Here is a 55,881-nt window from a genome sequence, read left to right on the forward strand (position 1 = left end):
AGGTCATCGTCAAGATTCATTTCGCAAAACCCCTATCTGCGTATGCAGGTAGGGGTTTTGTCTTTGTGGGCAAAAAAACTCGACCTGTTCGAATCACTGCGGGAGCGGGCACGCCCGCTCCTGCGGCCTGATGGCGTTCGGCCGTTTCATGTACGCGTGATATCGTTCCCCTCTCAGCCATCAGCGCCTCCAGAGACCTTCCGATGCTCAACACCGCCCATCTCCATCCTGGCTTCATGATCGTCCACGGCAACCGCCTCGACGACCTGCGTAGCCTGGTAGTGAGCTGGATGCGTCGCTACCCGCTGGCGCCTCTGGAAAACGAAATTGCCCTGGTGCAAAGCAATGGCATCGCCCAATGGCTCAAGCTGGCCCTGGCTGAAGATCCGCTGGAAGATGACCAAGGCGGCTGCGGCATCGCCGCTGCAATCGATGTACAACTGCCCGGTAGCTTTATGTGGCAGCTCTACCGCAGCGTGCTTGGCCGTAGCGAAATCCCCGAAGTGTCTCTGCTCGACAAGGCACCCCTGACCTGGCGCCTGATGCGCCTGTTGCCAGCACTCATCGAGCGCCCGCATTTCGAGCCACTGCGGCGCTTCCTCACCGATGACAGTGACTTGCGCAAGCGCTACCAGCTCGCCGAGCGCCTGGCCGACCTGTTCGACCAGTACCAGGTCTACCGTGCCGATTGGCTCAAGGACTGGGCCACTGGTGAGCACGCCATCAACACGGCCCGCGGCGAGCGCAAAGTTTTGCCGCCAGGCAACCGCTGGCAAGCCGAGCTGTGGCGAGCATTGCTGGAGGATGTTGGCGAGCAAGGCATGGCGCAAAGCCGCGCCGGGGTACACCAACGTTTCATCGAGCGCATCAACAGCCTGGAGCAGGCGCCTGCAGGGCTGCCACCGAGGGTGATCGTGTTCGGTATCTCTTCGCTGCCGGCCCAGGCCCTGGAAGCGCTGGCAGGCCTGTCGCGTTTCAGTCAGGTATTGCTGTGCGTACACAACCCATGCCGCCACCACTGGGCCGATATCGTCGCCGACAAGGACCTGCTGCGCCACCAGTACAAACGCCAGCAACGCAAGCAAGGCATGCCCCTGCAACTGGACGACCAGACGCTGCACCAGCATGCCCACCCGTTGCTGGCAGCCTGGGGTAAACAAGGCCGCGACTACATCAACCTGCTCGACAGCTATGATGACCCAGGCAGCTATCAGGGCGTGTTCAGCGACGGCCGCATCGACCTGTTCAGCGACGGTTCGCCCACCACGCTGCTCAACGAACTGCAGGACGACATCCTGGAGTTGCGCCCGCTCGCTGAGAGCCGCGAACGGTGGCCGCCAGTCGACACCACAAAAGACCGCTCGATCCGCTTCCATATCGCGCACAGCCCGCAACGTGAAGTGGAGATCCTCCACGACCAGCTGTTGGCCCGCTTCAGCGCCGACCCGACTTTGCGCCCGCGCGACGTGATCGTCATGCTGCCGGACATCGACACTTATGCGCCGCATATCCGCGCCGTCTTCGGCCAGTTGCAGCGCAACGACCCGCGCTACATCCCGTTCACCCTGACAGACCAAGGCCAGCGTGGTCGCGAGCCTTTGCTGATCGCGCTTGAGCACCTGCTCAAACTGCCTGACAGCCGCTTCGCGGTCAGCGAAGTGCTCGACCTGCTGGACGTGCCGGCAGTCCGCGCCCGCTTCGGCATCCGCGAAAACGACCTGCCCACGCTGCACCGCTGGATCGAGGGCGCTGGCATCCGTTGGGGCCTTGACGCCGAGCAGCGGGCGAGCCTGGGCTTGCCCGCCGGGCTTGAACAGAACAGTTGGCGTTTCGGCCTGCGCCGCATGCTGTTGGGTTATGCCGTGGGGGTGGGTGAGGCCTGTGATGGCATTGAACCCTACGATGAAATCGGTGGCCTGGACGCGGCACTGATCGGCCCGCTGGTCGCGTTGCTCGATGCGCTCGAAGTCGCCTGCCAGGCCCTGTCCGAGCCTGCCACCGTCAGCCAGTGGGGCGAGCGACTACATGCCTTGCTGCACGTGTTCTTCCTCGCCGAGGACGAGGGTGATGAATTCCTGTTGATGCAGTTGCAGGATCTGCGTGATAGCTGGCTTGAGGTGTGCGAGACCGTCGGCCTGCACGACCCCCTACCGCTTACCGTGGTGCGTGAAGCCTGGCTGTCGGGCCTCGATCAGGGCAAGCTGTCGCAACGTTTCCTCGCCGGCTCGGTCAACTTCTGCACACTCATGCCCATGCGCGCGATCCCGTTCAGGGTGGTCTGCCTGCTGGGCATGAACGATGGCGACTACCCGCGTGCGCAGCCACCGCTAGACTTCGACCTGATGGCCAGCGACTATCGCCCCGGCGACCGCTCACGCCGCGAAGACGACCGTTACCTGTTGCTTGAAGCGCTACTGTCAGCACGTGATCAACTGTATGTCAGCTGGGTCGGGCGCAGTATCCGCGACAATAGCGAACGCCCGGCCTCGGTGCTGATCGGCCAGTTGCGCGATCACATCGCTGCGGGTTGGCATTTGGCCGACGCGCAGCAGGGCCAGCCCGCGAAACCGGGCGAGCAACTGTTGCACGCACTGACCCAGGAGCACCCGCTGCAGCCGTTCAGCCCTCGGTACTTCCAGAAGGGCAGCCCACTGTTCAGCTATGCCCATGAATGGCAGGTGCTGCACCAGCAGGGTGAGGCAGACGAGCAGAGCGAGCCGGGCTTGCCGCCTTATCAGGACGCTGAAGCCCTGAGTCTGCACCAGCTGAATGACTTCTTGCGCCACCCGGTACGGCACTTCTTCAGCCAGCGTTTGAAGGTGTACTTTGAGGCGCTGGAAGCGCCGACCCCGGACGAAGAGCCCTTCGTCCTCGATACCCTGCAACGCTACGGCGCCAGTGAAAGCCTGCTTGGCGCCGCCTTGGCCGAACCGGACAACGCCGAACAGGCCTTGCGCGCCCAGGCCCGACGGCTGCAGGCCTGCGGTTTGCTGCCGCTAGCAGGTTTCGGCGAACTGCTGCAAAACGAGTTGATCGAACCGCTGCCGGACCTGCTGCAACGTCACCAGCAATTGCTGCAACGCTGGCCACAGCTGGTCGAGGGCGCTTTGCCGGTGCATTTCGAGCACGGTCAGCACCGCCTGGAGGGCTGGCTGGGGCGGGTGTTCCAGGCGGAAGATCAGAGCCTTCTCAGCATCACCACAGTACCCAACACCATCAGTGCCGGGCGCAACAACCTCAAGTGGCATCGCCTTATCGCGCCCTGGGTTACGCATTTGGCGGCCTGTGCAGCGGGCTACCCCTATAACAGTGCATTGGTAGCCAGTGACCTGACCCTGTTGCTTGCACCGCTGCCGCAAGCGCTGGCCGCGCAACTGCTGGGCGACCTGTTGGTGGCCCGTCAGGCGGCAATGAATGCGCCGTTGCCAGTCGCGGCCAAGACCGCGTTCGCCTGGTTGGCCCAGGACGATGCCGTTAAAGCCATGGCCGCAGCAGCTCGCGCCTACGAAGGCGACGAACGCACCAGCTTTGGCGAGCGGAGTGAAAGCATTGCCTTGGCCCGCCAGTTCCGGGACTTTGCAGCACTCACTGCTGACGAAACGTTTGAAGGCTGGTGCGAAACCTTGTATCGCCCGTTGTTCACCGCCCCTTGGCAGACCTTGGGCAACCCGGAGAAAGGCGCATGACCCAGGACCGTCCTCTGGCACTGAGTTTCCCCCTGCACGGTAGCCAGCTGATCGAGGCCAGCGCCGGCACGGGCAAGACCTTCACCATTTCGGCGCTGTACCTGCGCCTGATCCTCGGTCACGGTGGCGAACAGGGCTTCGAGCGCGAGCTGCTGCCACCGCAGATCCTCGTGGTGACCTTCACCGACGCCGCCACCAAAGAGCTGCGCGAGCGTATCCGCGCCCGCCTGGCTGAAGCCGCACGGTTCTTCCGTGGCGAGCTGGAAGGCGCCGATCCGCTGTTGCACCAACTGCGTGACGATTACCCACAAGAGACTTGGCCGCGTTGCGCCGGCCGGTTGGAAATCGCCGTGCAGTGGATGGACGAGGCTGCGGTATCGACCATCCATGGCTGGTGCCAGCGCATGCTGCGCGAGCATGCCTTCGACAGCGGCAGCCTGTTCACCCAGACCCTGGAAACCGACCACAGCGAGTTGTTGGGCCAGGTCATGCGCGATTACTGGCGGCGCTTCTGCTATGGGATGCAAGGTGACGCACTGGCCTGGGTGCGCGGCAACTGGGGGAGCCCCGACGCTTTGCTGCCACGCATTCGCCCACTGTTCGGCCGTGTGCGCGCCCAGCAGAATGGGCCAGAGCCCGCTGCGTTGATCCAGGCATCGCTGCAGCAACGTGGCGCACAGTTGGCCCGGATCAAGGCGCCATGGGCACAGTGGGCCGAGGAACTGCGGCAAATCTGCCGCGATGCGCTGGCCGCCAAACAGGTCGACGGCCGCAAGATGCAAGCCCGTTACTTCGAGCCCTGGTTCGACAAGCTCTGCGCTTGGGCCAGCGATGAGCAACTGGTAGAGCTCGACTTGGGCACTGGCTTTACGCGGCTGACCCCGACGGGCATGGCCGAGGCCTGGAAGGGAGAACCTCCCGAGCACCCAGCCCTCAACGCCATGCAGCACTTGCAGCAGCAACTGCAGGCACTGGACAGCCCGGATGCTCCGCTGCTCGAGCACGCCGCCAGTTGGGTATCGGCGCGTTTCGAAGTGGAGAAGCGCCGGCGTGCAGAAATGGGCTTCGACGACATGCTCGTGCGCTTGCAGCACGCGCTCGCCAGCGAGGCCGGCGAGCGCCTGGCCAGCCTGATCCGTGAGCAGTTCCCGGTAGCGCTGATCGACGAATTCCAGGACACCGACCCGGTTCAGTACGGCATTTTCGAGCGCATCTACCAGATCAGCGAAAACCGCGCAGAAACCGGCCTGTTCATGATCGGCGACCCCAAGCAGGCGATCTACGCCTTCCGGGGTGCCGACATCTACACCTACCTTGCCGCGCGACGCGCTACCAGCGGCCGCCTGCACAGCCTGGACACCAACTACCGCTCCAGCAAAGCCATGGTGGCGGCGGTCAACCAGGTGTTCCTGCAGGCCGAGGCGCGTGAAGCGGGGCGGGGTGCATTCCTGTTCCGCGAGGCCGATGACAACCCGCTGCCATTCATCGAGGTGCGCGCCAAGGGGCGTGGCGAACAGCTGCTGATTGACGGTGAAGTCAGTGCAGCCCTGCAATGCTGGCAGCTGGAAAGTGAAGAGCCAGTCTCCAGCAGCGTTTACCGCCAGCAACTGGCCGCCAGTTGCGCCAGCCATATTGTGGCCTTGCTCAATGGCGGCCAGCAGGGCACGGCGGGTTTCCAGAATGCCGAAGGCGAATTGCGCGCTTGCTTGCCCTCGGACATCGCCATCCTGGTGCGCGATGGTCATGAGGCGCAGATGGTCCGCGCCGAACTGGCCGCACGCGGGGTGCGCAGCGTCTACCTGTCTGACAAGGACTCGGTGTTTGCCGCCCAGGAAGCCCACGACCTGCTGGCCTGGCTGAAGGCCTGCGCCGAGCCTGACTCAGAGCGCCTGCTCAAGGCTGCTTTGGCCAGCCTTACACTGGGCCTGTCGCTGGCTGCGCTGGACCGGCTTAACCAGGACGAGCGGGTCTGGGAAAGCTGGGTGATGCGTTTTCGCCTGTACCGCGACACCTGGCAGCGCCAGGGGGTGTTGCCGATGTTGCGCCACTTGCTGCATGACTTCCAGCTACCGCGCACGCTGATCCGCCGCAGTGATGGCGAGCGGGTGCTGACCAACCTGCTGCACCTGGCCGAGCTGCTGCAGCAGGCCGCCGGCGAGCTGGACGGCGAACAGGCGCTTATCCGCCACCTGGCCGAGCACCTCGCCAGTTCCGGTCAGGCCGGTGAAGAGCAGATCCTGCGCCTGGAGAGCGACGAACAGTTGGTCAAGGTGGTGACCATCCACAAGTCCAAGGGCCTGGAATATCCCTTGGTCTACCTGCCATTCATCTGCACCAGCAAACCGGTGGATGGTAGCCGTCTGCCGCTGGCCTGGCATGACAGCGAAGGTAATGCCCACCTCACCCTCACACCCGATCAGGAGCAGATCGAGCGAGCTGACGACGAGCGCCTGGCCGAAGACCTGCGCCTGCTCTACGTGGCCCTGACCCGCGCCCAGCATGCTTGCTGGCTGGGTGTTGCCGACCTCAAGCGCGGTAATTTGAAGAGCTCGCAGCTGCACCGCTCGGCGTTTGGCTACCTGCTGGGGGGCGGCCTTGCCTTGGCTGGTTCGGCGCAGCTGACGGACTGGTTGCAGGCTCTGGCGGCAAGTTGCCCGCACATCAGTTGCCCAGGCCTGCCGCAGGCGGATGAGCAGATGTATCGCATGCCACACGCCGAACGTGAGCTGTTGCCAGCACGCAGGCCACGCCATGCGGCTGCCGAGCACTGGTGGATCGCTTCGTACAGTGCCCTTCGTGTCGGCGACCAGACACTCGGCGCCGACAGCTCGCAGGCCCAGCAACTGCTGGATGACGAGGTGCCCGATGCCCAGGTGTTGCGCGAGGTCCCGGCCGACAGCGGCGATATCCATCGCTTCCCACGGGGGCCTAACCCCGGCACCTTCCTCCATGGTTTGCTGGAGTGGGCAGGTCGTGAGGGCTTCAGCGAGGTCAGCGCTAACCCTCAACTGATCGAGCGCACCGTTGGCCAGCGCTGCAACCGCCGTGACTGGGCCGGCTGGATCCCCACCCTGAGCCACTGGATGCAGCGTTTGCTGGGCGAGGCGTTGCCGCTGCCGGGCAGCGACCAGAGCGTAACGCTGGGCCAGCTGCGTCATTACCAGATCGAAATGGAATTCTGGTTCGCTAGCCACCGGGTCGACGCAGAACAACTCGATCGCCTGGTGGCCCGCCACACCCACCCCGGTCTGGCGCGCCCAGCAGCGCAGCCGACAGTGCTCAACGGCATGTTCAAAGGGTTCATCGACCTGGCGTTCGAGCTGGACGGGCGTTACTACGTGACCGACTACAAGTCCAACTGGCTGGGTGCGGACATCCAGGCCTACGATGCCATGGCCATGGAAAAGGCGATTCTTGAGCACCGCTACGACCTGCAGTATGTGCTGTACCTGCTGGCCCTGCACCGGCAGTTGCGCGCGCGGCTGGCGGACTACGATTATGACCGCCATGTTGGCGGCGCCCTGTTCATCTTCCTGCGCGGTGCCAGCAGCAGCGGCCACGGCGTGTACCACGCCAAGCCACCGCGTGAGCTGATCGAAAGCCTCGATGCACTGTTCCGTGGCGAGCACGCGCCGGTACAGCAGGACCTGTTTGCCGGAGTTGCGCCATGAGCCGAAGCCTTGTCGACCTGTTGCCCACCCCGTTGCACGCAGAGCACCTGCTGGCGCTGGCACCACAGCACAACAGCGCTGATCTGCTGCAATTACTCGACCGCTGGGTTGAGCGGGGCTGGCTACGTGCCCTGGACCGCGCGTTCGTGTCGTTCCTGGAGGAGCGTGCCCCCGGCAGTGATCCCTTACTATTGCTGGCAGCGGCGCTGGCCAGCCACCAACTGGGGCACGGACATGTCTGCCTCGACCTGCAACAAACCTTGGCCGAGCCGGATTTCGCCCTCTCGTTGCCGCCGGAAGGTGACGCCCTTATCGGCCCTTTGCTACTGCCATCGCAACTGCTGGCCAACCTTGACTTGAATGCCTGGCTTCAGCGCATCAGCGCCAGCCCGCTGGTGGCCGCAGGTGATACGCCTGGCCAGCAAGCGCGGCCACTGGTACGCAGTGGCGAGCGCCTTTACCTGCGCCGTTACTGGAGTTACGAGCGGCGCATCGACCAGGCCCTGCGCCAGCGCCTGAGTCAGGCCGAAGCACCGCCTGCGGACCTGCCAGAGCGCCTGGCGCAACTGTTCGAGGGCGGTGCGCCAGCTGGCCAGGTGGACTGGCAGAAGCTCGCCTGCGCCTTGGCCACCCGGGCCGGTTTCAGCATCATCACTGGCGGACCCGGCACCGGCAAGACAACCACCGTGGTGCGCCTGCTGGCGTTGCTGCAGGCGCCGGCAGTGGAGCAGGGCAGGCCACTGCGCATCCGCCTGGCTGCGCCGACCGGCAAGGCCGCTGCGCGCCTGACCGAATCCATTGGCCAGCAAGTCGAGCGCCTGCAAGTCAGCGCCGAAGTACGCGGGCAAATCCCCACTGAAGTCAGCACCGTGCATCGCCTGCTCGGCAGCCGCCCGGGCTCGCGGCATTTCCGCCATCATGCTGGCAACCCGTTACCGTTGGACGTGCTGGTGGTCGACGAAGCGTCGATGATCGACCTGGAAATGATGGCCAACCTGCTCGATGCCTTGCCGCCGCGGGCGCGTCTGGTGCTGCTGGGCGACAAGGACCAGTTGGCCTCGGTCGAGGCCGGCGCGGTACTGGGTGACCTGTGCCGGGATGCTGAGGAGGGCTTTTACTCGCCGGCGACTGCAGCGTGGCTTCAGCAGGTCAGTGGCGAGTCGCTGGCCGGCAGTGGCCTCAAGGCCGGCGATGAGCAGCGTCACCCGCTGGCCCAGCAGGTGGTGATGCTGCGTTTTTCACGGCGTTTCGGTGAAGGCAGCGGAATTGGCCAGCTGGCCAGACTGGTCAATCGTCAGGACGCTCACGCGGCGCGCAACCTGCTGGCCGCGCCGCCTGCCGACGTGCACAGCCTGTCGCTCAAGCACGAACAGGATCGTGCGTTCGACCGCCTGTTACTCGACGGCCTGAACCGCGGTACCGATGGACCGCAAGGCTACCGCAGCTACCTGCGCACCCTTGGCCGTTACCGGCCGGCACTTGATACCGCCTTTGACGACCCCGCCTGGGAGCAATGGGCGGGCAAGGTGTTGCGCAGTTTCGAGGATTTCCAGTTGCTGTGCGCGGTGCGCCGGGGCGCCTGGGGTGTCGAAGGCCTCAACGAGCGGGTGGCGCGGGTGCTGCACAATGCCGGTCTGATCGACAGTCATCAGCCCTGGTACGAAGGGCGCCCGGTGTTGGTGACCCGCAACGACTACGGCCTTGGCCTGATGAACGGTGACATCGGTATTGCCCTGCGCCTGCCGGATGAGCATGGCCAGCCGCTGCTGCGTGTGGCGTTCCCGCGCAACGACGGCAGTGGTGGTGTGCGATTCGTTCTGCCGAGCCGGCTCAACGAAGTGGAAACGGTGTTCGCCATGACCGTGCACAAGTCGCAAGGCTCGGAGTTCAGCCACACAGCCCTGGTGCTGCCGGAGGCGCTCAACCCGGTGCTGACCAAGGAACTGGTGTACACCGGCATCACTCGGGCCAAGCACTGCTTCAGCCTGGTCGAGCCACGGCAAGGCATTTTCGAAGAAGCGGTGGCGCGCAAAGTACGGCGTATTTCCGGGTTGATGCTCGAGCAGGTCTAGGGCCATGAGACCCATTACACGTGGCTGCAGGCTCATACAATAAAGCGGCCATGTGCTATCGTTGCGCCGATATCGGAAGGGGCTTAAAGGGATTTCCCACATGAACGTGGCCGCAAGGCGAGTGACAAGCTGTGCGCTTTCGCTATTGCTGGCCGTCCTGTTCCTTTCTGCAGGCGCTGCCCAGGCAGACCCCGGCACAACCGCCGCCCAGGCACAGCAACGCGCCAAGGCGGTCACCCAGGTAGTATTGGGTATCTTCAGTTACGCCCGCTGGCCCGTCGAACCTTATCCTTTACGCCTGTGCCTGGTCGGCCCGACCGAGTACGCCGACGATCTCATCAAGGGCCATGTCCAGGCGTCTGGCAGACCGCTGCAGGTGCGGCGCCTGCTGGCAGAGGACACCCAAGTCGCCCAGGCCTGCGATGCCCTCTACATTGGCAAGCTTGACCAGGGCCAGCGCGATCGGCTGTTCCAGCGTATCGGCGGCCACCCGGTGCTGAGCATCAGCGAGGCGGATGACCCCTGCACGGTCGGCAGCCTGTTCTGCCTGCGGGTCAGCGACCAGCAGGTGGCCTTTGAAGTCAATCTCGACTCGGTGGCACGCTCTGGCGTGCGCATTCACCCCAGCGTGCTGCAATTGTCGCGGCGCCGGGCGGAGCAGCCATGAAGCCGACCCGCAAGCGTACCGTACGCCCGACCCTGCGATCGGTGCTAGGCCGTGGCCACCTCAGCGTCGCTCTGCTTGCCGTTGGCCTGGCGGGTATCTCCCTCACCCTGCTGGGCGTGCTCGCCCTGCGTGTCTATGCCAACCATAACCTGCAGTTGATCGCCCGCTCGATCAACTACACGGTAGAGGCAGCGGTGGTGTTCGATGACAGCGCCGCCGCCAATGAATCGCTGGCGCTGATTGCCAGTACCGAAGAAGTGGCCGAGGCCAAGGTCTTCAACAACGAGGGCGAGCAACTGGCGCACTGGCAACGCGACAATACGGGCATGCTCGCGCAGCTGGAGGTGCAGGTTGCCAGCGCCTTGCTGGATGAGCCGGTCATGTTGCCGATCGTGCACCAACAACAGCAGGTCGGGCACATCGAGCTGGCAGGCCAGGGCAGGAGCCTGTTGCTGTTCCTGCTCAGTGGCTTGGCCGGTATCCTGTTCTGCACGGTCCTCAGCGCCTTGGCTGCCCAGTATCTGTCGCGGCGCCTGCTCAACGATATCACCCGCCCGCTGCGTGGCCTGGCCAGTGTCGCCCATGCCGCCCGCCGCGAGCGCAGCTTCGACCGGCGCGTGCCAGAAGCGCCGATTGCCGAGCTGAACGAGCTGGGTAACGACTTCAATGCCCTGCTGGATGAACTGGAGGTGTGGCATAGTCACCTGCAGAGCGAAAACCAGACCCTGGCCCATCAGGCCAGCCACGACAGCCTGACCGGCTTGCCCAACCGCGCCTTCTTTGAAGGGCGCCTAAGCCGCAGCGTGCTGAATGCGGCGCGTCAGCAGGACCACCTGGCACTGCTGTTCCTCGACAGCGACCACTTCAAGCAGATCAACGACACCCTCGGCCACGCCGTGGGTGACGAGGTGTTGATCAGCGTGGCCGAACGTGTGCGCGCCCAGCTGCGCGAGCAAGACCTGGTGGCGCGCCTGGGGGGCGACGAGTTTGCTGTGCTGCTGACGCCTTTGCATACGCGCAAGGACGCCGAACACATTGCCGAGAAGATAGTTGCCAGCATGAAGCTGCCGGTGCAACTGGACAGTGGCCTCAGTGTCTCCACCTCGCTAAGTGTCGGAATTGCCTATTACCCGGATGACGGCGCTGACCCCGCCAGTCTTCTGAATGCCGCCGATGCGGCAATGTACCAGGCCAAGCGCAAACGCCGTGGCCATTGGCAAGCGGCGCAGATGGAACGGTCCGCCAACGAAATCAGGAACAGGAGTTGAACCCGTGATGCAAGCTTTACGTTTTCCGCTTTGGGCCTTGTTGCTCGCCCTGCTGGCGCTGACGGGGTGCCAGAGCGCCCCCCCGAAAGGCCTTACCCCAGAACAGATTGCCGTGCTCAAGCGCGAAGGTTTCACCCCGACCGATGAAGGTTGGGCCTACGACTTGTCTGGCAAAGTGCTGTTCGGCAGCGATCTGGACAGCCTCAACGGCCAGAGCCAGGCGATTGTCGAGCGCATCGGCAAGGCGCTGCTCGGCGTTGGTATCCAGGGCGTGCGGGTGGACGGGCATGCCGACTCGTCGGGCAAAGCAGCGTACAACCAGCAGCTGTCCGAGCGCCGCGCGCAGAGCGTGACCAAAGCGCTGGTCGGGGTTGGCATGCAGGCGCAGAACATTCAGAGCCGTGGCCTGGGCAGCAGCCAGCCGGTGGCGGACAACCGCACCAGTGCAGGGCGTACCGAGAACCGTCGGGTGTCCATCGTGGTAGCGTCCTACTGATCGTTGCCGCTCGGGCTGTCACATATCCCCTGTAGGCGCTGGCAACGCGGCCTGGCACCGGCTTCGCCGGTGTTCGCGGGCAAGCCCGCTCCTACAGGGGCTGTGTTGCCTTCGGAAATGCGCAGGCCCATCAGTCCTGGGCGAAGCGCATCTCGCGGGTTTGCCCCATCAACAATGGCGCATTCGCCTCGGTCACCCCGCGGATGTAATCCCACAGCAGGGTAATGCGTTTCAACTTGCGCAAATCCTCCCGGCAATACATCCAGAACTGCCGCGTCACTTCGATCTCCTCCGGCAGCACCGTGACCAATCGCGGGTCCTGCGCAGCGAGGAAGCACGGCAATATCGCCAGCCCACGCCCCTGCAGCGCTGCCGTGTACTGCGCGATCACGCTGGTACTGCGCAAGTGCGCGCTGGCGTTGGGAATCAGGTTGGCCAGGTACAGCAGCTCGGAGCTGAACGCCAGGTCATCCACGTAACTGATGAAGGGGTGTTTGGCCAGATCCGTCACCTGGCGGATCGGCGTGTGGCTGTCCAGGTAGCCCTGGGTGGCATACAGCCGCAGGCGGTAGTCGCACAGCTTGCAGCACACATAAGGCCCGTGCTCGGGCCGCTCCAGCGCGATGACGATGTCCGCCTCACGCTTGGAGAGGCTGATGAAGTGCGGCAGCGGCAGGATGTCCACCGAAATCGCCGGGTAGGCGTCGACGAAGTGGCTTAGCTGCGGCGTGATGAAAAAGCTGCCAAAGCCCTCCGTGCAGCCCATGCGCACATGGCCCGACAACGCCACCCCCGACCCGGACACCTGCTCGCAAGCCATGTGCAGCGTGCTCTCGATCGACTCGGCATAGCCCAGCAGGCGCTGGCCCTCGGCGGTCAGCACAAAGCCGTTGGTCCGCGACTTTTCGAACAGCAAGGTGCCCAGCGCGCCCTCCAGCGAGCTGATGCGTCGCGACACGGTGGTGTAGTCCACGCTCAGCCGTTTGGCGGCACTGCTGGCCTTGCGGGTGCGAGCCACTTCGAGGAAGAACTTCAAATCGTCCCAGTTGAGCGCGCTCAGGGATGTGAGGTCTTTTTGCATGATGATCCGGTTTTTTTGTGCGTTCTTGTTGGATGTTTGCACATCTATACTCGAAACAAGCCTCAGGACGCCACCTTGCGTTTGCCCGGCGCTGGCGATCTCGTCCCGACAACAATTCCAAGGAGAACGCAGATGAACGCACCGCAATCCCCTAACAGCACCAAGGTCGAGCAGGTCAAGCTGCTGATCGACGGCCAGTGGGTCGAGTCCAAAACCACCGAATGGCGTGACATCGTCAACCCGGCCACCCAAGAGGTGCTGGCGCGCGTACCGTTCGCCACCGTCGAGGAAGTCGACGCAGCCGTGGCCGCTGCTCACCGCGCTTTCCAGACGTGGCGTAACACCCCGATCGGCGCGCGCATGCGCATCATGCTCAAGCTGCAGGCACTGATCCGCGAACACACCAAACGCATTGCCCAGGTGCTCAGCGCCGAGCAGGGCAAGACCCTGGCCGACGCTGAAGGCGATATCTTCCGCGGCCTGGAAGTGGTCGAGCATGCGGCGTCCATTGGCACCCTGCAGATGGGCGAATTTGCCGAGAACGTCGCCGGCGGTGTCGATACCTACACCCTGCGCCAGCCGATCGGCGTATGCGCTGGCATCACCCCGTTCAACTTCCCGGCAATGATCCCGCTGTGGATGTTCCCCATGGCCATCGTTTGCGGCAACACGTTCGTGCTCAAACCGTCCGAGCAGGACCCGCTGTCGACCATGCTGCTGGTCGAGCTGGCGCTGGAAGCTGGCGTACCGGCCGGCGTGCTGAACGTGGTGCACGGCGGCAAGCAGGTGGTGGATGCCATTTGCACCCACCAGGATATCAAGGCGATTTCCTTCGTTGGCTCTACTGAAGTCGGCACGCACGTGTACAACCTCGGCAGCCAGCATGGCAAGCGTGTGCAGTCGATGATGGGCGCCAAGAACCACGCGGTGGTGCTGCCTGATGCCAACCGCACGCAAACCATCAATGCGCTGGTCGGTGCTGCCTTTGGCGCGGCGGGCCAGCGCTGCATGGCCACCTCGGTGGCGGTGTTGGTGGGCAAGGCCCGCGAATGGTTGCCGGATATCAAGGAGGCTGCCAGCAAGCTCAAGGTCAATGCTGGCTGTGAGCCGGGCACCGACGTTGGCCCGGTGGTATCCAAGCGTGCCAAGGAGCGTGTGCTGGGCCTGATCGAAAGCGGTATCAAGGAAGGCGCCAAGCTGGAACTTGACGGCCGTGACGTCAAGGTGCCGGGCTACGAGCAAGGCAACTTCGTCGGCCCGACCCTGTTCTCGGGGGTGAAGACCGACATGCAGGTGTATACCCAGGAAATCTTCGGCCCGGTGCTGGTGACCCTGGAAGTCGATACGCTCGACGAGGCCATCGCCCTGGTCAACGCCAACCCGTTCGGCAACGGCACCGGCCTGTTCACCCAGAGCGGCGCTGCGGCCCGCAAGTTCCAGAGCGAAATCGATATCGGCCAGGTCGGCATCAACATCCCGATCCCGGTACCCGTCCCGTTCTTCAGCTTCACCGGCTCGCGGGGTTCCAAGCTCGGTGACCTCGGGCCGTACGGCAAGCAAGTGGTGCAGTTCTACACTCAGACCAAGACCGTCACTGCTCGCTGGTTCGATGACGACAGCGTCAACGACGGTGTGAACACCACCATTAGCCTGCGCTAAGGAGTACGTCATGCGTATCGCATTCATCGGCCTGGGCAACATGGGCGCGCCCATGGCCCGCAACCTGATCAAGGCCGGGCATCAGCTGAACCTGTTCGACCTGAACAAGGCCGTGCTGGCCGAGCTGGCAGAACTGGGCGGGCAGATCAGCCCCTCGCCCAAGGACGCGGCGGCCAACAGCGAGCTGGTGATCACCATGCTGCCGGCCGCAGCCCATGTGCGTAGCGTTTACTTGAACGAGGACGGCGTACTGGCCGGCATTCGTCCTGGCACGCCGACCGTTGACTGCAGCACCATCGACCCGCAGACCGCACGTGATGTGTCCAAGGCCGCAGCGGCAAAAGGTGTGGACATGGGGGATGCGCCGGTTTCCGGTGGTACTGGCGGCGCGGCGGCCGGCACCCTGACGTTCATGGTCGGCGCCAGTACCGAGTTGTTTGCGAGCCTCAAGCCGGTACTGGAGCAGATGGGCCGCAACATCGTGCACTGCGGGGAAGTCGGTACCGGCCAGATCGCCAAGATCTGCAATAACCTGCTGCTAGGCATTTCGATGATCGGCGTGTCCGAGGCCATGGCCCTGGGGAACGCGCTGGGTATCGATACCAAGGTGCTGGCCGGCATCATCAATAGTTCGACCGGGCGTTGCTGGAGCTCGGACACCTACAACCCGTGGCCGGGCATCATCGAAACCGCTCCGGCATCGCGTGGCTACACCGGTGGCTTTGGCGCCGAACTCATGCTCAAGGACCTCGGGCTGGCTACCGAAGCGGCACGCCAGGCACACCAACCGGTGATTCTCGGTGCCGTGGCCCAGCAGTTGTACCAGGCCATGAGCCTGCGAGGCGAGGGGGGCAAGGACTTCTCGGCCATCGTCGAGGGTTATCGCAAGAAGGAGTGATGCAAGAGGTGGACTTCATCGCGGGCCAGGTGGCCTTCCCTCTGTAACTGCGCACCAGAGGGAAGGGCGCCTGCTCCGCGATTTTTTTCGTCCACGCCCACAGGTATTGCGCGGCAGTGGTAGGAGCGGGTTCACCCGCGAATGCTGCAGAAACCTCACCGCCGCATTCGCAGGTAAACCCGCGCCTGCAAATTAGGCGAACACGAAATACTTACGTACAGTCTCGACCACTTCCCAGGTACCTTTCATGCCTGGCTCGATCACGAACACATCACCCGCTTTCAGGTGTTTCGGTTCTTCGCCTTCCGGGGTGATGATGCAATAGCCATCGAGGAAGTGGCAGAACTCCCATTTATCGTAGTTGACCTCGAACTTGCCCGGGGTGCAGATCCAGGTGCCCATGATCTTGCTGCCGTCGGCCGACAGGTAGGCATTGAGGTTGACGGTGTGCGGATCGCCGCCGATGCGCTTCCACTTGGTGGCGTCCACGACCGGCGTCGGGCAGGTTTCGCGCAGGACGGTGATGAAATCGGACATGGCACAACTCCTGGTGACTGGCTGAATGACTGGTCACCATAGGCCCAACGGCCGAGCCGCAGTTGCCTGGGCTCGACGTCCAGGTGTCTGACCGCGCTATGCCAGGCGGTTTACCTCGACAGTGATGTGCGCCAACTCTTCGTGCACGGCCAGGGCCTGGCGCACGCTGTCGGCGTTCAGCGCGGCGTGGGTGGCCAGACCAAGAATGCAGGCGTATTGGTCCTTGCCCACCCGCCACACGTGCAGGTCGGTGATGCTGGCCGGCACCGGCAACTGCGTGACCACTTCGCGGATTTCTTCCACCACTGGCGCGTCCATCTCCGCATCCAGCAGCACCCGCCCGGTATCGCGCAGCAGGCCGCGGGCCCACAGCGCCACCAGCAACGCACCCACCAGGCCCATGACTGGGTCGAGCCAGCTGGCGCCCCAGAACTTGCCGGCCAGCAGGGCCACGATTGCCAGCACCGACGTAGCGGCGTCGGCCATCACATGCAGGTAGGCCGAGCGCAGGTTCAAGTCGTGATGGTGGTAGTCAGGGTGATGATCGTCGCCATGGTGATCATGATGGTGATGGTCATCGCGCAGCAGCCAGGCGCAGATCAGGTTGACGGCCAGGCCCACCACCGCGATTAAGATTGCCTCGTCATAATGGATTGGTCCCGGTGCCAACAGCCGTTCCACCGACTGGAACACCATCAGCCCGGCCACGCCCAGCAAAAGCAAGGCGCTTGAGTAGCCGCCGAGAATCTCGATCTTCCAGGTGCCGAAGGCAAAGCGCCGGTCACCTGCATAGCGCCGAGCGGCAGCGTAGGCCAGCAAGGACAGGCCAAGTGCCAGAGCGTGGGAGCTCATGTGCCAGCCGTCGGCCAGCAGCGCCATGGAGTTGAAGTACCAGCCTCCGGCAACCTCCGCCACCATCATCACTGCGGTCAGCCAAACCGCCAGGCGGGTTTTGCGCTCAGCGCCCAGGTTGCTGGTGTGGAACTGGTGGCTGTGCTGCCAGCGGTCTGAGGTTTGTGTCGCCATGGTTTATCATGCTCCCGGAAGATCGAGAAGAATACTATACCCCAGTATACCTAGCATGGTGTGAAACCCAATGGCACATACCCTGAAGAGCAAGAAGCAGCTGTTGACCCGGGTGCGCAAGATCAAAGGCCAAGCCGCCGCCCTGGAGACGGCGCTGGAGCAGGACAAGGACTGCCTGGCGATCCTGCAGCAGATCGCTGCCGTGCGCGGCGCGGTGAACGGGCTGATGGCCGAGGTGATGGAAGGGCACATCCGCGATCACCTCGTGGCGGACGGCCTGAGTGCCGAGGAACGGCAGGACGAGGCAGACAAGGTGGCAGCGTTGCTGCGTTCATATCTGAAGTAGGAGGTCGCCGTACCCTTTCACGAATACCCCAGGGGGGTATCAATACCTTCACGGTCCGAGCGGTACGCGAACGAGTTTGTGGAAGCAGGCCAGCGAAGGCTGTCAGTGGGTAAGGGTGGATACCAGTCCGGCGGCATAGCCTGGTAATGCCGCGAAATCCCGCGCGCACACCAGCAGCCGGCGGTTGGCCCATGGCTCCTGCAGCGCCACCCAGTGCAACGGCAGCATGCCTTGCCAACGCTGCACCGCTGCCAGCGGCACCACCCCGATTCCAGCCCCGCCCGCGACCATGCGGATCACCCCATCAAACCCCTCCGCACGCACCCGAACCTGCATGCGCTGCCCCTCGTGCAGCGCTTGCTCTTCCAGGTACAACCCCAATGCACTGCCGGCCCCCAGGCCGACATAGCCATGGGCCAGGCTGTCGACGAAACTTGGCGCCAGCGCACTGGCCAGGGGGTGGCCCGGTGGAGTCACTAGCACCAGCGGGTCGTCTCGAAACGGCCGGGTCTGCAGGTGCTCGCTGGGGGCGGCTGTGGACACGATGCCCAAGTCGGCCATGCCTTGGGTAATTGCCTGCACGATGCGCAAACTCGGCAGCTCTTGCACATCCACGCTGACGCCCGGGTTTTCAGCCAGGTAGCTGGCCAGCAGTTCGGGCAGGTATTCGGTCAGCGCAGCGGTGTTGCACAGCAGGCGCACCTGGCCTTGCTGCCCTTGTGCGTATTGGCCCAGGTCGAACTGCAGGCGTTCGACCTGCTGCGTTATCAGCCGTGCATGTTGCAACAATGCCTGGCCAGCCGGCGTTGGTTGTACGCCACGGCGGTTACGTTCCAGCAAGGGAATGCCCAGCGATGCTTCCATGGCGCGGATGCGCGCACTGGCCGCTGGCAGCGACAGATGGCTGCGGCCGGCGCCGGCGGTAATGTTGCCGCACTCCACGGTGTGCTGGAACAGCTTGAGGTCGATCAGGTCGAAATGCATGTGGCTCTGTCCGGGCAAGAGGCTGGCTGAGTATATGGCAGATTCTAACGTCGCCCGGGGCACGGCATCATCGGCCCATGACTACCTTGCTCGCTTTCTACCAGAACATTGGCCCGGCACTGTCGTTGCTGGTTGTACTGACCTTTCTGCTGGCTGGCGCAGTGAAGGGGGTCATCGGCCTGGGCCTGCCGACCATTGCCATGGGCCTGTTGGGCCTGGCTATGCCGCCGGCGCAGGCTGCCGCGTTGTTGATCGTGCCCTCGACACTCACCAACCTGTGGCAGCTGGCCAGCGGCGGGCACCTGCGAGGGTTGTTGGTCCGCCTGGGGCCGATGCTGGCATTGATTCTTGTCGGCACCTTGCTGGGCAGCGCCTGGCTGGGAATCAACACTGGCCCCTGGGCTGCGCATGCGCTGGGGGGCGCCTTGCTGGTCTATGCGTTGTATGGGGTGGTCGGCCCGGGCTTGCAGGTAGCCCCGGGACACGAGCGTTGGCTGGGACCGCTTTGCGGTCTGGTCACGGGCGTTGTCACCGCGTCGACCGGGGTGTTCGTGATGCCAGCGGTGCCTTACCTGCAGAGCCTGGGCTTGAGCCGCGAGCAGATGATCCAGGCCCTGGGCCTGTCGTTTACGGTGTCGACCCTGGCCTTGGCCCTAGGCCTGGCCGGGCAGGATGCCTTGGGTGGCCAGGCGCTGGGGGCGTCGCTGCTGATGCTGGCGCCGGCCTTGCTCGGCATGCTGGCGGGCCAGTGGCTGCGTCAGCGGATCAGCGCGCTGCTGTTCAAGCGTTGCTTTTTCATCGGCCTGGCCGCCCTCGGCGGCCACCTGCTGATCAACGGTTAGCGGACGAAGCGCTGAGCATGTCGACCCTCTGGATATCGAAATCGCGCTCCAGGTAATCCATGCGTTTTTCGAAGAAGGCAGCCATGTGCGTGAGGGCCGAGTGCACGTCCAGCGCGGCCTTGTCGGCCCACACTTCGAAGAACACAAACAGGCTCGGGTCCTGCTGGTCGCGCAGCATGTGGTATTCGATGCAGCCGGGTTCCTGGCGGCTTGGCTCGACGTAGGGACGGAACAGGTTTTCGAACGCATCAGCCATTTCCGGGCGGGTCTTGGCTTTGAGGATAAAGGCGAACGGCTCACTCATGGGGCGCTACTCGGTGATGGGTGGAGACGGTATTTTAAGGCAATAATGTATTGCCCATTCGTGACTTCTGGTCAATTGTATTTTGCCCCGTCACCGCTGTATCCCGCCTCCGCGAGCCTCTAACCTTCCGGCATCAATTTTTGATTCGGCCGTGGAGGCCAGCATGAAAAAGATCCTTCTGCTCAACGGTGGTAAACAGTTCGCTCACTCCGAAGGCCGTCTCAACGCGACCTTGCACGAAGCGGCTATCGCTCACCTGGACCACGCCGGCTTCGACGTGCGCCAGACGTTCATCGATGGCGGCTACGACGCCCAGGAAGAGGTGGAGAAATTCCTCTGGGCCGATGTGGTGATCTATCAGATGCCCGGCTGGTGGATGGGCGCGCCGTGGACCGTGAAGAAGTACATCGACGACGTGTTCACTGCCGGCCACGGCAGCCTGTATGCCAATGACGGTCGTACCCGTTCGGACCACTCGCAGAAATACGGCAGCGGTGGTCTGGTGCACGGCAAGCAATACATGTTGTCGCTGACCTGGAACGCGCCGCAGCAGGCGTTCGATGACCCCAGCGATTTCTTTGAAGGCAAGGGGGTGGATGCCGTGTACTTCCCGTTCCACAAGGCCAACCAGTTCCTGGGTATGACCGGCCTGCCGACCTTCCTGGCTGTGGATGTGATGAAGCGCCCGGATGTGCCGGCGGCGTTGGCAGCTTATGAGGCCCATCTGGACAAGGTGTTTGGCAAGGCACAGTAATTTTATGTCTGTACCAGCCTCTTCGCGGGCTTGCCCGCTCCCACAGGTATTACGCAGGTTTCAAGGACTTTGCAGTACTTGTGGGAGCGGGCAAGCCCGCGAATAGGCCCGTACAGGCGCCGCTGGACTTGGCCTCGACAAGCGGTTATCTAATCCTTGCACAGACCAACCACAGGCCCTGATGTGAAAACCCGATCCGAAGAACTCCAGGTATTCGTCGCCGTCATCGACTGCGGCTCGATTTCCGCTGCTGCCGAGCAGATGGGCCAGACCCCGTCTGCCGTCAGCCGCACCCTTTCGCGCCTGGAGGGCAAGCTGGGCACCACGCTGGTCAACCGCACCACCCGGCGCATGGACCTTACCGAAGAGGGGCGCTACTTTCTTGAGCGCTCGCGGCTGATCCTGCAGCAGATGGACGAGATGGAAGAGCGTCTGTCGATGAACCGCCAGACCCCGACCGGGCGATTGCGCATCAATGCCGCTGCGCCGTTCATGCTGCATGCCATCCTGCCCTGGATCGGCGAGTTCCGCCGCCAGTACCCAGGCATCGAGCTGGAGCTCAACACCGACGATTTGATCATCGACCTGCTGGAGCAGAGCACTGATGTGGCGATCCGTATCGGAGAGCTGGCCGACTCCAGCCTGCACGCGCGCAGCCTGGGTTGCAGTCCGGTGCAGGTGCTGGCCAGTCCGGCCTACCTGGAGCAGCACGGCACGCCACGGCAGGTCGAGGAGCTGGCCGACCACTGTCTGCTCGGCTTCAGCCAACCTGAGTCGCTCAATCACTGGCCGCTACGCCACGCTCAGGGCGATCGCTGGAGCATCCGCCCGGCGCTGGTCGCTTCCAGCGGCGAAACCCTGCGCCAGCTGGCGTTGGCCGGGGAGGGCATCGTCAGCCTGTCGCACTTCATGACCCACGAAGATATCCGCGCAGGGCGCCTGCAGGTGCTGCTGAGCGAGGCCAACAATGGCTACCGTCAGCCGATCCACGCGGTGTATTACCGCAACACCCAGTTGGCGCTGCGCATCCAGTGCTTCCTGGATTTCATCCAGCGCAAGCTGGCGATGTACGCGTGCTGAGTTGCCTGATCGCGACAAATCCTGTCCACAGGCGGCGAAACTTCCGACGGTTGATTGCACAGTCGAAGCGCTTCGGCCTTACTGACTGCTCAACAAAAACAACACCAAGGAAGTGTCATGCGTATGGTCCCGTTCCAGTACCTGGCTCTCGCAGCCGCGATCCTGAGCTGTTCCTCGGTTTACGCCGCCACCCTGGAGGGTGGCGCGGTGGCCGCCCCCGATCAATATGGTGCACAGGTGGCCGCCGATATTCTGAAAAAGGGCGGCAACGCGGTGGACGCGGCAGTCGCGACTGCCTTCACCCTGGCGGTGACTTACCCGGAGGCCGGTAATATCGGCGGTGGCGGCTTCATGACCCTGTTCGTCGATGGCAAGCCTTACTTCCTCGACTACCGCGAAGTCGCGCCCAAGGCCGCCACCCGCAACATGTACCTGGACGACAAGGGCGAGGTCATCGAGAACCTCAGCCTGGTCGGGGCACGCGCAGCAGGTGTACCCGGTACGGTAATGGGCCTGTGGGAGGCGCACCAGAAGTTCGGCAAACTGCCTTGGAGCGAGTTGCTGACCCCGGCCATCGGCTATGCGAAAAACGGCTTCAAGGTGGCGGAAAAGCAGTACCAGTACCGCAACGATGCCCAGGGCATGTTCAAGACGGCGACCAACTTCAACGATTACTTCGGCAACATGAAGGTCGGCGAGCTGTTCAGGCAGCCGGAAATGGCCCAGACCCTGGAGCGTATAGCCGACAAGGGCGTGAGCGAGTTCTATCAAGGCAAGACCGCCGATTTGCTGGTGGCGCAGATGCAGGCTGACAAAGGCCTGATTACCAAAGATGACCTCAAGGATTACAAGGCGGTATGGCGTGAACCGATGGCCGTGAGCTGGCGTGGCAATGTGGTGTATACCGCGCCACCGCCGAGCTCAGGCGGTGTGGCGCTGGCCCAGTTGCTGGGCATCAAGGAAGACCGCGCGGCCGACTTCAAAGGGGTGGCGCATAACTCGGCGCAGTACATCCACCTGTTGGCCGAGATCGAGAAGCGGGTGTTCGCCGACCGCGCCGACTACCTGGGCGACCCGGCCTTCACCAAGGTGCCGGTGGACCAGCTGGTGGCCAAGGATTACCTGGCCAACCGCGCAGCCCAGGTCAACCCGAAGGCCATTTCCGCAACCGACAAAGTCAAGCCGGGCCTTGAACCGCACCAGACCACGCATTTCTCGATCGTCGACAAGCAGGGCAACGCGGTCAGCAATACCTACACCCTCAACCTCGACTACGGCAGTGGCGTCGTGGTGAAGGGTGCCGGTTTCCTGCTCAACGACGAGATGGATGACTTCAGCGCCAAGCCGGGGGCGGCGAACGCCTTTGGCGTGGTCGGCGGTGATGCCAACGCGATCGAACCGGGCAAGCGCATGCTGTCGTCGATGAGCCCCAGCCTGATGACCCGCGATGGCAAGGTCGAGCTGGTTATCGGTACCCCGGGTGGCTCGCGGATCTTCACCTCGATCTTCCAGGTGATGAACAACCTGTACGACTACGGCATGCCGCTGGACAAGGCGGTGGCGGCGCAGCGCGTGCACCATCAGTTGCTGCCCAAGGACACCATCTACTTCGACAGCTATGCGCCGCTGACCGGGCGGGTAGCTGAGGAGCTGAAGAAGATGGGCTATGTGCTGGAGGACCAGGGCTGGGAGATGGGCGACATCCAGGCGATCCGCGTCGATGGGGCGAAGCTTGAGACCGCTTCCGACCCACGTGGGCGTGGGGTGGGGATGATCGTCAAGTAGTGCCTGTGAGCACGCCGGGAGGGCTTTGCCCTCCTATCGCGACACAAGGCCGCTCCCACGAGGACCTGCGTACGTCGATCAATATGGGAGCGGCCTTGAGTCGCGAAAGGGCCGCAAAGCGGCCCGAGGTTCCAATGGTCAGACGCGGAATTGGCTGACCAGTGTCTGCAACTGCCCACCCAGCCGCGCCAGCTCTACACTCGACGCTGCCGTCTCGTCACTGGCTGCTGCGGTCTGCTCTGACACATCACGCACATTCAGGATGCTTCGGCTGATCTCTTCAGCCACCGCACTCTGCTGCTCTGCCGCCGCAGCAATCTGCTGGTTCATCGACTGGATGCTCGATACCGTACTGGTGATGCTCTCCAGCGATGACCCGGCCTTTCGCGCCAGTTCGACGCTGCTGTCGGTCAGGGTACGGCTGCCCTGCATGGCATTCGCCACTTGCTGGGTTCCGTGCTGCAGGCTGGCAATCAGCTCTTCGATCTCTTCGGTAGACTTCTGCGTGCGCTGGGCCAGGCCGCGCACTTCGTCGGCAACCACGGCAAAGCCACGGCCTGCCTCGCCGGCACGCGCCGCCTCGATCGCTGCGTTGAGCGCCAGCAGGTTGGTCTGTTCGGCCACCGACTTGATCACGTCCATCACGCTGCCGATTTTCTGGCTTTCCTGCTGCAGCAGGTTCATGGCCTCGGTGGAGCGGTGCATGTCTTCGGCCAAGCGTTCGATCTGGCCAATCGCTTCGCCCACCACGCGGTCGCCGGCACGGGCTTCGTCATCGGCTCCGGTGGCTGCATGTGAGGCCTGCTCGGCATTGCGCGCCACTTCCTGAACGGTAGCGGCCATTTCGTGCATGGCGGTGGCCACCTGGTCGGTCTCGACTTTCTGGCTGTTGGCGCCCGCGCTGGTCTGTTCGGTGACTGCCGACAGCTCTTCGGCGGCGCTGGCGATCTGGGTGACGCCATCGCGGATGCCGCTGATCAGCTCGCGCAGGGTGGTGCCCATGCGCGCGATGCCTTGCTGCAGCACGCCCAGTTCGTCACGGCGGGTGACGCGCATGTGCTGGGTAAGGTCGCCACTGGCGATTTTTTCCACGGCCACCAGGGTGTCTTGCAACGGGCGGGTGATCTGGCGGGTGATCAGCACCGCCGCCAGTACGCCGACCAGCAGCGCCAGCAGTGTGGCGATGGCCTGCAGGCTGCGGGCCTGGGTACTCTCGATGTCACGGCGCTCTAGCTGGATCTGGTACAGCGCGTCACTGCGCTTGACGATGTCGGCGCCCTGCACGGTCATTTCGGCGCGCGAGGTGGTGATGTTGGCAACCGCGTCGCGGAACTGGCGTACGGCGTCACGATAGGCCAGTACCGCGTTTTCGAACTGTTGCAGGCGCGCGTCTGCGCTGGGCAGCTGGCGCTTGAGGTTGTCGGTATCGGCCAGTGCTGCATCCAGCTGGCGCAAGGCGGCCTGCTCGTTGGCGCTGCTGTTCTCGGCGATGTAGCCACGCACATCGATGCGTACCTGCAGCAGTTGCTGGCGGGCCTTGCTGATCAGCTGGTACTGGGCCAGACGCACGCTGTCAGCCTCGGGGCGAGCCATCACCTCCTGGCTAAGCGCATCCATGGCCTGGTCGGCGCGAATGGCCGAGCTGTCCATGGAAACGCGCGCTGCGCGGGTGGCGTCGTAGCCCTGGCGCATCTTGTTCAGCGACAGCTTGTAGGCACTGATGGTATCGCCCAGCTCACCCAGCAGCTTGACGTTCTCCGGGCTTTTGAAGGTGGTGGCCAGGTAGGCCTGCTGCTTGCTGAATGCGTCCAGCTTGGCCAGGGTGTTGGCGGCGGCGGTATCGTCGCCGTTGGCGATCATGTACTGCAGGCGCGCAATGCGCAGATCGGTGAGGTCCTTGTTCAGCTGGCCAATATCGCCCATCCAGTTGCTACGGTCGATCAGGCTGCCCAGGCTGGTCCAGCCGGTGAGGGCCAGCAGGCCAGTGAGGACCAGCACCAGGCCGAAGCCCAGGCCGAGTTTAAGGTTGACGCTGATGTTGGCGAACCAGCTGTTCATGCACGCTCTCCAGAAGTTGATTTCGCTCTCTTGATCTTCGATCGCGAGGCGTTGTTGTTCTGGATGCCCGCTGATTCGTGCAGGGGTTATCGGCCATGATTGGGGAAGCTGAAACGCTTTTTCAGCAAAATATCAGCAAGACGGTCTCACTCGCTCCCTGTTGGGCCTGGGATCAGAGGGTGCGTGCGCTGAAGGTGTCGCAGCGGTTCACTTCACCTTCGGCAAACCCGGTCTTGAACCAGCGCACCCGCTGCGCCGAGGTACCGTGGGTGAACGAGTCCGGCACTACGCGGCCGCGGCCTTGCTGCTGCAGGCGATCGTCGCCAATGGCATTGGCCGCATTCAGCGCTTCCTCGACATCGCCTGGCTCCAGCCAGTTCAGGCGTTTCTGCGCCTGGTAGGCCCATACACCGGCCAGGCAGTCAGCCTGCAACTCCTGGCGCACCAACAGGCCGTTGTCGCCCTCCATGCGCTGGCCGGCGCGTCGTGCGGCATCGACCTTTGCCGAAACGCCCAGCAGTGTCTGCACATGGTGGCCGATTTCGTGGGCGATCACGTAGGCCTGGGCGAAGTCGCCAGCTGCAGCGAAGCGGGTTTCCATTTCACGGAAGAACGACATGTCCAGGTACACCCGCTGGTCCGCCGGGCAATAGAACGGCCCGACCGCTGCCGAGGCAAAACCACAGGCCGAATTGACCTGGCCGCTGAACAGGACCAGTTTGGGGTCACGGTATTGTTTGCCGGCCTGGGCGAACAGGGCTTTCCAGGTGTCCTCAGTGTCGCCCAGAATCGAGGCGACGAACTCGGCCTGCTGGTCGTTGGCCGGGGGGGCCTTGGCGCTTGTACCACTGGGGGCCGTTTGCTGTTGCTCCATCTGGCCGGTGAGCTGGCCAAGAATCTGCAGCGGGTCCTGCCCGGTGAGCCAGCCGATGCCGACGATCAGCAGAATCGCCCCGAGCCCCAGCCCCTTGCCGCCGCCGAAGCGCATGCCGCCACCGCCACCTTCGCCCCGGGCATCGACCACGTTGTCGCTGCGTCGGCCTTTTCGCCATTCCATGAATGCTCTCCCGAGCGTGAAACAAGAAGTCAAAGATTAGTTCAGGAAAGCGGCAGGTGTCAGGCAAAGGTGTTAAGCCATAACCATTTGGTTATGTATGAGGTGGTCGATTTCAATATTCATCGCGCGCGACCTGCCGGAAACTGCAAGTCCGCCTGCCACGCCCAGGCGTTCTCATAATTCCAAGAGAGGAAACCGGCATGCCCGCCCAGGACAACAGCCGCTTCGTGATCCGTGATCGCAACTGGCACCCTAAAGCCCTTACGCCTGACTACAAGACCTCCGTTGCCCGCTCGCCGCGCCAGGCACTGGTCAGCATTCCGCAGTCGATCAGCGAAACCACTGGTCCGGACTTTTCCCATCTGGGCTTCGGCGCCCACGACCATGACCTGCTGCTGAACTTCAATAATGGTGGGCTGCCCATTGGCGAGCGCATCATCGTCGCCGGCCGTGTCGTCGACCAGTACGGCAAGCCTGTGCCGAACACTCTGGTGGAGATGTGGCAAGCCAACGCCGGCGGCCGCTATCGCCACAAGAACGACCGCTACCTGGCGCCGCTGGACCCGAACTTCGGTGGTGTTGGCCGGTGCCTGACCGACCGTGACGGCTACTACAGCTTCCGCACCATCAAGCCGGGCCCGTACCCATGGCGCAACGGCCCGAACGACTGGCGCCCGGCGCATATCCACTTCGCCATCAGCGGCCCATCGATCGCCACCAAGCTGATCACCCAGCTGTACTTCGAAGGTGACCCGCTGATCCCGATGTGCCCGATCGTCAAGTCGATCGCCAACCCGCAAGCTGTGCAGCAGTTGATCGCCAAGCTCGACATGAGCAACGCCAACCCGATGGACTGCCTGGCCTACCGCTTCGACATCGTGCTGCGTGGCCAGCGCAAGACCCACTTCGAAAACTGCTGAGGACCCCGCCATGCCAATCGAACTGCTGCCGGAAACCCCTTCGCAGACTGCCGGCCCCTACGTGCACATCGGCCTGGCCCTGGAAGCCGCCGGCAACCCGACCCGCGACCAGGAAATCTGGAACTGCCTGGCCAAGCCAGACGCCCCGGGCGAGCACATTCTGCTGATCGGCCACGTTTACGACGGAAACGGCCACCTGGTGCGCGACTCGTTCCTAGAAGTGTGGCAGGCCGACGCCAACGGTGAGTACCAGGATGCCTACAACCTGGAAAACGCCTTCAACAGCTTTGGCCGCACGGCTACCACCTTCGATGCCGGTGAGTGGACGCTGCAAACGGTCAAGCCGGGTGTGGTGAACAACGCTGCTGGCGTGCCGATGGCGCCGCACATCAACATCAGCCTGTTTGCCCGTGGCATCAACATCCACCTGCACACGCGCCTGTATTTCGATGACGAGGCCCAGGCCAATGCCAAATGCCCGGTGCTCAACCTGATCGAGCAGCCGCAGCGGCGTGAAACCTTGATTGCCAAGCGTTGCGAAGTGGATGGGAAGACGGCATATCGCTTCGATATCCGTATTCAGGGGGAAGGCGAGACCGTTTTCTTCGACTTCTGAGGTGAAGCTTGGGGCCGCTTTGCGGCCCATTCGCGGGCAAGCCCGCTCCTACAACGATCTGCGTACGCCGAGCAATGGGCTGTACGCCGATCAATGTAGGAGCGGGCTTGCCCGCGAATGGGCTGCAAAGCAGCCCCGGCGATACAACGATCAGCGCCGAACCAGCAGAACCCCACTCTCCATATGGTGGGTATACGGGAACTGGTCAAACAATGCACAGCGCTCGATGCGGTGGGTGTCCTGCAACTGGGCAATGTTCGCTGCCAGCGTTTCCGGGTTGCACGAGATGTACAGGATGCGTTCGAAACGCCGGGTCAGCTCGCAGGTATCCGGGTCCATCCCGGCCCGCGGTGGGTCGACGAACACGGTACCGAACTGATAACTCTTCAGGTCGATGCCTTCCAGGCGACGGAACGGCCGCACCTCATTCAGTGCCTGGGTCAGCTCCTCTGCCGACAAGCGTACCAGCCGCACGTTATCCACAGCGTTTTCGTCAAGGTTGCTCAGGGCGGCATTGACCGACGTCTTGCTGATTTCGGTGGCCAGCACCTGGCGTACACGCGTGGCCAGCGGCAGGGTGAAGTTGCCGTTGCCGCAATACAGCTCCAGCAAGTCATCCTCACGCTCGCCAATGGCCTCGAAGGCCCAGCTGAGCATCTTCTGGTTCACTGCGCCGTTGGGCTGAGTGAACGCACCCTCCGGCTGGCGGTAACTGAACACGCGGCCAGCCACATCGAGTTTTTCCACCGCGTAGTCGCGGCCGATAACCAGGCGCTTGCCCTTGGAGCGGCCGATGACGCTCACCCCCAGCGCTTCAGCCAGTTGCCGGGCTTCCACTTCCCAGGCCTCGTCCAGCGGGCGGTGATAGCACATCGTGATCATCGCATCGCCAGCCAGGGTGGTGAGGAACTCCACCTGGAACAGGCGGTTGCCCAGTTCTTCGCTGGCCTGCCAGGCTGCCTTCAGGCGTGGCATCAACGCGTTGATGCGTTCGCTGGCAATGGGGAAATCGTCGATCAGGATTGCTTTGTGCTTCTCGCCCGGGGCGAACATGGCGTAGTGGCGCTGGCCATCCTCGCGCCACAGGCGGAACTCGGCGCGCAGGCGGTAATGCTCGCGCGGTGAGTCGAAAACAGCCGGTTCCGGCGCGCCGAATGGCGCCAGCAGCTCGCGCAGCCGGGCCACCTTGGCGTCCAGTTGGGTGGCGTAGGAGGAGGGGTCGAAAGCAGCACTCATGCGTTGAACCAGCCTAGCTTGATGACGAACAGGATGGAAAGGATCACCAAGGCCGGGTTCAGGTCGCCACGGCGGCCGGAAATCAGTTTGACGGCGGTCCAGGCGATGAAGCCGAAGGCGATGCCATTGGCGATCGAGTACGTCAGCGGCATGGCCAAGGCAGTTACCACCACCGGTGCAGCTTCGGTGACGTCGTCCCAGTTTATTTCCGCCAGGCCCGAGGCCATCAGCACGGCGACGAACAGCAGCGCCGGGGCCGTGGCGAACGCCGGCACGCTACCGGCCAAGGGGGCGAAGAACAGCGCCAGCAGGAACAGCACGGCAACCACGATGGCCGTCAGGCCGGTACGGCCGCCGGCGCTCACACCCGCAGCGGACTCGATATAGCTGGTGGTGGTCGAGGTGCCCAGCAGGGAGCCGGCCATGGCGGCGGTGCTGTCGGCGATCAGGGCGCGGCCCATCTTCGGCATGTGGCCGTCCTTGCCCATCAGGCCGGCGCGCTTGGCCACGGCGATCAGGGTGCCGGAGTTGTCGAACAGGTCGACGAACAGGAACGCGAAGATCACGCTGATCAAGCCCACATCAAGGGCACCGGCGATGTCCAGCTGCAGGAAGGTGGGTGCCAGCGAAGGTGGCATCGACACGATCCCCCCGAACGGCGTGACGCCCATGGCGATCGACGCGACGGTGACGGCCAGGATGCCGATCAGCACCGCGCCGCGCACTTTCAGCGACTCAAGGCCGACGATCAGGAAGAAGCCCAGTGTGGCGAGAATCACCGAAGGCTGCTTGAGGTCGCCCATGCCCACCAAAGTGGCTGGGTTATCGACGACGATGCCGGCATTATGCAGGGCGATCAATGCCAGGAAGAGGCCGATACCGGCGGCAATCGCCGAACGCAGCGGCAGCGGGATGCTGTTCACGATCCACTCGCGGATGCGGAAGATCGACAGCAGGAAGAACATCACCGCCGACAGGAACACGGCACCCAGTGCCACCTGCCAGGTGTGGCCCATGTGCAGCACCACGGTGTAGGTGAAGAACGCGTTCAGGCCCATGCCCGGTGCCAGGGCGATCGGGTAGTTGGCAATCAGGCCCATGGTGGCGGAGCCGATGGCTGCTGCCAGGCAGGTGGCGACGAAGATCGCGCCCTTGTCCATGCCGGTCTCGCCGAGGATGCTCGGGTTGACGAACAGGATGTAGGCCATGGCCAGGAAGGTGGTGACGCCCGCGAGAATCTCGGTGCGCACGTTGGTGTTGTGTGCTCTTAGTTGAAACAGCCTTTCCAGCATGCCCGCTCCCCAAGGCGCCCCCGGCGCCATGAATGTATCGACCCCATCAGCAAAGCACAGACCGTACCGGATGCCGTGGTTTTGTGTGGGGAGGAAAAAAGCCGCGCATCATACCAGCATGCATGGCGGGGGCCTATGGCCGTTGGGGAATGGGTTTTTCTGGCCCTTCACGGATAAAGTCCCCTGCAGGCGCGGGCTTGCCCGCGAACAGGCCGGCACTGGTGACGCATCACCCGTTATGCAACCGATCCCGCTTGGCCAGGGTAGGGAACAGTTTTATCCACACCCCGGTCACCACCAAGGTGCCCACCCCGCCCAGCACTACCGCCGGCACTGTACCAAACCAGTGCGCGGTCACTCCCGATTCGAACTCACCGAGCTGGTTCGAGGCACCGATGAACAAGCCGTTCACTGCGCTCACCCGCCCTCGCATTTCATCCGGTGTCTCCAGCTGCACGAACGAGCTGCGAATGACCATGCTGATCATGTCTGCCGCACCTAGTACCACCAGTACCGCCAGCGAGAACCAGAACGACGTCGACAGGCCGAAGGCGATGGTCGCCACGCCGAACACGCCGACCGCAGTGAACATCGTCCGCCCGACGTTGCGCTGGAACGGGAAGCGCGCCAGCCAGAGCGACATCAGCAACGCCCCCACCGCTGGCGCCGAGCGCAACAGGCCAAGGCCCATCGGCCCGGTCAGCAGGATGTCCTTGGCAAATACCGGCAGCAACGCGGTGGCTCCGCCCAACAATACGGCGAACAGGTCCAGCGAGATGGCGCCGAGGATGTCGGGCCGGCTGCGAATGAAGCGGATGCCAGCCAGCAGCGATTCGATGCTGGCGCGCCCGCGCTGTGCGATCTGGCCGCGCGCCTGCAGGGTCAGGGTCAGCACGCAGGCAATGGCGTACAAGGCCACCGTCGGGCCGTACACCCACATGCTGCCAAAGGCATACAGAAAGCCGCCCACCGCCGGCGCCACGATGGTCGCCGACTGGGTGGCCGAGGCCGACGCCGCCACTGCCCGCGGGAACAGCCCGGCCGGTACCACATTGGGCAACAACGCCTGGGTTGCCGGCATTTCGAATGAGCGGCTGGCGCCGAGCAGGAAGGCCAGGGCAAAGATCAGTTCGCGGGTGACGTTGTCGGTGGCACTGCCCACCGCCAGCGCCAGGGCAATCAGCCCCTGAAGGCTCTGGCACAGGGCGGCGACCTTGCGTCTGTCATAGCGGTCGGCGACATGGCCGGTGTGCAGCATGAACAGCACCCGTGGGGCGAACTCGACCAGGCCGACCAGGCCCAGGTCCAGTACGTTGCCGGTCAATTGGTAGAGGTGCCAGCCGATGGCCACGGTGAGCATCTGGAAGCCGCTGGCGGTGAATACGCGGGCCAGCCAGAAGGCCAGAAAAGGACGATGGTGACGCAACAACTGCGGTGCGGAATCGGACATCGGAAACCAGGGGCCTCGGCGCAGTAGAGGGGGGCGCAGCGTATCATCTGTTTGTAACAAACGGTTACTGTTTGCTCAGGTCGGCACTTTTCTACTGTTAATCAAAGAGGGTGAGGCAACAGGTCACGCGGCAATCCACCACACGGCCCACCGGGCCATTCGGGACTATGCTTCCTAGCATTCATTGATCTGGGTCAATCGTTCCAGATCAATGAAATGGCCGTCTGGCCGGAATCCCTGCGATCGAACAGAACAATTCCAACACGCCGTACTCGACCCAGTGGGGGCAGTGGGCGACTGGGGCCACAAGCCCGGACGCCGGATTATCTGAAGAGGAAGCACCATGTTCGGAATAGAGGCCTTAGAGCTCGCCCGAATGCAGTTTGCCTTTACCGTGTCGTTCCACATCCTGTTCCCGGCCATCACCATTGGCCTGGCCAGCTACCTGGCAGTCCTCGAAGGCCTATGGCTGCGGACCCACAACCAGGTCTACCGTGACCTCTATCACTTCTGGTCGAAGATCTTCGCCGTCAACTTCGGCATGGGCGTGGTCTCCGGACTGGTCATGGCCTACCAGTTCGGCACCAACTGGAGCCGCTTCTCCGACTTTGCCGGTGCCGTCACCGGCCCGCTGCTCACCTACGAAGTACTGACTGCGTTCTTCCTCGAGGCGGGCTTCCTGGGCGTCATGCTGTTTGGCTGGAACCGCGTCGGCCGTGGTCTGCACTTCTTCTCCACGGTGATGGTCGCGCTCGGTACGCTGGTCTCGACCTTCTGGATTCTCGCCTCGAACAGCTGGATGCAAACGCCGCAAGGTCACGAGATCATCGATGGTCGGGTGGTGCCGGTGGACTGGTTTGCGGTGGTGTTCAACCCCTCCTTCCCCTACCGCCTGATGCACATGGCCACTGCCGCGTTCGTGTCCACCGCGTTCTTCGTCGGTGCCTCGGCGGCCTGGCACCTGCTGCGCGGGCGTGACAACCCGGCCGTACGCAAGATGCTGTCGATGGCCATGTGGATGGCACTGATCGTCGCCCCGATTCAGGCAGTGATCGGCGATTTCCACGGCCTCAATACCCTCAAGCACCAGCCGGTGAAAATTGCCGCGATCGAAGGCCACTGGGAGAACGTGCCCGGTGAGCCGACTCCGCTGATCCTGTTCGGTATTCCCGACATGGAGGCCGAGACTACCCGGTTCAAGATCGAGATCCCGGCGCTCGGCAGCCTGATCCTGACTCACAGCCTGGACAAGCAGGTGCCGGCGATGAAGGAGTTCCCGCCCGAGGACCGGCCTAATTCGACCATTGTGTTCTGGTCGTTCCGGATCATGGTCGGGCTTGGTTTCCTGATGATCTTCGTTGGCCTGTGGAGCCTGTGGTTGCGCAAACGCGGCACGCTGTACAGTTCACGCCCGTTCCTGCATGTGGCCCTGTGGATGGGGCCATCCGGGCTGGTCGCGTTGCTGGCCGGTTGGTTCACCACCGAAATTGGCCGCCAGCCTTGGGTGGTGTACGGCCTGATGCGCACGGCGGACGGTGTTTCCAACCACAGCTACGCCCAGCTCGGCTTCACCCTTGTGGCATTCGTGGTGGTGTACTTCGCCCTGTTTGGCACCGGCCTTGGCTACATGATGCGCCTGGTGCGCAAAGGGCCGCAGACCGGTGAGGGTGACGAGCACACACCGGGAGGCCCAGGCCAGAAACGCACGCCGGCACGGCCTTTGTCCGCCGCCGATGATGGCCGCGAGGCCACCTCTGCCAGCCTGAACGAGGGGAACTGAACCATGGGTATCGACCTTCCACTGATCTGGGCCGTGATCATCATCTTCGGCGTCATGATGTACGTGGTGATGGACGGATTCGACCTGGGGATCGGCATGCTCTTCCCCTTCGTCAAGGGCGAGCAGGACCGTGATGTCATGATGAACACTGTCGCGCCGGTATGGGACGGCAACGAAACCTGGTTGATCCTGGGCGGTGCCGGACTGTTCGGGGCCTTCCCGATGGCGTATGCCGTGGTCCTCGAGGCCCTGTACCTGCCCCTGATCCTGATGCTGATCGGCCTGATCTTCCGGGGCGTGGCCTTCGAGTTCCGTTTCAAGGCCAAGGCCGACAAGCGGCACATCTGGGACAAGGCTTTTATCTGGGGTTCGCTGATCGCCACCTTCTTCCAGGGCGTGGCGTTGGGCGCGTTCCTGGAGGGGTTCAAGGTGGTCGACCGGCATTTTGCCGGTGGCACCCTGGACTGGCTGACCCCATTCAGCCTGTTCTGCGGGCTGGGGTTGATCGTGGCCTACACCTTGCTGGGTTGCACCTGGCTGATCATGAAGACCGAAGGGCCGCTGCAGCAGAAGATGCACGATATGGCCCGGCCGCTGGCGCTGGTGCTGCTGGTGGTTATCGGTATTGTCAGCCTGTGGACGCCAATCGCCTACCCACAGATTGCCGACCGCTGGTTCAGCATGCCCAACCTGATCTGGTTCATGCCGGTGCCGCTGCTGGTGCTGGTGACCTTCTACGGGTTGCTCAAAGCGGTGGCACGCAACGCGCACTACACGCCGTTCCTGCTCACGCTGGTACTGATCTTTCTTGGCTACAGCGGCTTGGGAATCAGCCTGTGGCCTAACATCATCCCGCCGTCGATTTCGATCTGGGATGCCGCAGCGCCACCGCAAAGCCAGGGCTTCATGCTGGTGGGTACCCTGTTCATCCTGCCGTTTATCCTCATGTATACCTTCTGGAGCTACTATGTGTTCCGCGGCAAGGTCACCCACGAAGACGGCTACCACTAGGAGGGCCGCAAGATGGCTGGCAAACATGGTTTGGAAGACAAGAAACCGCTGTGGCAGCGACTGGGTTGGCTGTTGCTGATCTGGGCGATGAGCGTCGCAGCGCTGGGTGTGGCGGCCTGGGTGATGCGGCTGTTCATGGGGGCGGCGGGCCTGACCACACATTGATAAAGAGCGGCAGCGGGCTTGCCCGCGAAGCAGGCAACGCGCTAGATGGCACCGGCGTTGCCGGTGTCCGCGGGCGAGCCCGCTCCTACGGGGGCGGTGGCGCGCTTACTTGCGGGCTTTCAGAATGACGAACTTGGGCGTTGCCGCCACCTGCTCCACCCCCCGGAACAACCGCGCCAGCTTGCTGTGATAGCCCAGGTGCCGGTTACCCACGATGTACAGCGCCCCACCTACCACCAGCGCTTCACGCGCCTGCTGGAACATGCGCCAGGCGAGGAAATCGCCTACTACCTGCTGTTGGTGGAACGGCGGGTTGCACAGCACCACGTCCAGCGACTGTTTCTCCAGCCCGGCCAGGCCATCGGCCGCGAGGAAGGTCGCCGGGCGCTCGCCCAACGCTGCCAGCCAGTTCTCCTGCGCCGACTGCACTGCCATGTACGACTCGTCGACCAGGGTGTACTCGGCCTCCGGGTTGGCCAGGGCGCTGGCGATCGCGAGCACGCCGTTGCCGCAGCCCAGGTCTGCCACCCGCGCACGGCCGAGGTCGCGTGGCAGATGCGGGAGGAACGCCCGCGTCCCGATATCCAGGCCTTCACGGCAGAACACGTTGGCGTGGTTGATCAAGTCAAGTGCCGGCGCGTCGAGGCGGTAGCAGCTGGGGTAGGGGGACTTGGCGAGCGGCCGCTCGGCAACCGTTGCTGTCAGCAAACGGGCCTTTTTCAGGGCCAGCGAAGCCTGTACGGGGCCGATGTACTTCTCCATCAGGTCGCCGGCCGCCCGCGGCAGGTGCTTGATCATCGCCCCGGCAATCACCTGCGCACCGGGTGCCAACTGGCCTTGCAGGCGGATCAGTTGTTCTTCGAGCAGGGCCAAGGTCTTGGGCACACGCACCAGCACCCGGTCGAACGGGCCTTGCCAGTGTTCGCTGGCCGGTACGAACGGCACACTGTCGAACGGCAGGCCATTGCGCGCCAGGTTCTTTTCCAGGGCCAGGTGCCCCAGGTGCGAGTCACCGCTGCTGACCACCTGCAGCTGGCCCGCAAGGCTTGCGGCCAGGGCACCGAAGCTGTCATTGAGCACCAGTACCCGGCAATTGGCGTCGGGTGCCTGATCGTGTAGCTGCGCAAGCAGGTACTCGTCGGCGGCATCGAAGGCCTGCAACGGGTCGTTGGCCTGCTCCGGCTGGCGGATCAGGTCGAGTTCGGCGTAGGGGGTGGTCAACAGGGGCATGGCGTCTGGCTCGGGTACGAAACTGCCCGTTGCGGTTCGCTCCGGGCTTTGCCGGGCGATTCTACAGGGCTTTGCCCGAGGTCGCAGGTTCGAAGATCAGATCCAGCCACGCAAGGCGGCAATGGCAATGGCTCCGGCCTTGTTGGCTGCGTTGGTCTTGGTGATCACGCTGCGGATATGGAAGTTGACCGTGCTTTGCGACAGCGAGAGGATGGAGGCAACATCGGCAGCGGTCTTGCCGGCGGCAGACCATTTCAGCACTTCCAGTTCGCGCTCGCTCATTTTCGGCTGGGGTGGGCATAGCGCGTTCAGATGGTGCTCGCCCAGTACCGCGTGAAGGGCGTGGCACAGCCACTGCACACTCCCGGCTTTGTCGTACAGTTCGACCTCATCGATGGGGCCGTTTGGCCGAGCGACACTGATCTGGCTTTCGTTGTGCTGCTGATCGTGAAGCGACTGTGTCCAGCCGTGGCGCAAGCCATGCAGGCAGGCCATTTCGCGAAATTGCGGGGCTTCCTTGTAAAGCTCATCGGTCCACAGCACCGGCATCGTCGAGCTGTGGCTCAGGTTCGCCGCCGGGTCCTGCTTGTAGAAATCGTCGCGCTGGTAGCGCTCGATCCACTCACTTGGGTAGTTGCTATAGAGGTACAGCCTTGGCGTTTGCGTAGCGATCTGAATGCGGATGTTCAGCCCAAGGTAATCCATGTCCAGGTCCTGAGCCAGATGGACTGCAATGTCGAATAGCTTCTGCGGGCTGCGTTCGCTGACGAACGCCTGAAGATACTCGGGTTTCCAGTGAAGCATCTGAAACACTCCTTCGGGTGCACAGGATCCAATCCGTTTGAGTACCCGGATGATTGTAGGAAAAGACCTACCATCCTGTTGGGATTTTTTTGTTATAGCGAACAGGATTTTCTGCGAGTTCGGCACGATCACCCTTGATGAGGCCCTACAAAGCGGTGGTTTTTATCCTGGCCACTTTAGGCGACACTGTGCACACGCCAACCCTGGAGCCCGATATGACCGCTAGCGCCGAAAAGTTCACTCGCCAGACACTGCTTGATGTTCAGCCACTGACGCCGAACCTCTTCAGCCTGCGGGTTACGCGCGATGCGGGGTTCCGCTTCCGTTCCGGCCAATTCGCCCGGCTAGGTGTGACCAAGGCCGATGGTAGTGTGGTGTGGCGCGCCTATTCCATGGTCAGCGCCCCCCATGACGAGCACCTGGATTTCTTTTCCATCGTGGTGCCAGGTGGTGAGTTCACCAGTGAGCTGAGCCGTTTGGGTGCAGGCGATACGTTGCTGATCGACCGCCAGGCGTTCGGTTTTCTCACCCTCGACCGCTTCGTCGGAGGTCGTGACCTGTGGCTGCTGGCTACCGGTACCGGCATTGCGCCATTTATGTCGATCCTGCAGGACTTCGAGGCCTGGGAGCGCTTTGACAGCATCAAGCTGGTGTATTCAGTGCGCGAAGCGAAGGAGCTGGCCTATGTGGATGAAATTGCCGGCCTGGAACAGCGCGATTACCTGGCCGAGTACGCGGGCAAGTTGCAGTTCATTCCCGTGGTGACCCGTGAACAGCACCCCGGGGCCTTGAATCAGCGCATTACCACGTTGATCGAGAATGGCGAGCTGGAGAAGGCGGCAGGGCTTGAACTGTCGCCGGAGCATTCGCGGGTGATGCTGTGCGGTAACCCGGAAATGATCGACGAAACCCGCAAGGTCCTCAAGGCGCGAGACCTGCAACTGAGCCTGAGCAAGCGGCCCGGGCAGGTGGCTGTCGAGAACTACTGGTAAGACAATTGCGGCCGTTGTGGGCCTGTAGGCGCAGGTTAACCCGCGAAAGGGCCGGCCCTGCTGGCCAATTTCCACCCGCCGTTCACCGTTGCCGCCACCACCGTATTCGCGGGTAAACCCGCTCCTACGCAGATTGGTGGTGGACACACATCGGAGGTTTAACACAGGCCGCCGTAGGAGCGGGTTTACCCGCGAACACCGGCAGAGCCGGTGCCATCCACCGCACTGGATTCTTCGCCAGCATGCCCGCTCCTACAGCGCCCCCGGCAATTTCAAGGCAAGCGATTCTGGTTCTGCGTCTTGAGCAAATCGCGGATTTCGGTCAGCAGCGTCTCTTCAGCCGAAGGCACAGGCGGCGTAGTCGGTGCCACGGCTTCTTCACGCTTGAGCTTGTTGATCGCCTTCACGCCCATGAAGATGGCAAAGGCCACGATCAGGAAGTCGATCACGGTCTGGATGAACTTGCCATACGCCAGCATCACCGCTGGCACGTCACCTTCGGCAGCCTTCAGGGTAATGGCCAGGTCGCTGAAGTCCACGCCACCGATCAGCAGGCCCAGTGGCGGCATGATCACGTCGCCGACGAAGGACGAGACGATCTTGCCGAAGGCCGCGCCGATGATGATACCGACCGCCATGTCGACGACATTGCCTTTGACTGCGAAAGCCTTGAACTCGTTGAGCACGCCCATGTTTGGTTCCTTGTAACAAAAGGTGAGGTTAACGCAGTGTAAGCCACTTAAACGCTTCATGCGTTGTGTTCAGGGCTACTGACTGCAGTTAGAACGAATAGTTTTGTCGCATCTCGAGGCGTTCGAGACACGTCCTGCTCGGTTATCATGGCGAATTTTTCCAGGAGACCCCACTCATGGCCAAGGCCAAGCGCTTGTATGGCTGCACCGAATGCGGCGCGACCTTCCCCAAATGGGCCGGCCAGTGCGGCGAATGCGGGGCCTGGAACACCCTGGTCGAAACCATGATCGAAAGCGGCGGCGCTGCTGCACCCAGTAGCGGCCGCGCTGGCTGGACAGGGCAGCAGGCGCAGATCAAGACCCTGGCCGAGGTCAGTGTCGAGGAAATCCCGCGTTTCACCACCAGCAGCACCGAACTGGACCGTGTGCTGGGTGGCGGCCTGGTGGATGGCTCGGTGGTGCTGATTGGCGGTGACCCCGGCATCGGCAAATCGACCATTTTGCTACAGACCTTGTGCAACATCGCCGTGGGCATGCCGGCACTGTATGTCACGGGGGAGGAGTCGCAGCAGCAGGTGGCCATGCGCTCGCGGCGGCTGGGCCTACCCCAGGACCAGCTCAAGGTGATGACCGAAACCTGCATCGAGACGATCATTGCCACGGCGCGGGTCGAGAAGCCGCGGGTAATGGTGATCGACTCGATCCAGACCATTTTCACCGAGCAGTTGCAATCGGCCCCGGGCGGCGTGGCCCAGGTGCGCGAAAGCACAGCGTTGCTGGTGCGCTATGCCAAGCAAAGCGGTACAGCAATCTTTCTGGTCGGCCACGTGACCAAGGAAGGCTCGCTGGCTGGCCCAAGGGTGCTGGAGCACATGGTCGACACGGTGCTGTATTTCGAAGGTGAGTCCGATGGCCGGCTGCGCTTGCTGCGGGCGGTCAAGAACCGCTTTGGCGCGGTCAACGAGCTGGGCGTGTTCGGCATGACCGATCGTGGCCTCAAGGAGGTATCCAACCCGTCGGCGATCTTCCTCAACCGTACTCAGGAAGAGGTGCCGGGTAGCGTGGTGATGGCAACCTGGGAGGGTACCCGGCCAATGCTGGTCGAGGTGCAGGCGCTGGTCGACGATAGCCATCTGGCCAACCCGCGGCGGGTAACCTTGGGCCTGGACCAGAACCGTCTGGCCATGTTGTTGGCCGTGCTCCACCGCCATGGCGGTATCCCGACCCATGACCAGGATGTGTTTCTCAACGTGGTCGGCGGGGTGAAGGTGCTGGAAACGGCTTCGGACCTGGCGCTGCTGGCGGCGGTGATGTCCAGCTTGCGTAACCGGCCACTGGCCCATGGTTTGCTGGTGTTTGGCGAGATCGGCTTGTCGGGCGAGGTACGGCCGGTACCCAGTGGCCAGGAGCGCTTGAAGGAAGCGGCCAAGCACGGCTTCAAGCGTGCCATCGTACCCAAGGGCAATGCGCCGAAAGAAGCGCCTGCGGGGTTGCAGGTGATTGCCGTTACCCGCCTGGAACAGGCGCTGGATGCATTGTTCGAATAGCGTGCAGGAGCGAGCAAGCTCGCTCCTGCAACCCGTCAGTGCTCGGCAACGGCCGTGCGCCTGACTGTTTCATTGCCATGCTCGTCCAGTTCCAGCATCGGTACTTCGTTACCCTCGGCATCGAACAGCTTGCCATCTTTGAAGTAGTCCCCATCACGCAGCGCGGAAATGTCCGAATACTGGATGGTGCGCTCATAGGCTGCAGCGAACACTGACTGGTTTTCCGAGTTGCCGGTGGTGAAATGGTTGAAGATCAGGTTCAGCAGGATGGCCATGATCGCCGCCGAGCTGATGCCGGAGTGGAAGATGGTCTCGAACCAGTTCGGGAAGTGGTGGTAGAAGGTCGGCGCGGCAATCGGGATCATGCCGAAGCCCAGCGAGGCCGCGACGATGATCAGGTTGACGTTGTTCTTGTAGCTGACCTTGGACAGGGTGCGGATACCGCTGGCCGCCACGGTACCGAACAGCACGATACCGGCGCCGCCCAGTACCGGGGTAGGCACGGCGGCAATCACCCGGCCCATGACTGGCAGCAGGCCGAGTACCACCAAAATCACGCCGCCGGTAGCCACCACGTAGCGGCTCTTGACGCCGGTCACGGCCACCAGGCCGACGTTCTGGGCGAACGCGCTCTGGGTGAACGAACCGAAAATCGGCGCCAGGATGCTCGATGCCATGTCGGCGCGCAGGCCGTTGCCCAGGCGCTTGGAGTCCACCTTGGTGTCGATGATCTCACCCACGGCGAGGATATCGGCCGACGTTTCCACCAGGGTCACCATGATCACGATGCACATCGACAGGATCGCGGCGATGTGGAACTCCGGCATGCCAAAGTGGAACGGCGTGGGGAAGGCGAACATCGGGCCTTCGCTGACCTTGCTGAAATCGGTCATGCCCAGTGCCCAGGCGATCAGCGTGCCAACCACCATGGCCAGCAGGATCGACAGGCGTGAGATGGTGGCGCTGCCAAGCTTGCTCAGCAGCAGCACGATGGCGAAGGTCAGCCCGGCCAGGCCGATGTTGGCCATGCTGCCGAACTCCGGCGAGGCGCTGTTGCCACCCATCACCCAGCGTGCGGCAACCGGCATCAGGGTCAGGCCGATGGTGGTGATGACGATACCGGTCACCAGCGGCGGGAAGAACTTGGTGATGCGCGAAAACACCGGTGTGATCAGAAAGCCGATCAGCGATGCAGCCATGACCGCGCCGAGCACCCCTGGCAGGCCACCGCCCCCCTCGCTGCTCAGGATCGCGCCCATGGTCGCCACACCGGCGAACGACACGCCTTGCACGAGTGGCAACTGGCAACCGAAGAATGGCAGGCCAAGGGTCTGCAGCAGGGTGGCAAGGCCACCGGCGAACAGCGAGGCGGCGATCAGCATGCCGATTTCGGCACCATTCAGGCCCGCGGCCTGCCCCAGGATCAGGGGTACTGCGACGATCCCACCATACATGGTCAGCACATGCTGCAGACCATAGGCCAGGTTGGCACCAAGGCCGAGGTTTTCATCCTCGGGCCGCTTGGCGGGAGACGTGCTAGGGGACGTAGTCATGGAGCAGGCTCTCTGTTTATTGTTGTGCCGCTACTGTAGACACTTCCTACAATTGATTGCTACAAGAATTGTATACAATATTTTGATCGGAGCGCGAACAGATCCGGCTGCAGGGTGTGTTAAAACCCAATGCAGAAGGCGTACCAACTTGGCAGAAGCTGTATTGGAAGGGTGTGTACAAAGCATCGCTACCCAGGCTTAAAGCTGTCTGGGTAGACAAGAAACACCAGACGGGAAGGCTATTAGCTAGCTAAGAGATTTCATTATTCGATGAGTTCGCGCAGCTCACGCATCATTTCGGTGCTGTCAGCCACGTTCAACTCCACAAGACGGTGCAAATGGCTCATCGAATCGAGGTCGATGTACAGGCAGATGAAGCCCAGGCGGTCCGGTTCTTCGTGGCGCAGTTCGACCTGCATCTGCACACGGGCATCTTCGTTCAGCTCGATGATGGCGTCGAAGTCCTGAGTCAGGTCGGCATCCCAGCCTGCGGGGCGTTCGATCAGCAAGCCTTTGAGTGAAAGGTCCAGCAGTTTTGCAGGCCAGCGTTTCAGCCCCTGGCGCAGCTCGATGGGGGCATCGAAGTCGATGCGTTGAAAGCGGCGGCGTTCGTCATGATCGCTCATGGCTTGGATCCTCGAATAGGTCATCAGGTGTCATCCTGACTATAGTTAGAGTTGCATGTGCATCAGGTACTGCAATCTGGCCGCAGAGGCTCTAGAACGAAGCAAGTGTGGCAATGCTGCTTGACTGGCCCTAGACTCGGTGGGCGGTCTTTCCAATCCACCAGCTGGAAGCTAACCATGAACAACAATAATAGCCTGCTACGCCATATTCCGTGGCTGGCGCTGGCAGTCATAGGCGCCTGCGCACTGGGTGTGGTTGCCCTGCGTCGCGGCGAGGCGATCAACGCCTTGTGGATCGTGGTCGCGGCGGTGGCCATCTACCTGGTCGCCTATCGTTACTACAGCCTGTTCATCGCCACCAAGGTGATGCAACTCGACCCCCGCCGTGCCACCCCGGCGGTGCTCAACAATGACGGCCTGGACTACGTCCCGACCAACAAACACATTCTTTTCGGTCACCACTTCGCTGCCATCGCCGGCGCAGGCCCCTTGGTCGGGCCGGTACTCGCCGCGCAAATGGGCTACCTGCCCGGCACGTTGTGGCTGATCGCCGGCGTGGTGCTGGCCGGTGCGGTGCAGGACTTCATGGTCCTGTTCCTGTCTACCCGCCGCAATGGGCGCTCGCTGGGCGACATGGTGCGCGAGGAAATGGGCAGAATCCCGGGCACCATCGCCCTGTTTGGCTGCTTCCTGATCATGATCATCATCCTCGCGGTGCTGGCGCTGATTGTGGTCAAGGCCCTGGCCGAAAGCCCATGGGGCATGTTCACGGTGATGGCGACCATCCCGATCGCGATGTTCATGGGCATCTACATGCGCTACATCCGCCCGGGCCGCATTGGCGAAATCTCGGTCGTTGGCGTGGTACTGCTGCTGGCCTCGATCTGGCTGGGGGGCGTGATCGCTGCAGATCCGGTGTGGGGCCCGGCGTTCACGTTCACCGGCGTGCAGATCACCTGGATGCTGGTGGGTTACGGCTTTGTCGCCGCCGTGCTGCCGGTGTGGCTGGTACTGGCGCCGCGGGATTACCTCTCGACCTTCCTGAAGATCGGCACCATCGTTGGCCTGGCCATCGGTATCCTGATCATCGCGCCCGAGCTGAAAATGCCGGCGCTGACCCAGTTCACCGACGGCACGGGCCCGGTGTGGAAGGGGACCCTGTTCCCGTTCCTGTTCATCACCATTGCCTGTGGTGCGGTGTCCGGCTTCCACGCGCTGATTTCCTCGGGGACCACCCCCAAGCTGCTGGATAACGAAACCAACGCCCGCTATATCGGCTACGGCGGCATGCTGATGGAATCGTTCGTCGCCATCATGGCCATGGTTGCGGCCTCGGTGATCGAACCGGGCGTGTACTTCGCCATGAACAGCCCGGCGGCAGTAGTCGGTACCGATGTCGCGTCGGTGGCGCAGACCGTCAGCAGTTGGGGCTTCCTGATTACACCCGAGCAGCTCGAAGCCGTTGCCCGTGACATCGGCGAGCACACCATCCTGGCCCGTGCCGGCGGTGCGCCAACCCTGGCGGTCGGTATCGCGCAGATCCTGCACCAGGTGTTGCCAGGTGAAAACACCATGGCCTTCTGGTACCACTTCGCGATCCTGTTCGAGGCGCTGTTCATCCTCACGGCGGTAGACGCTGGTACTCGTGCCGGGCGCTTCATGCTGCAGGACCTGCTGGGCAGCTTCGTGCCTGCACTCAAACGCACCGAATCGTGGGGGGCCAACCTGCTCGCCACCGCTGGCTGCGTGGCGCTCTGGGGCTATCTGCTGTACCAGGGCGTCATCGACCCACTGGGTGGCATCAACACCTTGTGGCCGCTGTTTGGTATCTCCAACCAGATGCTGGCCGGTATCGCCTTGATGCTCGGTACTGTGGTGCTGATCAAGATGAAGCGTCAGCGCTACATCTGGGTCACCCTGCTGCCGGCCGTATGGCTGCTGATCTGCACCACGGCTGCAGGCCTGATCAAGCTGTTTGACCCCAATCCGGCTGTCGGCTTCCTGGCCCTGGCCAAGAAGTACAGCACTGCGCTGGACGCCGGCCAGGTACTGGCCCCGGCCAAGGACATCGGGCAGATGCAGCACGTGATCTTCAACGCCTACACCAACGCGGGCCTGACGATCTTGTTCCTGCTGGTGGTCTTCAGCATCCTGTTCTTCGCCATCAAGGTCGGCTACGCCGCCTTGGGCCGCAAAGAACGTAGCGACAAGGAAACCCCGTTCCAGGCGTTGCCTGACGCGTAATCGAGAGGACTGCAATCATGTTCAACGACTTGGGTCGACTGGGCAAATACCTGGGGCAGGCAGCCCGCCTGATGGTCGGCATGCCCGACTACGACAACTATGTCGAACACATGCAGAAAACGCATCCGGACAAGCCGGTGATGAGCTACGAGGCGTTCTTCCGCGAACGTCAGGAAGCACGTTACGGTGGCAAGTCAGGGCCCAAGTGCTGTTGAGCCTGCGGTACGTGTAAACCTGTGGGAGCCTGGGTAACCGGCTCCCACAGTCATTTTCAGATTCAGGAGTATTTTGCGTGCAGACGCCCATTCCCGTAACCGTCCTCACAGGCTTCCTCGGTGCCGGCAAGACCACCTTGCTCAAGCACATGCTCAAGGCCGAGCATGGCCTGAAGCTCGCCGTGATCGAAAATGAATTCAGCGAGGCCGGCATCGACAGCCAACTGCTGGGTGACCAGCCGGTGCAGGTCATGACCTTGGCCAACGGTTGTGTATGTTGCAGCATCCATGGCGACCTGACTCGCGCGCTCTACCTGCTGCTTGAACGCCTGGATGCCGGGGAAATCGCTTTCGATCGCCTGGTGATCGAATGCACCGGCCTGGCCGACCCGGCGCCGGTAGCGCAAACGTTTTTCATCGACGAGGAGCTGCGTGAGCGCTACATCCTCGACGGCATCATCACCCTTGTCGATGCCGCGCATGCCGAACTACATCTGACCCAGACCATCGCTCAGGCGCAGGTCGGCTTTGCCGATCGTCTGCTGCTGAGCAAGACCGACCTGGTTGAGCCTGCTGCGGTTGAAGCCCTGCGCGAACGCCTGGTCCGCATCAATAGCAGGGCTGCGATCCGTGTGGTTGAGCACGGCTGCATCGACCTGGCTGAATTACTGGATGTGCGAGGTTTCAACCTCAACCCCGACCTTGGGGTGAACCTGAAACCGATGTTGCGACCGGTGCTCAAGCCTGCCACCCCGGACCGTATCTCCACGATGGTGCTGCGTACCGAAGCCCCGCTGGATATCGACCGCCTCAGCAACTTCATGAATGAGCTGCTGGAAACCCACGGCAAACAGCTGCTGCGCTACAAGGGCGTACTGAACATTGCCGGCGAGGAGCGCAAGCTGGTGTTTCAGGGCGTGCTCAAGCTGTATGGCTTCGACTGGGACGCCGAGTGGGCTGCAGGCGAAGCGCGCGAGAGCGTGATGGTGTTCATTGCCGATGAACTGCCCGAGGCTACGATTCGGGCTGGCTTCGAGGCAATGGCTGCGGGCTGAGCCGCTGCGGCGCCTGCCCCGCGAACCACTGCGGCCATGAGCTGCGGTGGCGGGTTTCGACCTCGATGCACGGGATCAGGCGTTCGGTCAGCACAGCGGTTTGCCGCACTGCTTTGGCGGTGCGGTACTTGACGCTGTGGATGCACTCGCGGTCGCCGAACTCGCAGCGGTTCAGGGCGGTTCCGCCGCAAGGGCCATTGGCCAGGCCTTTAGGGCAGGTTTCCGGGCAGATATACAAGGTGTCTTCCAGGCGGCAACGGCCGCAGGTGTCGCAACCCACCAGCGGGCGCTTCACACTGCGCTCCAGCGTGTGCAGCACGTGTGCGCCGACGCGTGTACCCCACAGAGGCTGGCGCACCGCCCAGCCGAAGGCCTTGCTCAGGCTGTTGCGCCGGCTGAACAGCAGTGCGTGCATGCCATGCATCAGGTGATAGCGGGCTTTTTCCTTGAGTGAGGCATCGACCCGAGACTCGCCCAGGCGCCAGCCAGCCTGTGGCGGATGGAAGGTCACCGCCGGCAGGCCAGGCATCTGCCAGCTGGCGTGCCAGGCTGGTGCCCATTGCTCCAGAGACTGAACCTGGGTTTGCCAGTGCTCGATACGGGCCTCCAGGGCCAGCAGCTGTTCGAGTGTGTGAACCCCTGACAGGTGCACACCGGCGTACCCCATCAGCTTTGTACCGATAATCTGCAAGGCCAGGCGGTCAACACTGCGCGCCTGGGCAAAGGCCTTGGACTGCGCCGTCTCCGCTTCGAGCATGTCGCGCATGGATGGCGTGACAGTGACGCCGGCCACGTGGTCGAGCATCGCCGCGCGCCCGTGGGTGAGGCTCATGAGGCAGGCCAGCATGGGCTTGGGTGAGGCCTGACGGCGCATCCAGTGTATGGCTTCCTGATGCTTGGCGGCATCGAAGCCCAGCTGCAAGGTGAGGAAGTCAGCCCCCGCTGCCAGCTTTTTCTCGGCCTTGAAATACTGGGCGCCGCCTTCTTCCTCGTGGTACTTGAACGGGTTAAGCGCCGCGCCCAGCAGCCAGTGCGGGCAGGCCTGGCGAGCAACCTGCAGGGCGGCGACCGATTCCAGATAACGCACCGGGCGCTGGCCAGTTTCATGGCCGGGCAGGCGGTCGCCAGTCAGCAGTAACAGCTGGTCGAGGCCAGCGGCGTCCATGCGTTGCAGTTGGGCGAGCAGGTGGTGGCGTTCGCGATCCTTGCCTGAAAAATGCGGCAGGGCAGGCACCGGGTTGCTGAACGAGGCAAGGGCGTCCAGCGGTGACATGTCCAGCGGGCTGCCGACACGATCACCGATGGCGACGGTCATAGGCCAGCCGCACAGGTGCGCGCGGGCCATGATCGCTTCCATGGCGGCAAATCGTTCTGCGGAAGGCTTGGGGACGAACTCCATTACGCAGACGAAGTTCTGTTCGCGCAGGGCGGTTTTCAGCAGGCTCATATTGGCCGGGCACCTGGTATGGTCAGGGTGGCATTGTGCGGCAGAAGGCGAGCCGGGTCATGTCCGGATGCGCAAGGTGGTGATCTGAATGAGACATGGGGGCGCGAAGACCATGACAGCATGATCATGAAGATTTCTTGGGTTCATCTCAAATTTAATGAGTTTGTCTCAATACCCCGCCAGCCGGAGAATCCCCTTCATTCATTCAAGCATGCTGAAGGGACAAGACATGGCACTGGCACATAACCTGGGCTTTCCACACATCGGCCGTGACCGCGAGCTGCGTGCCCGCCACTGGCAGGTGCAGAAAGACGCTGGCATCGAGCTGCTGCCGGTCGGCGATTTCGCCTGGGACAGCCACGTGCTTAGCGCAGGCGATCAGCCGTTCATTCTGAACTGGGAACCACTGTTCGATGAAGTGGAGCACGCCAAGGCACTGGGTCATGCAGTCAAGCCGGTAGTGATCGGCCCCTTGACCTACCTGTGGCAGGGCCAGACCCTGGGCGGTGACTTCGACAAGCTGGAGCTGCTTGACCGCCTGCTGCCCGTGTATGACCAGCTCCTCAACCGCCTGGCCGCGCTGGGCGTTGAATGGGTGCAGATCGATGAACCCATCCTCGCTCAGGCGCTGCCCCAGGACTGGAAAAACGCCTATGAACGCGTCTACAACATCCTTCAACGCGCACCGTTGAAGAAGCTGATCGCCACGTACTTCGGTGGCCTGGAGGGCAACCTCGGCCTGGCCGCCAACCTGCCGGTCGATGGCCTGCACGTCGATCTGGTTCAGGCGCCCGAGCAGTACCAGACCATTCTCGACCGCCTGCCGGCCTACAAGGTCCTGTCGCTGGGCCTGGTCGACGGTCGCAACGCCTCGCCCTGCGATCTGGGCAAGACCCTGGGGCTGCTGCACGAAGCCCATGAACGCCTGGGTGAGCGGCTGTGGTTGGCGCCGGCCTGTTCGTTGCTGGAGAGTCCAGTGGATCTGGCTGTGCAGAAGTGCCAGGAAGTGGCGGTGCTGGCCGCTTCGCTGGAGCAGGCTCGAGCCGCGGCTTGATCATTTGCTGCCTGTGCCGGCCCTTTCGCGGGTAAACCCGCTCCTACAACGGCCTGCGCCCGATCACCGATGTGTGTCCACCACCAGTGTAGGAGCGGGTTTACCCGCGAATACGGTGGCGGCGGCAACGGTGAACGACGGGTGGGAATTGGCCAGCAGGCCCGGCCCTTTCGCGGGTGAACCCGCTCCTACGACGGCCTGCGCCCGATCACCAATGTGTGTCCACCACCGATCTGTGTAGGAGCGGGTTTACCCGCGAATACGGTGGCAGCTGCAACGGTGAACGGCTGGTGGAAATTGGCCAGCAGGCCCGGCCCTTTCGCGGGTGAACCCGCTCCTACGACGGCCTGCGCCCGATCACCGATGTGTGTCCACCACCGATCAGTGTAGGAGCGGGTTTACCCGCGAAGAGGCCGGGCCTGCTTGAATCAATCAGCGCTCGATGGCCAGCGCCACCCCTTGTCCACCACCAATGCACAAGGTCGCCAGGCCTTTCTTGGCATCCCGTTTGATCATCTCGTGCAGCAGGGTCACCAGCACCCTGCACCCGGAAGCACCAATCGGGTGGCCCAGGGCAATCGCCCCTCCATTGACGTTGACCCGCGCGGCATCCCATTCCAGCGCATTGCCCACGGCCAGCGCCTGGGCGGCAAAGGCTTCGTTGGCTTCGATCAGGTCCAGTTCGGCCAGTTGCCAACCGGCCTTGTCCAGGCAACGCTGGGTCGCCGAAACCGGACCAATGCCCATGATCGCGGGGTCTACCCCGGCACTGGCGTAGGCGGCGATCTTCGCCAGTACCTGCAAGCCCAAAGCCTCGGCCTTCGCTGCGCTCATCAAAAGCACGGCGGCGGCGCCGTCGTTCAGGCTGGAGGCATTGCCTGCGGTGACGCTGCCGTCCTTCTTGAAGGCCGGGCGCAGTTTGGCCAGGGACTCGGCGGTGGTGTCCGGGCGTGGTTGCTCGTCACGGGCAAAAACCTTGGGCTCTCCCTTTTTCTGCGGCAGCACGATGGGGGTGATTTCAGCGTCGAAACGGCCAGCCTCGATCGCTGCCACTGCCTTGCGCTGCGATTCGGCAGCAAAGGCATCCTGCTGCTCACGGCTGAGGCCGTACTTGTCCACCAGGTTTTCGGCAGTGATGCCCATGTGGTAGTCATTGAAGGCATCCCACAGGCCGTCCGTGATCATGCTGTCGATCAGTTGGCCATGGCCCATGCGCTGGCCGGTGCGGGCCGAGGGCATGACGTAGGGGGCAAGGCTCATGTTCTCCTGGCCACCGGCAATCACCACTTCGGCATCGCCACAGCGGATCGCCTGGGCGGCCAGGTGCAGGGCCTTGAGGCCCGAGCCGCAGACCTTGTTCAGGGTCAGGGCCGGTACGCTGAAAGGCAGGCCAGCCTTGATCGCTGCCTGGCGTGCCGGGTTCTGACCGGCACCGGCAGTGAGCACTTGGCCGAGGATGACTTCGTCGACCTGCGCCGGGTCCAGCCCGGTTTGTTTCAGCAGTTGCTTGATCACGGCGGCGCCGAGGTCGACCGCAGGCACTGTGGCCAAGGCGCCCTGAAAGCTGCCGATGGCGGTACGGGTTGCGGCGACGATCACCACGTCGTTCATGTTGTTGTTCTCCGTGCAATGGGCGTAGTGCCGCCAGCATCGGCGGGTTTGGCTTATTTGTTAAGTTTGTTTTTCTTTCTGATTGATGTGAAAAGCAAATCAATGGCTGGCGAAGGTTCTAACCAGCCAATCTGGATTTCCTGCAGCCATGACCCTCCTGCACAGACGAACTCTGGTTTTGCATCCCTCTGATCACCCCGTAATATGTGTCGGATAACCTGCGGGGGTAGTCTCACCCTCTGATCAATCGGAATCGCCCCAAGCGGCGCTTTCCTGGCATAAACCTGACGAGGTACAGACATTGGCCATCATTCATCCTAAGGTTCGCGGTTTCATCTGCACCACGACTCACCCGAAGGGCTGCGAGCTCAACGTCCGTGACCAGATCGAAGCCACCCGCAAGCTGGGCGTACGCGAGGATGGCCCGAAGAAGGTCCTGGTCATCGGTGCTTCCAGCGGCTACGGCCTGGCTGCCCGCATCACGGCGGCCTTCGGCTTCAAGGCCGACACCCTGGGCGTGTTCTTCGAAAAACCAGGCACCGAGACCAAGGCCGGCACTGCTGGCTGGTACAACGCTGCCGCCTTCGACAAGTTCGCCAAGGCCGAGGGCCTGTACAGCAAGTCGATCAACGGTGACGCCTTCTCCGACGAAGCCCGCGCCAAGGTCATCGAGCTGATCAAGAACGAAATGGGTGGCAAGGTCGACCTGGTCATCTACTCGCTGGCTTCGCCCGTGCGCAAGCTGCCGCAGACCGGTGAAGTCATTCGCTCGGCACTCAAGCCGATCGGCCAGCCATACAAGTCGACCGCCATCGACACCAACAAGGACACCATCATCGAGGCCAGCATCGAGCCGGCCACCGAGCAGGAAATTGCCGACACCGTCACCGTCATGGGTGGCCAGGACTGGCAGCTGTGGATCGATGCGCTGGCTGGCGCCAATGTACTGGCCGAAGGCGCTCGCACCGTGGCCTTCAGCTATATCGGCAGCGATATCACCTGGCCGATCTACTGGCACGGTGCACTGGGCCAGGCCAAGCAGGACCTGGACGAAACCGCCCTGCGTCTGAACCAGAAGCTGGCCGGTGAAGTGAAAGGCGGCGCCAATGTGGCGGTGCTCAAGTCGGTGGTTACCCAGGCCAGCTCGGCCATCCCGGTGATGCCACTGTACCTGTCGATGGTCTTCAAGATCATGCAGGAGAAAGGTGTTCACGAAGGCACCCAGGACCAGCTCGACCGCATGTACCGCGACCGTATGTACCGTACCGACGGTGCGCCGGCAGAGGTCGACGAGAAGGGGCGCCTGCGCCTGGACGACTGGGAACTGCGTGACGACGTGCAGAACGCCTGCAAGGCCCTGTGGCCACAGGTGACCACCGAGAACCTGTTCGAACTGACCGACTACGCCGGTTACAAGAAGCAGTTCCTCAACCTGTTCGGCTTCGAGCGCGCTGACGTCAACTACGACGAAGACGTGGCCACCGATGTGAAGTTCGACTGCGTCGAGCTGTAATCGGATCAGCCTGCACCCGCGAAGAGGCCGGTACAGGCTACAAAATATTTGCTAGTTTTGGCGCACAACGACAGGGAATGCGCCATGAGTAGCCTCACCCAACCTGCTACCCCATTTCGCCACCCCGCGGCCGACGGCTACCGCCTCGGCGGCTTCTGCTGGCGCCACGCCCAACCTGACCCCCAGCGCCCGCTGGTGATCATCAACGCTGCCACTTCGGTACGCTGCCGTTATTACGCCCGTTTTGCCGACTACCTGTTCGCCCACGGCTGTGATGTGCTGACCTACGACTACCGTGGTATCGGCGAATCCCGGCCGGCGTCGCTGCGTGGTTTCCAGGCCTCCTGGAGCGACTGGGGCCGGCTGGATTTCGAAGCCATGCTGGCGCATGCGGCAGCGCATTTTCCAGGTCAGCCGGTGGACGTGGTGGGGCACAGTTTCGGCGGTTGTGCAGTAGGCCTGGCACCGTCGGCTGGCCTGATCCGTCGGGTCGTGATGGTTGGCGCGCAGTTCGCCTACTGGCGCGACTACGCGGCCAACCAGCGCTGGCAGCTGTTCGGCAAGTGGCATGTGGTCATGCCGCTGTTGACCCGGGTATTCGGCTACTTTCCCGGCAAGCGCCTGGGTTGGCTGGAAGACACGCCATACGGCGTGGTGCACGACTGGAGCACGCGTACCCCACGTTATGAGCACCGCCCCAGCGGGCGGGCGTTGGCGGCGCTACCGTTCGCCCAGGTGCGTGCGACGACGCTGGCCATCAGTCTGACGGACGACCCTTTCGGGACCGTGGCGGCGACCGAGCGTTTGTTGGGTTATCTACAGGGGGCCGAGCGAAAGCACCTGCGTATTGCACCTGTGGATATCTCGGCCGAGGAAATTGGCCATTTCGCGTTTTTCCATGACCGGTTTCGCGAAAGCTTGTGGCCGGTAGCCTTGCAGTGGTTGCGGCAGGGGAGGCTGGAAGGTGGGGGGCCTGGCACAATCATCGATTGACGGTGGGCGCAGGATCGTGGGGCCGCAAAGCGGCCCCGGCTATCTCAAGCCTTGCGCGCAAGCGGCTGCGCAGCAAACTTCACGCCCGCCAGTCCGTGTTTGATCAGTGCACGGATGTTGCCATGGTCGCTGCCCTCAGGCGTGGCCAGCACATCACGGTAGTGCTCGCCGAAGGCCAGCAGTGCTTCCTGGTCGCTCAGCCCTTCAAGCAAGGCCAGGCCCAGGGTTTTGCACGAACCTTCGTTCTGCCCTGCCGCATTCTCCACACCGCCGTTATTGAAGGCCTGCGGCTGGTAGCTGTAGTTGTCGGCAATGAACGCCAAGGTATCGGCAAATACATGTTGGCCGCTGGCCAGGCTTGCGCGCAGGGTATTCAGGTCAGTCACGAGGTTTTCCTTTTTCGAACGCCGCTTGTTGTTCGGCGCTGGCTTCTTTCTGGTATTGGGCTTTCCACTCGGCGTAGGGCATGCCGTACACCGCTTCGCGGGCATCATCCAGGCTCAGGTCCAGCTGACGCTCGTCAGCGGCGGCCTTGTACCACTTGGACAGGCAGTTGCGGCAGAAACCGGACAGGTTCATCAGGTCGATGTTCTGTACATCGGTGCGCTTTTGCAGGTGTTCGACCAGGCGCCGGAACGCGGCGGCCTCGAGCTCGAGCTGTTGCTGTGGGGTCATGGTCTTCTCTCAAGTCATGCGGTTCTTCAGGTGGCGGCCACCGTTGATGACCACCTGGCTGCCGGTGCTGTACTGGCTGGCGAGCAGGTACTTGACGGTCTCGATCAGCGGGCCGGCGCCGGGTTCGAACTCCAGCAGGGCCTTTTTCAGGGTTTGCTGGCGGTAGGCGTCGTCACCCCCTTCCTTGAGGATCAGCAGCCCAGGCAGGATACCGTTCACACGCACCTTGGGCGCATATTTTTCGGCGAATGACAGCACCATGTTCTGCAGCGCGGCCTTGGTGGCGGCGTAGCCGATGTGGCTTTTACTGCCGCGCGAGGAGGTTTCGTCGCAGATGTGGATGATGTCGGCCTTTTCCACCTTGGCCAGCAGGTCGCCCAGGGCCAGGTTGAGGTGGTAGGGCGCTTCGACGTGCAGGCGGAACATGGTCTCGAGGTTGTCGAGGCCGTCGTCGAGCCATAGCGAGGCGTTGTGGATGATGGCGCGCAGTCCGTCGTAACGATCGTGCAGGTGATCGATCAGCGCCTGGCGGTCGCCCGCCTGGCACAGGTCGGCCTGAAACTGCACGATGTTGGGGTGGGCTGCCTGCGGCTGGATGCTGCGGCTGGCACTGACCACCGTATGGCCGGCCTGTGCCAGTTCGAGGGCCAGGGCCAGCCCGACGCGCTGGCTGGCTCCGGTAACGAGAATGGGGCTGTTCATGTTCGGGGTGGTCAACTTGTCTGTCCTTTGGTTGCCACCCAGCATACCCGAACTGTTTCCCTGTTGTATGGCCTGGCCTCAGCGGCTGCGCAAGGCGCCGGCAGTGGCCGGGGAGGCATGCAGCCAACTGGCTAGCAGGCGGGTGGACAGCGGGATGAACAGGTACACCATGACCGGCGTCAGGGCCAGGGTGCTGAGCAGTACCCGGGGCACGAGGTCGAGTGCCGTCAACCAATGGCCGAACAGCAGGTTGAAGGCCAGCGAAACTGGGAAAAACGCCAGCCAGATGGCCACGGCCTGCTTCCAGCGTGGCGGTTTCTGCACCGTGTTGGTGCCGAACCAGTCGTCGATACCGCTAACGCGCGCCTCTTTGGGGCGTTCGAACAGACCGTTGCCGCGTTGTAACCATGCGCGGCGAGAGGCGGAGTGCTCCCAGGCATGCAGCGTCGGCTCGTCGCTGAAGCGGAAGATGATCTGAAATTCGTCGCCATCCCGGGGCGGGGCAAGGATGCCCGAGCCGAGGTAGCCAGGGAAGTCGGTGGCCAGCTGTTCGCCTTCGTGCAGCCAGGCCAGCAGGTCCTGGTAGCGGCCATGGGCGGCGCGGCGCGACACCATGAGGGTGACGGGTGGGGTAGACATTGTGTATCTCCTGGCAATGGGGCTGGCGGGTAGCTGGCCCTTTGGCTGTGTGGCCCGGGGTGGTGGGCGACGCAGTCGTGCATGCAAGAATCGGGCACGCATTATCGCGAAGTTGCGTTCCTCGGCAACTATCAGCTGGCAAACGGTGGGTCCAACAGACCGACACAGTCGTAGTAAGCTATGTGCACAGTTTTTACGCACTCAGGGTACTTCGTGCAGATGAACGAGCAGGGACGTAAACCGGTGATCGATGCGAGTTTCGAGCAGCAGGAGCTGTTTCCGATTCGTGAAGTGTCACGCTTGACCGGTGTCAACGCCGTGACCCTTCGCGCCTGGGAACGCCGTTATGGGCTGATCCAGCCCATCCGTACCGACAGTGGTCACCGCCTGTATTCCCTGGCTGATATCGATGAAATCCGCCGTATCCTCGGGTGGCTGGAGCGCGGCGTGGCGGTCAGCAAGGTGGGCAGCATTCTCGCTCGCGACAATGCGCTCTCCGGGCAGGCTGGCGGCGCGGTGGACGCCTGCCTGCGCTGGCAAAACCAGATTCGCCTGGCGGTACAACACTTCGATGTGGCGAGCCTGAATCGCCTCTATGACGAGGTGTTCGCGGCCAGCACCCTGGACCAGGTTTTCGCCGATGTGTTCATGCCGGTTTGGCATGACATGGTCGTTCGGCAAGGCGGCTATGGGCAGGCCAGCGAATGGCTGTTCTATGACCAGTTCCTGCGCGGTCGGGTTTTCGCCCGCTTGCAGCTGGCCCGTGTGCCGTGTAGCCGCACCGTGCTATTGGCGCCATTGCCGGGGCAGTGCCATGAGCTTGAGTTGCTGGTAACCAGCCTGATCCTGGGCAGCGACGAAACACGCGTGATCCCGCTGGCGAACGGGCAGCCGCTGCAAGAGCTTGCGCTGGTCTGCGAACGGCTGAAGCCGGACGCCCTGGTGCTGTTTTCCCATCAGTCGCCCACAGCAGAACTCGCCAGGCACTTCAAGCGCCTGGCGTCGATGCTGGAATGCCCGTTGTTACTGGCCGGTGAAGCGGCGGAAGCGGTACAGGACAGCCTGGCTGGCAGCCCTGTAGCCTGCCTGGGCGCGCAGGGCAGTGTGATGCGCCAGCGCTTGCGGCAGTTTCTGGCTCGTCAGCTCGATACCTGAGTGTGCAGCTCGGGGTGGGCGTGGCGGTGGGCCTGGAGGATGTAGTCGCGCAGGCGTTCGATTTCTTCGGCTGGGCTTTGGCCGAGGTCGTAGGCAGCTAGGTCCGTGCCGATGCGCCGGCCCAACACACCATGCAGTTCGATCGGGGTGATGCCGCCGGGGGCGAAGCGCAGCTCGAAGCGGGTGGGGGCTGTTGGCAAATCACGGACTTCCAGCAGCACGCCTTTGAAGGAAATCTCGCGCACCCACAGGCCGCTTGCCTCGTCATGGGCATTGAGCAGTGCGCTCGGCTGGTCCAGCGACAAGCGCCATGGGCGCAGCATGGGGCCGTCTTCGTAGATTTCCGGTGAGCCCAGCTGCAGGTGCAGGGCGTGGAACTCGTCCTCTACCAGC

The 55,881-nt window shown here is 62.9% G+C and carries 49 protein-coding genes (1 of these 49 only partly in view); 27 read left to right on the forward strand and 22 right to left on the reverse strand.

Annotation, left to right across the window (positions count from 1 at the left end; translation table 11 throughout):
* Nucleotides 1–203: 203 nt before the first annotated feature.
* The 6 genes from recC to QYE47_RS18270 all read left to right on the forward strand — a co-directional run bounded on the left by recC (nucleotide 204) and on the right by QYE47_RS18270 (nucleotide 11,860).
* On the forward strand, nucleotides 204–3,686 hold the full coding sequence (gene recC, locus QYE47_RS18245; protein ID WP_014592379.1) for an exodeoxyribonuclease V subunit gamma: 3,483 nt from the start codon (nucleotides 204–206) through the stop codon (nucleotides 3,684–3,686).
* Nucleotides 3,683–7,357: an exodeoxyribonuclease V subunit beta gene (gene recB, locus QYE47_RS18250; RefSeq protein WP_019438861.1), complete on the forward strand. Its 3,675-nt coding sequence runs from the start codon at nucleotides 3,683–3,685 to the stop codon at nucleotides 7,355–7,357. The genes recC and recB overlap by 4 nt, the downstream gene beginning before the upstream one ends.
* Nucleotides 7,354–9,429, forward strand: coding sequence for an exodeoxyribonuclease V subunit alpha (gene recD, locus QYE47_RS18255; RefSeq protein ID WP_019438860.1), 2,076 nt, complete (start codon nucleotides 7,354–7,356; stop codon nucleotides 9,427–9,429). The genes recB and recD overlap by 4 nt, the downstream gene beginning before the upstream one ends.
* Before the next feature lie 100 nt (nucleotides 9,430–9,529).
* A complete protein-coding gene (locus QYE47_RS18260; protein ID WP_070384348.1) occupies nucleotides 9,530–10,096 on the forward strand; it encodes a YfiR family protein in 567 nt (188 codons plus the stop codon).
* Nucleotides 10,093–11,364, forward strand: a complete 1,272-nt coding sequence (locus QYE47_RS18265) for a diguanylate cyclase (RefSeq protein WP_070384347.1) — start codon at nucleotides 10,093–10,095, stop codon at nucleotides 11,362–11,364. Before QYE47_RS18260 ends, QYE47_RS18265 begins: the two co-directional genes overlap by 4 nt.
* A 4-nt stretch (nucleotides 11,365–11,368) precedes the next feature.
* The gene (locus QYE47_RS18270; RefSeq protein ID WP_019438858.1) at nucleotides 11,369–11,860 is read left to right on the forward strand and encodes an OmpA family protein; all 492 of its coding nucleotides are present in this window, start codon (nucleotides 11,369–11,371) and stop codon (nucleotides 11,858–11,860) included.
* 130 nt (nucleotides 11,861–11,990) lie between these two features.
* Here the strand turns inward: QYE47_RS18270 and QYE47_RS18275 are convergent, their stop codons facing one another.
* On the reverse strand, nucleotides 11,991–12,941 hold the full coding sequence (locus QYE47_RS18275; protein WP_014592372.1) for a LysR family transcriptional regulator: 951 nt from the start codon (nucleotides 12,939–12,941) through the stop codon (nucleotides 11,991–11,993).
* Nucleotides 12,942–13,073: 132 nt separating this feature from the next.
* Here QYE47_RS18275 and QYE47_RS18280 point away from each other — a divergent pair, with 132 nt between their 5' ends.
* Both QYE47_RS18280 and mmsB read left to right on the forward strand, forming a co-directional pair.
* On the forward strand, nucleotides 13,074–14,600 hold the full coding sequence (locus QYE47_RS18280; RefSeq protein ID WP_003251574.1) for a CoA-acylating methylmalonate-semialdehyde dehydrogenase: 1,527 nt from the start codon (nucleotides 13,074–13,076) through the stop codon (nucleotides 14,598–14,600).
* A 10-nt stretch (nucleotides 14,601–14,610) separates the two neighbouring features.
* On the forward strand, nucleotides 14,611–15,498 hold the full coding sequence (mmsB, locus tag QYE47_RS18285) for a 3-hydroxyisobutyrate dehydrogenase (RefSeq protein ID WP_019438857.1): 888 nt from the start codon (nucleotides 14,611–14,613) through the stop codon (nucleotides 15,496–15,498).
* A 192-nt stretch (nucleotides 15,499–15,690) separates the two neighbouring features.
* Here the strand turns inward: mmsB and QYE47_RS18290 are convergent, their stop codons facing one another.
* Nucleotides 15,691–16,035 carry a cupin domain-containing protein gene (locus tag QYE47_RS18290; protein WP_003251579.1) on the reverse strand — a complete coding sequence of 115 codons (345 nt, stop codon included), beginning with the start codon at nucleotides 16,033–16,035 and terminating at the stop codon, nucleotides 15,691–15,693.
* 96 nt (nucleotides 16,036–16,131) lie between these two features.
* A complete protein-coding gene (dmeF, locus tag QYE47_RS18295; protein WP_070384346.1) occupies nucleotides 16,132–17,061 on the reverse strand; it encodes a CDF family Co(II)/Ni(II) efflux transporter DmeF in 930 nt (309 codons plus the stop codon).
* Between the two features lie 70 nt (nucleotides 17,062–17,131).
* On the opposite strand from dmeF, the gene QYE47_RS18300 reads away from it, so the two are divergent.
* On the forward strand, nucleotides 17,132–17,407 hold the full coding sequence (locus QYE47_RS18300) for a metal/formaldehyde-sensitive transcriptional repressor (protein WP_003251584.1): 276 nt from the start codon (nucleotides 17,132–17,134) through the stop codon (nucleotides 17,405–17,407).
* 102 nt (nucleotides 17,408–17,509) lie between these two features.
* Here the strand turns inward: QYE47_RS18300 and QYE47_RS18305 are convergent, their stop codons facing one another.
* Nucleotides 17,510–18,391: a LysR family transcriptional regulator gene (locus QYE47_RS18305; RefSeq protein ID WP_070384345.1), complete on the reverse strand. Its 882-nt coding sequence runs from the start codon at nucleotides 18,389–18,391 to the stop codon at nucleotides 17,510–17,512.
* Nucleotides 18,392–18,468: 77 nt separating this feature from the next.
* Here QYE47_RS18305 and QYE47_RS18310 point away from each other — a divergent pair, with 77 nt between their 5' ends.
* Nucleotides 18,469–19,233 carry a sulfite exporter TauE/SafE family protein gene (locus QYE47_RS18310; RefSeq protein WP_014592367.1) on the forward strand — a complete coding sequence of 255 codons (765 nt, stop codon included), beginning with the start codon at nucleotides 18,469–18,471 and terminating at the stop codon, nucleotides 19,231–19,233.
* On the opposite strand, the gene QYE47_RS18315 is transcribed toward QYE47_RS18310, so the two are convergent.
* Nucleotides 19,223–19,537 (reverse strand): putative quinol monooxygenase, encoded by a 315-nt coding sequence (locus QYE47_RS18315; protein WP_070384344.1) that lies wholly within the window; start codon nucleotides 19,535–19,537, stop codon nucleotides 19,223–19,225. The genes QYE47_RS18310 and QYE47_RS18315 overlap by 11 nt on opposite strands.
* Nucleotides 19,538–19,700: 163 nt before the next feature.
* Here QYE47_RS18315 and QYE47_RS18320 point away from each other — a divergent pair, with 163 nt between their 5' ends.
* The 3 genes from QYE47_RS18320 (at nucleotide 19,701) to ggt (ending at nucleotide 23,156) form a co-directional block, all read left to right on the forward strand.
* On the forward strand, nucleotides 19,701–20,291 hold the full coding sequence (locus tag QYE47_RS18320; protein ID WP_014592365.1) for an NAD(P)H-dependent oxidoreductase: 591 nt from the start codon (nucleotides 19,701–19,703) through the stop codon (nucleotides 20,289–20,291).
* A gap of 183 nt (nucleotides 20,292–20,474) precedes the next feature.
* Nucleotides 20,475–21,371, forward strand: coding sequence for a LysR family transcriptional regulator (locus tag QYE47_RS18325; RefSeq protein ID WP_070384343.1), 897 nt, complete (start codon nucleotides 20,475–20,477; stop codon nucleotides 21,369–21,371).
* 117 nt (nucleotides 21,372–21,488) lie between these two features.
* The gene (ggt, locus tag QYE47_RS18330; protein WP_019438406.1) at nucleotides 21,489–23,156 is read left to right on the forward strand and encodes a gamma-glutamyltransferase; all 1,668 of its coding nucleotides are present in this window, start codon (nucleotides 21,489–21,491) and stop codon (nucleotides 23,154–23,156) included.
* Between the two features lie 138 nt (nucleotides 23,157–23,294).
* Here the strand turns inward: ggt and QYE47_RS18335 are convergent, their stop codons facing one another.
* Together QYE47_RS18335 and QYE47_RS18340 are read right to left on the reverse strand one after the other, a co-directional pair.
* On the reverse strand, nucleotides 23,295–25,214 hold the full coding sequence (locus QYE47_RS18335) for a methyl-accepting chemotaxis protein (protein WP_019438405.1): 1,920 nt from the start codon (nucleotides 25,212–25,214) through the stop codon (nucleotides 23,295–23,297).
* Between the two features lie 172 nt (nucleotides 25,215–25,386).
* Entirely contained in the window at nucleotides 25,387–26,271 is an 885-nt protein-coding gene (locus QYE47_RS18340; RefSeq protein WP_014592361.1) for a neutral zinc metallopeptidase, read from the reverse strand.
* A gap of 200 nt (nucleotides 26,272–26,471) precedes the next feature.
* Between QYE47_RS18340 and pcaH the strand changes: the two genes are divergently transcribed.
* Together pcaH and pcaG are read left to right on the forward strand one after the other, a co-directional pair.
* Nucleotides 26,472–27,191 (forward strand): protocatechuate 3,4-dioxygenase subunit beta, encoded by a 720-nt coding sequence (gene pcaH, locus QYE47_RS18345; protein WP_009682255.1) that lies wholly within the window; start codon nucleotides 26,472–26,474, stop codon nucleotides 27,189–27,191.
* 10 nt (nucleotides 27,192–27,201) lie between these two features.
* Entirely contained in the window at nucleotides 27,202–27,807 is a 606-nt protein-coding gene (gene pcaG / locus QYE47_RS18350) for a protocatechuate 3,4-dioxygenase subunit alpha (RefSeq protein ID WP_010955312.1), read from the forward strand.
* Between the two features lie 150 nt (nucleotides 27,808–27,957).
* Here the strand turns inward: pcaG and trmA are convergent, their stop codons facing one another.
* The 3 genes from trmA to QYE47_RS18365 form a co-directional block, all read right to left on the reverse strand.
* Nucleotides 27,958–29,043 (reverse strand): tRNA (uridine(54)-C5)-methyltransferase TrmA, encoded by a 1,086-nt coding sequence (trmA, locus tag QYE47_RS18355; protein ID WP_004575991.1) that lies wholly within the window; start codon nucleotides 29,041–29,043, stop codon nucleotides 27,958–27,960.
* A complete protein-coding gene (locus tag QYE47_RS18360; protein ID WP_014592360.1) occupies nucleotides 29,040–30,335 on the reverse strand; it encodes an NCS2 family permease in 1,296 nt (431 codons plus the stop codon). The genes trmA and QYE47_RS18360 overlap by 4 nt, the downstream gene beginning before the upstream one ends.
* A 229-nt stretch (nucleotides 30,336–30,564) precedes the next feature.
* Nucleotides 30,565–31,785, reverse strand: coding sequence for an MFS transporter (locus QYE47_RS18365; protein ID WP_019438404.1), 1,221 nt, complete (start codon nucleotides 31,783–31,785; stop codon nucleotides 30,565–30,567).
* A 343-nt stretch (nucleotides 31,786–32,128) separates the two neighbouring features.
* On the opposite strand from QYE47_RS18365, the gene QYE47_RS18370 reads away from it, so the two are divergent.
* From QYE47_RS18370 to QYE47_RS18380, 3 genes are read left to right on the forward strand one after another with little or no spacing between them, the layout of a single operon-like run.
* Nucleotides 32,129–33,565 (forward strand): cytochrome ubiquinol oxidase subunit I, encoded by a 1,437-nt coding sequence (locus QYE47_RS18370; RefSeq protein WP_010955309.1) that lies wholly within the window; start codon nucleotides 32,129–32,131, stop codon nucleotides 33,563–33,565.
* Between the two features lie 3 nt (nucleotides 33,566–33,568).
* Entirely contained in the window at nucleotides 33,569–34,576 is a 1,008-nt protein-coding gene (gene cydB, locus QYE47_RS18375; RefSeq protein ID WP_003251612.1) for a cytochrome d ubiquinol oxidase subunit II, read from the forward strand.
* A 12-nt stretch (nucleotides 34,577–34,588) separates the two neighbouring features.
* The gene (locus QYE47_RS18380; RefSeq protein ID WP_064328605.1) at nucleotides 34,589–34,741 is read left to right on the forward strand and encodes a DUF2474 domain-containing protein; all 153 of its coding nucleotides are present in this window, start codon (nucleotides 34,589–34,591) and stop codon (nucleotides 34,739–34,741) included.
* Nucleotides 34,742–34,846: 105 nt separating this feature from the next.
* On the opposite strand, the gene QYE47_RS18385 is transcribed toward QYE47_RS18380, so the two are convergent.
* Together QYE47_RS18385 and QYE47_RS18390 are read right to left on the reverse strand one after the other, a co-directional pair.
* Nucleotides 34,847–35,971, reverse strand: a complete 1,125-nt coding sequence (locus QYE47_RS18385) for a methyltransferase (protein WP_070384342.1) — start codon at nucleotides 35,969–35,971, stop codon at nucleotides 34,847–34,849.
* A 96-nt stretch (nucleotides 35,972–36,067) separates the two neighbouring features.
* A complete protein-coding gene (locus QYE47_RS18390; protein ID WP_014592356.1) occupies nucleotides 36,068–36,775 on the reverse strand; it encodes an autoinducer binding domain-containing protein in 708 nt (235 codons plus the stop codon).
* A 215-nt stretch (nucleotides 36,776–36,990) separates the two neighbouring features.
* Between QYE47_RS18390 and QYE47_RS18395 the strand changes: the two genes are divergently transcribed.
* Nucleotides 36,991–37,767, forward strand: a complete 777-nt coding sequence (locus tag QYE47_RS18395) for a ferredoxin--NADP reductase (protein ID WP_014592355.1) — start codon at nucleotides 36,991–36,993, stop codon at nucleotides 37,765–37,767.
* A 272-nt stretch (nucleotides 37,768–38,039) separates the two neighbouring features.
* Here the strand turns inward: QYE47_RS18395 and mscL are convergent, their stop codons facing one another.
* On the reverse strand, nucleotides 38,040–38,459 hold the full coding sequence (gene mscL, locus QYE47_RS18400; protein ID WP_014592354.1) for a large-conductance mechanosensitive channel protein MscL: 420 nt from the start codon (nucleotides 38,457–38,459) through the stop codon (nucleotides 38,040–38,042).
* Between the two features lie 176 nt (nucleotides 38,460–38,635).
* On the opposite strand from mscL, the gene radA reads away from it, so the two are divergent.
* Nucleotides 38,636–40,006, forward strand: a complete 1,371-nt coding sequence (radA, locus tag QYE47_RS18405; RefSeq protein ID WP_003251626.1) for a DNA repair protein RadA — start codon at nucleotides 38,636–38,638, stop codon at nucleotides 40,004–40,006.
* A gap of 35 nt (nucleotides 40,007–40,041) precedes the next feature.
* On the opposite strand, the gene QYE47_RS18410 is transcribed toward radA, so the two are convergent.
* Together QYE47_RS18410 and QYE47_RS18415 are read right to left on the reverse strand one after the other, a co-directional pair.
* Nucleotides 40,042–41,559, reverse strand: a complete 1,518-nt coding sequence (locus QYE47_RS18410) for a nucleobase:cation symporter-2 family protein (RefSeq protein WP_014592353.1) — start codon at nucleotides 41,557–41,559, stop codon at nucleotides 40,042–40,044.
* Nucleotides 41,560–41,822: 263 nt separating this feature from the next.
* Nucleotides 41,823–42,185, reverse strand: a complete 363-nt coding sequence (locus tag QYE47_RS18415) for a PilZ domain-containing protein (RefSeq protein WP_003251630.1) — start codon at nucleotides 42,183–42,185, stop codon at nucleotides 41,823–41,825.
* Between the two features lie 177 nt (nucleotides 42,186–42,362).
* Here QYE47_RS18415 and QYE47_RS18420 point away from each other — a divergent pair, with 177 nt between their 5' ends.
* The 3 genes from QYE47_RS18420 to yjiA all read left to right on the forward strand — a co-directional run bounded on the left by QYE47_RS18420 (nucleotide 42,363) and on the right by yjiA (nucleotide 45,699).
* Entirely contained in the window at nucleotides 42,363–44,429 is a 2,067-nt protein-coding gene (locus QYE47_RS18420; RefSeq protein WP_014592352.1) for a carbon starvation CstA family protein, read from the forward strand.
* Between the two features lie 17 nt (nucleotides 44,430–44,446).
* On the forward strand, nucleotides 44,447–44,644 hold the full coding sequence (locus tag QYE47_RS18425; RefSeq protein WP_003251633.1) for a YbdD/YjiX family protein: 198 nt from the start codon (nucleotides 44,447–44,449) through the stop codon (nucleotides 44,642–44,644).
* Between the two features lie 77 nt (nucleotides 44,645–44,721).
* On the forward strand, nucleotides 44,722–45,699 hold the full coding sequence (gene yjiA, locus QYE47_RS18430; RefSeq protein ID WP_014592351.1) for a GTPase: 978 nt from the start codon (nucleotides 44,722–44,724) through the stop codon (nucleotides 45,697–45,699).
* On the opposite strand, the gene QYE47_RS18435 is transcribed toward yjiA, so the two are convergent.
* Nucleotides 45,659–47,146 (reverse strand): methylenetetrahydrofolate reductase C-terminal domain-containing protein, encoded by a 1,488-nt coding sequence (locus QYE47_RS18435; protein ID WP_041167077.1) that lies wholly within the window; start codon nucleotides 47,144–47,146, stop codon nucleotides 45,659–45,661. The genes yjiA and QYE47_RS18435 overlap by 41 nt on opposite strands.
* 229 nt (nucleotides 47,147–47,375) lie before the next feature.
* On the opposite strand from QYE47_RS18435, the gene QYE47_RS18440 reads away from it, so the two are divergent.
* Nucleotides 47,376–48,200: a 5-methyltetrahydropteroyltriglutamate--homocysteine methyltransferase gene (locus tag QYE47_RS18440; RefSeq protein WP_014592350.1), complete on the forward strand. Its 825-nt coding sequence runs from the start codon at nucleotides 47,376–47,378 to the stop codon at nucleotides 48,198–48,200.
* Nucleotides 48,201–48,632: 432 nt separating this feature from the next.
* Here QYE47_RS18440 and QYE47_RS18445 read toward each other — a convergent pair whose 3' ends face one another.
* Nucleotides 48,633–49,811, reverse strand: coding sequence for an acetyl-CoA C-acetyltransferase (locus tag QYE47_RS18445; protein ID WP_014592349.1), 1,179 nt, complete (start codon nucleotides 49,809–49,811; stop codon nucleotides 48,633–48,635).
* Nucleotides 49,812–50,112: 301 nt separating this feature from the next.
* On the opposite strand from QYE47_RS18445, the gene fabV reads away from it, so the two are divergent.
* Together fabV and QYE47_RS18455 are read left to right on the forward strand one after the other, a co-directional pair.
* Nucleotides 50,113–51,324: an enoyl-ACP reductase FabV gene (gene fabV / locus QYE47_RS18450; RefSeq protein WP_003251642.1), complete on the forward strand. Its 1,212-nt coding sequence runs from the start codon at nucleotides 50,113–50,115 to the stop codon at nucleotides 51,322–51,324.
* An 84-nt stretch (nucleotides 51,325–51,408) separates the two neighbouring features.
* A complete protein-coding gene (locus tag QYE47_RS18455) occupies nucleotides 51,409–52,317 on the forward strand; it encodes an alpha/beta fold hydrolase (RefSeq protein ID WP_014592348.1) in 909 nt (302 codons plus the stop codon).
* A 44-nt stretch (nucleotides 52,318–52,361) separates the two neighbouring features.
* Here QYE47_RS18455 and QYE47_RS18460 read toward each other — a convergent pair whose 3' ends face one another.
* The 4 genes from QYE47_RS18460 to QYE47_RS18475 are packed head-to-tail and all read right to left on the reverse strand — an operon-like array spanning nucleotide 52,362 to nucleotide 54,333.
* Nucleotides 52,362–52,703, reverse strand: a complete 342-nt coding sequence (locus QYE47_RS18460; RefSeq protein ID WP_014592347.1) for a HopJ type III effector protein — start codon at nucleotides 52,701–52,703, stop codon at nucleotides 52,362–52,364.
* Nucleotides 52,696–52,992 (reverse strand): DUF1244 domain-containing protein, encoded by a 297-nt coding sequence (locus tag QYE47_RS18465; protein WP_010955294.1) that lies wholly within the window; start codon nucleotides 52,990–52,992, stop codon nucleotides 52,696–52,698. The genes QYE47_RS18460 and QYE47_RS18465 overlap by 8 nt, the downstream gene beginning before the upstream one ends.
* 9 nt (nucleotides 52,993–53,001) lie before the next feature.
* Nucleotides 53,002–53,739, reverse strand: coding sequence for a dihydromonapterin reductase (gene folM, locus QYE47_RS18470; protein WP_010955293.1), 738 nt, complete (start codon nucleotides 53,737–53,739; stop codon nucleotides 53,002–53,004).
* A 33-nt stretch (nucleotides 53,740–53,772) separates the two neighbouring features.
* Nucleotides 53,773–54,333, reverse strand: coding sequence for an antibiotic biosynthesis monooxygenase (locus QYE47_RS18475; protein ID WP_010955292.1), 561 nt, complete (start codon nucleotides 54,331–54,333; stop codon nucleotides 53,773–53,775).
* A 219-nt stretch (nucleotides 54,334–54,552) separates the two neighbouring features.
* Between QYE47_RS18475 and QYE47_RS18480 the strand changes: the two genes are divergently transcribed.
* Nucleotides 54,553–55,488, forward strand: coding sequence for a MerR family transcriptional regulator (locus QYE47_RS18480; RefSeq protein ID WP_041167076.1), 936 nt, complete (start codon nucleotides 54,553–54,555; stop codon nucleotides 55,486–55,488).
* Here the strand turns inward: QYE47_RS18480 and QYE47_RS18485 are convergent.
* Nucleotides 55,473–55,881 carry the 3' portion of a hypothetical protein gene (locus QYE47_RS18485; RefSeq protein WP_014592345.1) on the reverse strand. The gene runs 209 nt beyond the window's last position, so only the last 409 of its 618 coding nucleotides appear in the window; its start codon lies beyond the right edge, outside the window; it ends in the stop codon at nucleotides 55,473–55,475. The genes QYE47_RS18480 and QYE47_RS18485 overlap by 16 nt on opposite strands.

Source organism: Pseudomonas sp. 2,4-D (assembly GCF_030418155.1).
Classification (GTDB): Bacteria; Pseudomonadota; Gammaproteobacteria; order Pseudomonadales; family Pseudomonadaceae; genus Aquipseudomonas; species Aquipseudomonas alloputida.

Excerpts from the sequence above, each read along its gene's own strand:
- recC (WP_014592379.1), top strand. The coding sequence starts at position 204 with ATGCTCAACACCGCCCATCTCCATCCTGGCTTCATGATCGTCCACGGC.
- recB (WP_019438861.1), top strand. The coding sequence starts at position 3,683 with ATGACCCAGGACCGTCCTCTGGCACTGAGTTTCCCCCTGCACGGTAGC.
- recD (WP_019438860.1), top strand. The coding sequence starts at position 7,354 with ATGAGCCGAAGCCTTGTCGACCTGTTGCCCACCCCGTTGCACGCAGAG.
- QYE47_RS18260 (WP_070384348.1), top strand. The coding sequence starts at position 9,530 with ATGAACGTGGCCGCAAGGCGAGTGACAAGCTGTGCGCTTTCGCTATTG.
- QYE47_RS18265 (WP_070384347.1), top strand. The coding sequence starts at position 10,093 with ATGAAGCCGACCCGCAAGCGTACCGTACGCCCGACCCTGCGATCGGTG.
- QYE47_RS18275 (WP_014592372.1), bottom strand. The coding sequence starts at position 12,941 with ATGCAAAAAGACCTCACATCCCTGAGCGCGCTCAACTGGGACGATTTG.
- QYE47_RS18280 (WP_003251574.1), top strand. The coding sequence starts at position 13,074 with ATGAACGCACCGCAATCCCCTAACAGCACCAAGGTCGAGCAGGTCAAG.
- mmsB (WP_019438857.1), top strand. The coding sequence starts at position 14,611 with ATGCGTATCGCATTCATCGGCCTGGGCAACATGGGCGCGCCCATGGCC.
- QYE47_RS18290 (WP_003251579.1), bottom strand. The coding sequence starts at position 16,035 with ATGTCCGATTTCATCACCGTCCTGCGCGAAACCTGCCCGACGCCGGTC.
- dmeF (WP_070384346.1), bottom strand. The coding sequence starts at position 17,061 with ATGGCGACACAAACCTCAGACCGCTGGCAGCACAGCCACCAGTTCCAC.
- QYE47_RS18300 (WP_003251584.1), top strand. The coding sequence starts at position 17,132 with ATGGCACATACCCTGAAGAGCAAGAAGCAGCTGTTGACCCGGGTGCGC.
- QYE47_RS18305 (WP_070384345.1), bottom strand. The coding sequence starts at position 18,391 with ATGCATTTCGACCTGATCGACCTCAAGCTGTTCCAGCACACCGTGGAG.
- QYE47_RS18310 (WP_014592367.1), top strand. The coding sequence starts at position 18,469 with ATGACTACCTTGCTCGCTTTCTACCAGAACATTGGCCCGGCACTGTCG.
- QYE47_RS18315 (WP_070384344.1), bottom strand. The coding sequence starts at position 19,537 with ATGAGTGAGCCGTTCGCCTTTATCCTCAAAGCCAAGACCCGCCCGGAA.
- QYE47_RS18320 (WP_014592365.1), top strand. The coding sequence starts at position 19,701 with ATGAAAAAGATCCTTCTGCTCAACGGTGGTAAACAGTTCGCTCACTCC.
- ggt (WP_019438406.1), top strand. The coding sequence starts at position 21,489 with ATGCGTATGGTCCCGTTCCAGTACCTGGCTCTCGCAGCCGCGATCCTG.
- QYE47_RS18335 (WP_019438405.1), bottom strand. The coding sequence starts at position 25,214 with ATGAACAGCTGGTTCGCCAACATCAGCGTCAACCTTAAACTCGGCCTG.
- QYE47_RS18340 (WP_014592361.1), bottom strand. The coding sequence starts at position 26,271 with ATGGAATGGCGAAAAGGCCGACGCAGCGACAACGTGGTCGATGCCCGG.
- pcaH (WP_009682255.1), top strand. The coding sequence starts at position 26,472 with ATGCCCGCCCAGGACAACAGCCGCTTCGTGATCCGTGATCGCAACTGG.
- pcaG (WP_010955312.1), top strand. The coding sequence starts at position 27,202 with ATGCCAATCGAACTGCTGCCGGAAACCCCTTCGCAGACTGCCGGCCCC.
- trmA (WP_004575991.1), bottom strand. The coding sequence starts at position 29,043 with ATGAGTGCTGCTTTCGACCCCTCCTCCTACGCCACCCAACTGGACGCC.
- QYE47_RS18360 (WP_014592360.1), bottom strand. The coding sequence starts at position 30,335 with ATGCTGGAAAGGCTGTTTCAACTAAGAGCACACAACACCAACGTGCGC.
- QYE47_RS18365 (WP_019438404.1), bottom strand. The coding sequence starts at position 31,785 with ATGTCCGATTCCGCACCGCAGTTGTTGCGTCACCATCGTCCTTTTCTG.
- QYE47_RS18370 (WP_010955309.1), top strand. The coding sequence starts at position 32,129 with ATGTTCGGAATAGAGGCCTTAGAGCTCGCCCGAATGCAGTTTGCCTTT.
- cydB (WP_003251612.1), top strand. The coding sequence starts at position 33,569 with ATGGGTATCGACCTTCCACTGATCTGGGCCGTGATCATCATCTTCGGC.
- QYE47_RS18380 (WP_064328605.1), top strand. The coding sequence starts at position 34,589 with ATGGCTGGCAAACATGGTTTGGAAGACAAGAAACCGCTGTGGCAGCGA.
- QYE47_RS18385 (WP_070384342.1), bottom strand. The coding sequence starts at position 35,971 with ATGCCCCTGTTGACCACCCCCTACGCCGAACTCGACCTGATCCGCCAG.
- QYE47_RS18390 (WP_014592356.1), bottom strand. The coding sequence starts at position 36,775 with ATGCTTCACTGGAAACCCGAGTATCTTCAGGCGTTCGTCAGCGAACGC.
- QYE47_RS18395 (WP_014592355.1), top strand. The coding sequence starts at position 36,991 with ATGACCGCTAGCGCCGAAAAGTTCACTCGCCAGACACTGCTTGATGTT.
- mscL (WP_014592354.1), bottom strand. The coding sequence starts at position 38,459 with ATGGGCGTGCTCAACGAGTTCAAGGCTTTCGCAGTCAAAGGCAATGTC.
- radA (WP_003251626.1), top strand. The coding sequence starts at position 38,636 with ATGGCCAAGGCCAAGCGCTTGTATGGCTGCACCGAATGCGGCGCGACC.
- QYE47_RS18410 (WP_014592353.1), bottom strand. The coding sequence starts at position 41,559 with ATGACTACGTCCCCTAGCACGTCTCCCGCCAAGCGGCCCGAGGATGAA.
- QYE47_RS18415 (WP_003251630.1), bottom strand. The coding sequence starts at position 42,185 with ATGAGCGATCATGACGAACGCCGCCGCTTTCAACGCATCGACTTCGAT.
- QYE47_RS18420 (WP_014592352.1), top strand. The coding sequence starts at position 42,363 with ATGAACAACAATAATAGCCTGCTACGCCATATTCCGTGGCTGGCGCTG.
- QYE47_RS18425 (WP_003251633.1), top strand. The coding sequence starts at position 44,447 with ATGTTCAACGACTTGGGTCGACTGGGCAAATACCTGGGGCAGGCAGCC.
- QYE47_RS18435 (WP_041167077.1), bottom strand. The coding sequence starts at position 47,146 with ATGAGCCTGCTGAAAACCGCCCTGCGCGAACAGAACTTCGTCTGCGTA.
- QYE47_RS18440 (WP_014592350.1), top strand. The coding sequence starts at position 47,376 with ATGGCACTGGCACATAACCTGGGCTTTCCACACATCGGCCGTGACCGC.
- QYE47_RS18445 (WP_014592349.1), bottom strand. The coding sequence starts at position 49,811 with ATGAACGACGTGGTGATCGTCGCCGCAACCCGTACCGCCATCGGCAGC.
- QYE47_RS18455 (WP_014592348.1), top strand. The coding sequence starts at position 51,409 with ATGAGTAGCCTCACCCAACCTGCTACCCCATTTCGCCACCCCGCGGCC.
- QYE47_RS18465 (WP_010955294.1), bottom strand. The coding sequence starts at position 52,992 with ATGACCCCACAGCAACAGCTCGAGCTCGAGGCCGCCGCGTTCCGGCGC.
- folM (WP_010955293.1), bottom strand. The coding sequence starts at position 53,739 with ATGCTGGGTGGCAACCAAAGGACAGACAAGTTGACCACCCCGAACATG.
- QYE47_RS18475 (WP_010955292.1), bottom strand. The coding sequence starts at position 54,333 with ATGTCTACCCCACCCGTCACCCTCATGGTGTCGCGCCGCGCCGCCCAT.
- QYE47_RS18480 (WP_041167076.1), top strand. The coding sequence starts at position 54,553 with ATGAACGAGCAGGGACGTAAACCGGTGATCGATGCGAGTTTCGAGCAG.